This is a genomic window from [Mycobacterium] fortunisiensis (genome assembly GCF_019050325.1).
GTDB lineage: Bacteria > Actinomycetota > Actinomycetes > Mycobacteriales > Mycobacteriaceae > Mycobacterium > Mycobacterium fortunisiensis.
In genome coordinates, this window is record NZ_VOMB01000016.1 from 284237 (window position 1) to 340350 (window position 56114).

At 67.7% G+C, this 56114-nt stretch carries 58 protein-coding genes (2 of these 58 running past the window's edge); 39 read left to right on the forward strand and 19 right to left on the reverse strand.

Translation table 11 applies throughout. The annotated features are described in order from the left end of the window. A protein-coding gene (gene tsf / locus FR943_RS11640; protein ID WP_217157100.1) for a translation elongation factor Ts crosses the window boundary here: on the forward strand, positions 1–793 show its 3' portion. The gene continues 35 nt to the left of window position 1, outside the view; only the last 793 of its 828 coding nucleotides appear in the window; its start codon lies off the left edge, out of view; it ends in the stop codon at positions 791–793. Positions 794–930: 137 nt separating this feature from the next. On the opposite strand, the gene FR943_RS11645 is transcribed toward tsf, so the two are convergent. Next, positions 931–1770, reverse strand: coding sequence for a tetratricopeptide repeat protein (locus FR943_RS11645; RefSeq protein WP_217157102.1), 840 nt, complete (start codon positions 1768–1770; stop codon positions 931–933). A gap of 190 nt (positions 1771–1960) precedes the next feature. Here FR943_RS11645 and FR943_RS11650 point away from each other — a divergent pair, with 190 nt between their 5' ends. The 5 genes from FR943_RS11650 to FR943_RS11670 all read left to right on the forward strand — a co-directional run bounded on the left by FR943_RS11650 (position 1961) and on the right by FR943_RS11670 (position 6607). Then, on the forward strand, positions 1961–2815 hold the full coding sequence (locus FR943_RS11650; RefSeq protein ID WP_217158175.1) for an LLM class F420-dependent oxidoreductase: 855 nt from the start codon (positions 1961–1963) through the stop codon (positions 2813–2815). Positions 2816–2839: 24 nt separating this feature from the next. Continuing rightward, positions 2840–4324: an amidase gene (locus FR943_RS11655; RefSeq protein ID WP_217157104.1), complete on the forward strand. Its 1485-nt coding sequence runs from the start codon at positions 2840–2842 to the stop codon at positions 4322–4324. Between the two features lie 141 nt (positions 4325–4465). Next, entirely contained in the window at positions 4466–4969 is a 504-nt protein-coding gene (locus FR943_RS11660) for a hypothetical protein (RefSeq protein ID WP_308170550.1), read from the forward strand. Then, on the forward strand, positions 4970–6133 hold the full coding sequence (locus FR943_RS11665; protein ID WP_217157108.1) for a glutathionylspermidine synthase family protein: 1164 nt from the start codon (positions 4970–4972) through the stop codon (positions 6131–6133). An 18-nt stretch (positions 6134–6151) separates the two neighbouring features. Next, positions 6152–6607, forward strand: coding sequence for a DUF350 domain-containing protein (locus FR943_RS11670; protein WP_217157110.1), 456 nt, complete (start codon positions 6152–6154; stop codon positions 6605–6607). A gap of 9 nt (positions 6608–6616) precedes the next feature. Here FR943_RS11670 and FR943_RS11675 read toward each other — a convergent pair whose 3' ends face one another. Together FR943_RS11675 and FR943_RS11680 are read right to left on the reverse strand one after the other, a co-directional pair. Then, on the reverse strand, positions 6617–7738 hold the full coding sequence (locus FR943_RS11675) for a glycerate kinase (RefSeq protein WP_217157112.1): 1122 nt from the start codon (positions 7736–7738) through the stop codon (positions 6617–6619). A 72-nt stretch (positions 7739–7810) separates the two neighbouring features. Then, entirely contained in the window at positions 7811–8251 is a 441-nt protein-coding gene (locus tag FR943_RS11680) for a MarR family winged helix-turn-helix transcriptional regulator (RefSeq protein WP_217157114.1), read from the reverse strand. 36 nt (positions 8252–8287) lie between these two features. Between FR943_RS11680 and FR943_RS11685 the strand changes: the two genes are divergently transcribed. The 5 genes from FR943_RS11685 to rlmN all read left to right on the forward strand — a co-directional run bounded on the left by FR943_RS11685 (position 8288) and on the right by rlmN (position 12502). After that, on the forward strand, positions 8288–8980 hold the full coding sequence (locus FR943_RS11685; RefSeq protein ID WP_217157116.1) for a class I SAM-dependent methyltransferase: 693 nt from the start codon (positions 8288–8290) through the stop codon (positions 8978–8980). 146 nt (positions 8981–9126) lie between these two features. After that, complete coding sequence (gene pyrH / locus FR943_RS11690) at positions 9127–9879, forward strand: UMP kinase (protein ID WP_217157118.1); 753 nt, start codon at positions 9127–9129, stop codon at positions 9877–9879. A 20-nt stretch (positions 9880–9899) separates the two neighbouring features. Further along, positions 9900–10457, forward strand: coding sequence for a ribosome recycling factor (gene frr / locus FR943_RS11695; RefSeq protein ID WP_217157120.1), 558 nt, complete (start codon positions 9900–9902; stop codon positions 10455–10457). Continuing rightward, positions 10457–11335 carry a phosphatidate cytidylyltransferase gene (locus FR943_RS11700; protein WP_217157122.1) on the forward strand — a complete coding sequence of 293 codons (879 nt, stop codon included), beginning with the start codon at positions 10457–10459 and terminating at the stop codon, positions 11333–11335. Before frr ends, FR943_RS11700 begins: the two co-directional genes overlap by 1 nt. A gap of 42 nt (positions 11336–11377) precedes the next feature. Then, the gene (gene rlmN, locus FR943_RS11705) at positions 11378–12502 is read left to right on the forward strand and encodes a dual-specificity RNA methyltransferase RlmN (protein ID WP_217157123.1); all 1125 of its coding nucleotides are present in this window, start codon (positions 11378–11380) and stop codon (positions 12500–12502) included. 39 nt (positions 12503–12541) lie between these two features. On the opposite strand, the gene FR943_RS11710 is transcribed toward rlmN, so the two are convergent. The 5 genes from FR943_RS11710 to FR943_RS11730 all read right to left on the reverse strand — a co-directional run bounded on the left by FR943_RS11710 (position 12542) and on the right by FR943_RS11730 (position 17765). Next, positions 12542–13795, reverse strand: a complete 1254-nt coding sequence (locus tag FR943_RS11710) for an ATP-binding protein (RefSeq protein WP_217157125.1) — start codon at positions 13793–13795, stop codon at positions 12542–12544. Positions 13796–13937: 142 nt separating this feature from the next. Next, a complete protein-coding gene (locus FR943_RS11715) occupies positions 13938–14351 on the reverse strand; it encodes a nuclear transport factor 2 family protein (RefSeq protein WP_217158177.1) in 414 nt (137 codons plus the stop codon). An 11-nt stretch (positions 14352–14362) separates the two neighbouring features. Next, on the reverse strand, positions 14363–15847 hold the full coding sequence (locus FR943_RS11720; RefSeq protein WP_217157127.1) for an aldehyde dehydrogenase family protein: 1485 nt from the start codon (positions 15845–15847) through the stop codon (positions 14363–14365). A 168-nt stretch (positions 15848–16015) separates the two neighbouring features. Next, on the reverse strand, positions 16016–16573 hold the full coding sequence (locus tag FR943_RS11725; RefSeq protein ID WP_217157129.1) for a TetR/AcrR family transcriptional regulator: 558 nt from the start codon (positions 16571–16573) through the stop codon (positions 16016–16018). Between the two features lie 43 nt (positions 16574–16616). Beyond that, positions 16617–17765 (reverse strand): phosphotransferase, encoded by a 1149-nt coding sequence (locus tag FR943_RS11730; RefSeq protein ID WP_217157131.1) that lies wholly within the window; start codon positions 17763–17765, stop codon positions 16617–16619. 54 nt (positions 17766–17819) lie between these two features. Here FR943_RS11730 and FR943_RS11735 point away from each other — a divergent pair, with 54 nt between their 5' ends. Further along, positions 17820–19001, forward strand: a complete 1182-nt coding sequence (locus FR943_RS11735; RefSeq protein ID WP_217157133.1) for a CaiB/BaiF CoA transferase family protein — start codon at positions 17820–17822, stop codon at positions 18999–19001. Here FR943_RS11735 and FR943_RS11740 read toward each other — a convergent pair. Beyond that, positions 18989–21202 carry a glycoside hydrolase family 3 C-terminal domain-containing protein gene (locus FR943_RS11740; protein ID WP_217157135.1) on the reverse strand — a complete coding sequence of 738 codons (2214 nt, stop codon included), beginning with the start codon at positions 21200–21202 and terminating at the stop codon, positions 18989–18991. The two genes, FR943_RS11735 and FR943_RS11740, sit on opposite strands and share 13 nt — an antisense overlap. A gap of 36 nt (positions 21203–21238) precedes the next feature. Next, on the reverse strand, positions 21239–21775 hold the full coding sequence (locus FR943_RS11745; protein WP_217157137.1) for a TetR/AcrR family transcriptional regulator: 537 nt from the start codon (positions 21773–21775) through the stop codon (positions 21239–21241). A gap of 87 nt (positions 21776–21862) precedes the next feature. Between FR943_RS11745 and FR943_RS11750 the strand changes: the two genes are divergently transcribed. Further along, complete coding sequence (locus FR943_RS11750) at positions 21863–23119, forward strand: cytochrome P450 (RefSeq protein WP_217157138.1); 1257 nt, start codon at positions 21863–21865, stop codon at positions 23117–23119. 11 nt (positions 23120–23130) lie between these two features. After that, positions 23131–23322, forward strand: coding sequence for a ferredoxin (locus tag FR943_RS11755; protein ID WP_217157140.1), 192 nt, complete (start codon positions 23131–23133; stop codon positions 23320–23322). A gap of 69 nt (positions 23323–23391) precedes the next feature. Here the strand turns inward: FR943_RS11755 and FR943_RS11760 are convergent, their stop codons facing one another. Beyond that, positions 23392–24621 carry a cytochrome P450 gene (locus FR943_RS11760; RefSeq protein ID WP_217157142.1) on the reverse strand — a complete coding sequence of 410 codons (1230 nt, stop codon included), beginning with the start codon at positions 24619–24621 and terminating at the stop codon, positions 23392–23394. A gap of 29 nt (positions 24622–24650) precedes the next feature. On the opposite strand from FR943_RS11760, the gene FR943_RS11765 reads away from it, so the two are divergent. Together FR943_RS11765 and FR943_RS11770 are read left to right on the forward strand one after the other, a co-directional pair. Continuing rightward, positions 24651–25559 carry a cyclase family protein gene (locus tag FR943_RS11765; RefSeq protein WP_217157144.1) on the forward strand — a complete coding sequence of 303 codons (909 nt, stop codon included), beginning with the start codon at positions 24651–24653 and terminating at the stop codon, positions 25557–25559. Then, on the forward strand, positions 25556–26731 hold the full coding sequence (locus FR943_RS11770) for an alpha-hydroxy acid oxidase (RefSeq protein WP_217157146.1): 1176 nt from the start codon (positions 25556–25558) through the stop codon (positions 26729–26731). Before FR943_RS11765 ends, FR943_RS11770 begins: the two co-directional genes overlap by 4 nt. A gap of 48 nt (positions 26732–26779) precedes the next feature. Here the strand turns inward: FR943_RS11770 and FR943_RS11775 are convergent, their stop codons facing one another. Both FR943_RS11775 and FR943_RS11780 read right to left on the reverse strand, forming a co-directional pair. Further along, positions 26780–27598, reverse strand: a complete 819-nt coding sequence (locus FR943_RS11775) for a thioesterase family protein (RefSeq protein WP_217157148.1) — start codon at positions 27596–27598, stop codon at positions 26780–26782. Positions 27599–27607: 9 nt separating this feature from the next. Then, entirely contained in the window at positions 27608–28471 is an 864-nt protein-coding gene (locus tag FR943_RS11780; protein ID WP_217157150.1) for an SMP-30/gluconolactonase/LRE family protein, read from the reverse strand. A gap of 76 nt (positions 28472–28547) precedes the next feature. Between FR943_RS11780 and FR943_RS11785 the strand changes: the two genes are divergently transcribed. From FR943_RS11785 to FR943_RS11820, 8 genes are all read left to right on the forward strand, one after another. Beyond that, positions 28548–29252, forward strand: coding sequence for an NIPSNAP family protein (locus tag FR943_RS11785; RefSeq protein WP_217157152.1), 705 nt, complete (start codon positions 28548–28550; stop codon positions 29250–29252). 8 nt (positions 29253–29260) lie between these two features. Further along, positions 29261–30499, forward strand: a complete 1239-nt coding sequence (locus FR943_RS11790; RefSeq protein WP_217157154.1) for a cytochrome P450 — start codon at positions 29261–29263, stop codon at positions 30497–30499. 1 nt (position 30500) lies between these two features. Further along, on the forward strand, positions 30501–31469 hold the full coding sequence (locus tag FR943_RS11795) for a zinc-binding dehydrogenase (RefSeq protein ID WP_217157156.1): 969 nt from the start codon (positions 30501–30503) through the stop codon (positions 31467–31469). Then, positions 31466–32251, forward strand: a complete 786-nt coding sequence (locus FR943_RS11800; protein WP_217157158.1) for an HpcH/HpaI aldolase family protein — start codon at positions 31466–31468, stop codon at positions 32249–32251. The genes FR943_RS11795 and FR943_RS11800 overlap by 4 nt, the downstream gene beginning before the upstream one ends. Further along, a complete protein-coding gene (locus tag FR943_RS11805; RefSeq protein WP_217157160.1) occupies positions 32248–32979 on the forward strand; it encodes an SDR family NAD(P)-dependent oxidoreductase in 732 nt (243 codons plus the stop codon). The genes FR943_RS11800 and FR943_RS11805 overlap by 4 nt, the downstream gene beginning before the upstream one ends. Next, positions 32961–34505: a flavin-containing monooxygenase gene (locus FR943_RS11810; RefSeq protein ID WP_372448113.1), complete on the forward strand. Its 1545-nt coding sequence runs from the start codon at positions 32961–32963 to the stop codon at positions 34503–34505. The genes FR943_RS11805 and FR943_RS11810 overlap by 19 nt, the downstream gene beginning before the upstream one ends. Positions 34506–34508: 3 nt before the next feature. After that, the gene (locus FR943_RS11815) at positions 34509–35429 is read left to right on the forward strand and encodes an alpha/beta hydrolase (RefSeq protein ID WP_217157170.1); all 921 of its coding nucleotides are present in this window, start codon (positions 34509–34511) and stop codon (positions 35427–35429) included. Positions 35430–35541: 112 nt separating this feature from the next. Next, a complete protein-coding gene (locus FR943_RS11820) occupies positions 35542–36792 on the forward strand; it encodes a MinD/ParA family ATP-binding protein (protein ID WP_217157172.1) in 1251 nt (416 codons plus the stop codon). Positions 36793–36850: 58 nt separating this feature from the next. Here the strand turns inward: FR943_RS11820 and FR943_RS11825 are convergent, their stop codons facing one another. Both FR943_RS11825 and FR943_RS11830 read right to left on the reverse strand, forming a co-directional pair. Next, positions 36851–37324 (reverse strand): SRPBCC family protein, encoded by a 474-nt coding sequence (locus tag FR943_RS11825; RefSeq protein WP_217157174.1) that lies wholly within the window; start codon positions 37322–37324, stop codon positions 36851–36853. Between the two features lie 37 nt (positions 37325–37361). Continuing rightward, positions 37362–38069, reverse strand: coding sequence for a DUF427 domain-containing protein (locus FR943_RS11830; protein WP_217157176.1), 708 nt, complete (start codon positions 38067–38069; stop codon positions 37362–37364). 207 nt (positions 38070–38276) lie between these two features. Here FR943_RS11830 and FR943_RS11835 point away from each other — a divergent pair, with 207 nt between their 5' ends. Both FR943_RS11835 and FR943_RS11840 read left to right on the forward strand, forming a co-directional pair. Beyond that, positions 38277–38876 (forward strand): hypothetical protein, encoded by a 600-nt coding sequence (locus FR943_RS11835; protein ID WP_217157178.1) that lies wholly within the window; start codon positions 38277–38279, stop codon positions 38874–38876. Continuing rightward, positions 38876–39742 (forward strand): acyl-CoA thioesterase, encoded by an 867-nt coding sequence (locus tag FR943_RS11840; protein ID WP_217157180.1) that lies wholly within the window; start codon positions 38876–38878, stop codon positions 39740–39742. Before FR943_RS11835 ends, FR943_RS11840 begins: the two co-directional genes overlap by 1 nt. Before the next feature lie 22 nt (positions 39743–39764). Here the strand turns inward: FR943_RS11840 and FR943_RS11845 are convergent, their stop codons facing one another. Beyond that, positions 39765–40019: a DUF2631 domain-containing protein gene (locus FR943_RS11845; RefSeq protein WP_217157182.1), complete on the reverse strand. Its 255-nt coding sequence runs from the start codon at positions 40017–40019 to the stop codon at positions 39765–39767. Between the two features lie 121 nt (positions 40020–40140). Here FR943_RS11845 and FR943_RS11850 point away from each other — a divergent pair, with 121 nt between their 5' ends. Then, on the forward strand, positions 40141–41010 hold the full coding sequence (locus FR943_RS11850; protein ID WP_217157184.1) for a TIGR03619 family F420-dependent LLM class oxidoreductase: 870 nt from the start codon (positions 40141–40143) through the stop codon (positions 41008–41010). A 60-nt stretch (positions 41011–41070) separates the two neighbouring features. After that, positions 41071–42567, forward strand: a complete 1497-nt coding sequence (locus FR943_RS11855; protein WP_217157186.1) for a hypothetical protein — start codon at positions 41071–41073, stop codon at positions 42565–42567. Between the two features lie 81 nt (positions 42568–42648). Here FR943_RS11855 and FR943_RS11860 read toward each other — a convergent pair whose 3' ends face one another. Beyond that, positions 42649–43578 carry a hypothetical protein gene (locus tag FR943_RS11860; RefSeq protein ID WP_217158179.1) on the reverse strand — a complete coding sequence of 310 codons (930 nt, stop codon included), beginning with the start codon at positions 43576–43578 and terminating at the stop codon, positions 42649–42651. A 307-nt stretch (positions 43579–43885) separates the two neighbouring features. On the opposite strand from FR943_RS11860, the gene dxr reads away from it, so the two are divergent. The 4 genes from dxr to FR943_RS11880 are packed head-to-tail and all read left to right on the forward strand — an operon-like array spanning position 43886 to position 48386. After that, positions 43886–45094, forward strand: a complete 1209-nt coding sequence (dxr, locus tag FR943_RS11865) for a 1-deoxy-D-xylulose-5-phosphate reductoisomerase (RefSeq protein WP_217157187.1) — start codon at positions 43886–43888, stop codon at positions 45092–45094. Continuing rightward, the gene (locus FR943_RS11870) at positions 45091–46311 is read left to right on the forward strand and encodes a M50 family metallopeptidase (RefSeq protein ID WP_217157189.1); all 1221 of its coding nucleotides are present in this window, start codon (positions 45091–45093) and stop codon (positions 46309–46311) included. The genes dxr and FR943_RS11870 overlap by 4 nt, the downstream gene beginning before the upstream one ends. Before the next feature lie 30 nt (positions 46312–46341). Further along, on the forward strand, positions 46342–47475 hold the full coding sequence (gene ispG, locus FR943_RS11875) for a flavodoxin-dependent (E)-4-hydroxy-3-methylbut-2-enyl-diphosphate synthase (protein WP_217158180.1): 1134 nt from the start codon (positions 46342–46344) through the stop codon (positions 47473–47475). A 56-nt stretch (positions 47476–47531) separates the two neighbouring features. Next, positions 47532–48386, forward strand: coding sequence for a GNAT family N-acetyltransferase (locus FR943_RS11880; protein ID WP_217157191.1), 855 nt, complete (start codon positions 47532–47534; stop codon positions 48384–48386). A gap of 17 nt (positions 48387–48403) precedes the next feature. On the opposite strand, the gene FR943_RS11885 is transcribed toward FR943_RS11880, so the two are convergent. Continuing rightward, positions 48404–48964 carry a peroxiredoxin-like family protein gene (locus FR943_RS11885; protein ID WP_217157193.1) on the reverse strand — a complete coding sequence of 187 codons (561 nt, stop codon included), beginning with the start codon at positions 48962–48964 and terminating at the stop codon, positions 48404–48406. 75 nt (positions 48965–49039) lie between these two features. Between FR943_RS11885 and FR943_RS11890 the strand changes: the two genes are divergently transcribed. The 3 genes from FR943_RS11890 (at position 49040) to FR943_RS11900 (ending at position 52194) form a co-directional block, all read left to right on the forward strand. Then, complete coding sequence (locus FR943_RS11890; protein ID WP_217157195.1) at positions 49040–49648, forward strand: TetR/AcrR family transcriptional regulator; 609 nt, start codon at positions 49040–49042, stop codon at positions 49646–49648. A gap of 91 nt (positions 49649–49739) precedes the next feature. Beyond that, complete coding sequence (locus FR943_RS11895) at positions 49740–51563, forward strand: penicillin-binding transpeptidase domain-containing protein (RefSeq protein WP_217157197.1); 1824 nt, start codon at positions 49740–49742, stop codon at positions 51561–51563. A 34-nt stretch (positions 51564–51597) separates the two neighbouring features. Further along, a complete protein-coding gene (locus FR943_RS11900; RefSeq protein ID WP_217157199.1) occupies positions 51598–52194 on the forward strand; it encodes a DUF1707 SHOCT-like domain-containing protein in 597 nt (198 codons plus the stop codon). Positions 52195–52199: 5 nt separating this feature from the next. On the opposite strand, the gene FR943_RS11905 is transcribed toward FR943_RS11900, so the two are convergent. Further along, positions 52200–52589, reverse strand: a complete 390-nt coding sequence (locus FR943_RS11905; protein WP_217158181.1) for a PaaI family thioesterase — start codon at positions 52587–52589, stop codon at positions 52200–52202. A 109-nt stretch (positions 52590–52698) separates the two neighbouring features. Between FR943_RS11905 and map the strand changes: the two genes are divergently transcribed. The 4 genes from map to FR943_RS11925 all read left to right on the forward strand — a co-directional run. Continuing rightward, a complete protein-coding gene (gene map, locus FR943_RS11910; protein ID WP_217157201.1) occupies positions 52699–53556 on the forward strand; it encodes a type I methionyl aminopeptidase in 858 nt (285 codons plus the stop codon). A 94-nt stretch (positions 53557–53650) separates the two neighbouring features. Next, the gene (locus FR943_RS11915) at positions 53651–55156 is read left to right on the forward strand and encodes a cobyric acid synthase (protein WP_217157203.1); all 1506 of its coding nucleotides are present in this window, start codon (positions 53651–53653) and stop codon (positions 55154–55156) included. Between the two features lie 30 nt (positions 55157–55186). Further along, positions 55187–55849: a hypothetical protein gene (locus FR943_RS11920; protein WP_217158182.1), complete on the forward strand. Its 663-nt coding sequence runs from the start codon at positions 55187–55189 to the stop codon at positions 55847–55849. A 64-nt stretch (positions 55850–55913) separates the two neighbouring features. Then, positions 55914–56114: the 5' portion of an alpha/beta fold hydrolase gene (locus FR943_RS11925; protein WP_217157205.1), read on the forward strand. 363 nt of this gene lie beyond the right edge of the window; only the first 201 of its 564 coding nucleotides appear in the window; it begins with the start codon at positions 55914–55916; its stop codon lies beyond the right edge, outside the window.

A 56114-nucleotide genomic window follows, 5' to 3' on the forward strand; every position in this document is an offset into this window, starting at 1 on the left:
TCGGGAACTGACCGGTGCCGGCATGCTCGACTCGAAGAACGCCCTGGTCGAGGCCGGGGGCGACTTCGACAAGGCTGTTGAGCTGCTCCGCATCAAGGGGGCCAAGGACGTCGGCAAGCGCGCTGAGCGCGCCACCGCCGAGGGGCTGGTGGCGGCCAAGGACGGCGCCCTGATCGAGCTCAACTCCGAGACCGACTTCGTCGCCAAGAACGCCGAGTTCCAGGAGCTCGCCGATCAGGTCGTGGCGGCGGCCGCCGCTGCCAAGGCCGGCGACGTGGACGCCCTCAAGGCCGCCAAAGTCGGCGACACCACCGTCGAGCAGGCCATCGCGGACCTGTCGGCGAAGATCGGCGAGAAGCTCGAGCTGCGTCGGGCCGCCTACCTCGATGGCACGGTCGAGACCTACCTGCACAAGCGGGCCGCGGATCTGCCGCCGGCCGTCGGCGTGCTGGTCGAGTACACCGCCGGCGACGCGGAGAAGGGCAAGGAGGCCGCGCACGCGGTCGCCCTGCAGATCGCTGCGCTCAAGGCCAAATACCTCAGCCGTGAGGACGTGCCCGAGGACATCGTCGCCAACGAGCGGCGCATCGCCGAGCAGACCGCGAAGGAAGAGGGCAAGCCCGAGCAGGCGCTGCCCAAGATCGTCGAAGGTCGCGTCACCGGCTACTACAAGGACGTCGTGCTGCTCGACCAGCCGTCGGTGTCCGACAACAAGAAGACCGTCAAGGCCCTGCTGGACGAGGCCGGCGTGACCGTGACCCGCTTTGTGCGGTTCGAGGTCGGTCAGGCCTAGCCGCAACCCAAGCCAGGGCGGCGCATCACACCCGATTTGACGGCTCGGCTGTCGGACCCAACTGACGGCTCGGCCGTCGCCGCCCACCACAAGACCCCGCACGCAATCCGGCGATCCCGGATAGTGCGGGGTTTTGTTCATTCCCGGGTGGCGTCGTCTGATTTCTGTCGGCAGGCGCTCAACTTGGCCCGGGCGGTGGTGGTTTTGGGATGGTCGCCGCCGAACAATCCCTCGTAGTGGGCGAGGTTCGTCTCGTACAGCCCGATGGCGTGGTCGGTGCGGCCCAGCTCGTCGTACGACAGGGCCAGATTGTCACGCACTTTGAGGGTTTCGTGGTGGTTGTCGCCGTACACCTCGGCGTAACCGGTGAGGCACAGCTCGAACAACAGGACGGATTTCTCGAGCTGCTCCAGCATGTTGTAGCCGACGGCGAGGTCATTCTGGGCAGTGAGCAGGTGCGGGTGCGTTGTCTCCTCGGACGCCAGACAGTCGGCAAGTGCCTCGTCGTACAGCACATCGGCCCGCTCGACATGGCCGCCACGACGGTACGCGGTGGCTCGTTTGGCCCGGATCATCAGCACGGTCGGGTGATTCGAACCGCATCGCAGCTCGTGGACAGCGAGGTTTTCGTCCCACATTCGGGCCGCACGATCGAACATGCCCGCTGACAGATATACGTTCGCCAGATTGTGATGCAGCGCCAGCACCTCGGGGTTTTCCGGACCCAGCGCCCGTCGGCCCACGGTCAAGTTCGCTTCCAGCACAGCGATTGCCTGGGTCGAGTCGCCGGCGAGCTGATAGGTGTAGCCGATCTCGTTGCGGATCTGCAGCGTGGCCACGCTGTCCGGACCGTTGACGTCGACAGACGTCAGCAGCACCTCCTCCAACTCCGCCACCGCGGCCGCGAATTCCCCCGCGGCGCGGAGCGCGAGCGCATGAGTTCGACGAGATTCCAGATCGATCTCCGGCGACGACACCGCCTTCCCCCTTTGTTCGGCCCCATGGATCGGGTCATCGTCTCACGCCGGTGACACCAGCTACCGCCCGCGGAAAGTGCGGGGTTTTGTTCATTCGTGACGTGGTTGGTGCCGGGTAGTTGCTTGCGGGCGGCTATCGGGCTTTGCCGGTGTGGGAGTGTGGCAGGTACCAATGGTGTGGGAGGTGAGCATGCGCGTAGGAGTGGTTTTCCCGCAGACCGAGCTGGGCGGGGACCCGGGAGCCGTGCGTGCCTACGGCCAGCGGGTGGAGGAACTGGGTTTCACCCACATCTTGGCCTACGACCACGTCGTCGGGGCCGATCCGGCCGTGCACCGGGACTGGTCTGGCCCCTACGACCTGTACACCACCTTCCACGAGCCGATGGCGATGTTCGGCTACCTGGCCGCGGTCACCTCGCTGGAACTGGTCACCGGCGTGCTCATCCTGCCGCAGCGCCAAGCTGTGCTGGTTGCCAAACAGGCCGCCGAAGTCGACCTGCTCAGCGGTGGCCGGCTACGCCTGGGCGTCGGGCTGGGCTGGAACGCGGTGGAGTACGAGGCGCTCGGCGAGGACTTCGGTAACCGCGGCAAACGGTCCGAGGAGCAGGTCGAGCTGATGCGTCGGTTGTGGACCGAATCCTCGGTCACTTTCGAGGGGCGCTACCACCGGGTGACCGGCGCCGGCCTGGCGCCACTGCCGGTACAACGCCCGATCCCGGTGTGGTTCGGCGGGGCGTCGGCGCGCGCGCTGGAGCGGGCCGGACGGCTCGGCGACGGCTGGTTCCCGATGGTCGGGCCCGGAGCAGAACTCGACGACGTCCGTGCCCGCGTCGAGCGGGCCGCCGTCTCGGCCGGTCGCGACCCGGCCACCATCGGGATGGAAGGCCGGGTGACCTGGGCCGGGGACCCGGACCGGGTGTCCGCCGACATCGCGGCCTGGGCCGAGGCCGGCGCGACGCACGTCTCGGTGAACACCATGGGAGCCGGCCTGCGCACCGTGGACGATCACCTGGCGGTGCTGCAGAGCGTGGCCCGTACACAGTGAATGGCGGCTTGCTAGCGTCGGGGCGTGACCAGCAGTCGGCGCGCATCGCGAAAAGTCCCCACCCGTGTCAGTGCATTCGGCGACGACGCGCTGGGTGAACATGACGCGGTCGGCCTGGTCGAGGAACTGCGCGCCGGCCGGGTGTCGGCGGCCGATCTGATCGAGGCCGCCATCGCACGTGTCGAGGCGGTCAATCCCACCCTCAACGGACTGGCCTTCGAAGCTTTCGACCGGGCCCACGCCCGTGGCGCCGCGCTCAGCCCCTACGGCGGGTTCTTCGACGGCGTACCGACCTTCGTCAAGGACAACGTCGCGGTTGCCGGCATGCCCACCATGCGCGGCGCCGACGCCTGGGAACCTCAGGTGGACGCCGCCAACGGGGACTTCGCCCGCGCCTACCTCGCCACCGGTCTGGTCCCGCTGGGAAAATCGAGGCTCTCTGAATTCGGTTTCAGTGCCTCCTGCGAGCATCCGCGGCTGGGGCCGGTGCGCAACCCCTGGAACCCGGTCTACACCGCGGGCGCCTCCTCGTCGGGTTCGGGTGCGTTCGTCGCCGCGGGCGCGGTGCCCATCGCACACGCCAACGACGGTGGCGGCTCCATCCGAATCCCGGCCGCCTGCAACGGATTGGTCGGTCTCAAACCGACCCGGGGGCGGCTACCGCAGGACCAGCACCTGCGGATGATGCCGCTGCGGATCGTGTCCGACGGAGTGCTCACCCGGTCGGTGCGCGACACCGCCGCGCTCTACCGGGAGATGGAGAAGGTTTACCGCAACCCCAAGCTGCCCCCGATCGGTGACGTCAGCCGGCCGGGTAAGCAGCGACTGCGGATCGCGGTGTGCACGCAGTCCGTCGTGCACGACGCCGGCCCGGAGATGACCGAGCTGACCCACAAGACCGCCACGCTGCTCGAAGAACTCGGCCACAAGGTCACCATGATCGGCAACCCGGTCCCGCCCCGGTTCAAGGACGATTTCCTGCTGTACTGGGCATTTCTGGCCTATGCGACGGTCCGTGGCGGACGGCGTTCCTTCGGTCCGACGTTCGACCGCGACAAGCTCGACAACCTCAGTCTCGGCCTGGACCGACTGGCTTCGCGCAACCTGCACCGGTTGCCGGCGGCGATCGCCCGCCTGGCGCGCTCGCGCCGGGTGACCGAGCGGTTGTCGAGCAGCTACGACGCGGTGCTGATGCCCACCCTGGCCGAACCCACCTTGGAGCTCGGCCGGCTCGACCCGATGGCGGACTACGACCAGATCGTCGACCGGCTGCTGGGTTGGGTGGCGTTCACGCCGCTGCAGAACGCGACCGGCGACCCGGCCATCTCGCTGCCGCTGGCGCAGACGGCAACGGGCCTGCCGGCGGGCATGATGCTCTCGGCCACCCGGGGGCGTGAGGCGCTGCTGCTGGAGCTGGCCTACGAACTCGAAGAGGCCAAGCCGTGGCCGCGCATTCAGGATCCGGCACTGGCCACGCCCCGCAAACGGACGCGGAAAGCCGCCAAATAGGCGGGCCGCCCGCGGGGTATTGCTCAGGTGCCGCCATACCCGGTGAACGTGCTCTCCTATGATGGCCGGCAGGTGCCAGCAGTTGCGGGGGTGTGAATGACGTCGGGGCCAGACGACAACTGGAATCACGGCCAGGGGTCGATGCGTTGGCAGGATCCGGCCACCGCCACGCCGCGGCCGCCGACGGTGGCTGAGGCGCGGCTGCGGGACAAGATGCAGAAGGAGCGCGAGGCCGCAGAGGAGTGGGCCCGCCGGCAGCAGGAGGCGCGTGAACAGCGTGCCGCCACCGGCGGCAAGATCCTGATGGGGTCGGTCGCGGTGATCGGCGTGGTCGGGGTGATCGCACTGGGCTATCACCTGCTGCACAAAGAAGAAGTCGCGGCGACCTGCGTCAAGGACGGCACCAACGAAGTGGTGCCCGATTCGTACTGTTCGGGCGGTTACCACAGTTCTGGCGGCACCTTCATCTACATGGGCTCGCCGTACCGCTACTACTACGGCGGCAACAACGGCGGGGTGGGCACGGTGGCGCGCGGCGGCACGCTGGAGATCCCCAAGGGCACCACCGCGAAGACCAAATCGGGCACCTCCATCTCCCGGGGCGGGTTCGGCTCGTCATCGAGCTACGGAAGCTCGGGTAGCTGAATGCGTCGTCAACGCAGTTCCCCGCGGGCCGGCTGGGAACAGATCGTCGCTGATCAGGGGATGTGTTTCGGGACGCCGGCGCGGGACGCCACGGGTGCCGCACGTCCCTACTGGGACGAATCGGTGCATTACGTGTTCGACATGGACGAGGTGCTCTCGATCGAGGCCTCGGTGGAGGTGCTGCACTCGATGTGCCTGGAGGCCGTCGAGCACGTGGTGCTGACCGGTCGCTATCGCGACTTCGGATTGCCGGAGTGGAGCTGGGAACACATCGAAAAGTCTTGGCGGCGTAGCGATCCGCACTTGTACGGACGTTTCGATCTGCGGTACGACGGTCGCCGGCCGCCGGTGCTGCTGGAGTACAACGCCGACACACCCACCACGCTGCTGGAGGCGGCGATCCTGCAGTGGCATTGGAAGACCGACGTCTACCCGGACGACGATCAGTGGAACTCGTTGCACGAGAAGCTGGTTGGCCGCTGGCTCGAGATCGCCGACCGGCTGCCGGGCGCGGAGACCTACTTCACCTGGTCCGGGGCCGAACACAGCGGTGAGGATCACGTGACCGTGGCCTACCTGCAGGAGTGTGCTGCCGAGGCCGGTCTGCACACCGTCGGGCTGGCGATCGAGGACATCGGGTTCGATCAGGACCTCGCTCGGTTCGTCGACCTGGAAGAGGCGCCGATGTCGTCGGTCTTCAAGCTGTACCCGTGGGAGTGGATGCTCGACGACGATTTCGGCCGCCGAGCGGTCGAGGCGCTGCCGGCGACCATGTGGGTGGAGCCGCTTTGGAAGACGCTGCTGAGCAACAAGGCCATCCTCGCGGTGCTGTGGGAGATGTACCCCGGCCATCCGAACCTGTTGCCGGCCTATGTCGATGACCCGCATGAGCTCACCGAGTACGTGCGCAAACCCAAACTCGGCCGCGAAGGCGCCAACATCACCATCGTCGGGGCCGGGTACGAGACCGAGACCGGTGGCGTATACGGCGAAGAGGGTTACGTCTACCAGTTGCTCGACCCGTTGCCGCAATTCGACGACATGCGTCCCGCGCTGGGGGCCTGGATCGTCGGCGACGAATCCGCCGGACTCGGCATTCGCGAGACATCCGGTCTCGTCACCGACAACGGCGCTGCCTTTGTGCCCCACCGCATCCCGCTGTGACCCCGGAAGGAATACCTTATGACGACCACTCTGGTTGCGCTCGACTCCGAGTACTGGTCGGTCCTCGGCCACGGGGTGTCGGCGATCGTGCTGTACACCATCGTCGGCATCGCGCTGATGGTGCTGGGTTTCTACGTCATCGACTGGACGACGCCGGGTCCGTTGCGCGCCCTGGTGCAGTCCGGGCGGCCGAATGCCGCCGCGGTGGCGGCCTCCGGTGTGGTGTCGATGGCGATCATCGTCGTGCTGGCGATCTACAGCTCACTGGGTGACCTGGTCCAGGGCCTGATCAGCACGCTGGTCTTCGGCCTGTTGGGCATTGCCGCCCAGGCGGTTTCGGTCCGGCTGATCGGCGCGATCAAGGGCATCGACATGGGCCGGGTGCTGGCCGCCGAACGGTTCACCCCCGAAGTGCTCGTCGTCATCGCCGCCTACGTGGCGTTCGGCCTGATCGTCGCCGCCGCCATCCTCTGATTCCCTCCGCTAGAAGGTGCGGCAGAATTCGGCGGCGGCCCGGGCCAGTGCGGCAGGGCCGTCGCGCAGTGCCTGATCCAGCGGGGTGCCCGGGGCGGTGATCGCCACCAGCTTCTCGACGCCGTTGTCCAGCAACACATCGGCGTCGGGGGCCACCCGGCCGGCGAAGATCGCCACCCGGGTGCCGGTGCGGGCGGCCACCTGCGCGACCCCGAACGGTGTCTTGCCCAGCATCGTCTGGGCGTCGACGCTGCCCTCTCCGGTGAACACCCAGTCTGCCCCGGTCAGGGCCTGCTCGAGTCCGACCGTCCGGGCGATCACCTCCACCCCTGGATCGCAGTCGGCGGCAAGGAATTCCATCAGGGCGAAGCCCAACCCACCCGCGGCGCCGGCACCTGGGCGGTCGGGGGAGGCGTGGCCCAGCGTGGTTCCGGTGATTTCCACCAGCCGGCCCAACGCGCTGTCGAGCAGTTTGACATCGGCGGGACCGGCCCCCTTCTGTGGGCCGAAAACCGCACTGGCGCCACCGGTTCCGAGTAGCGGTGCGGTGACGTCGGAGGCGATCTGCACGTGGACGCCGGCCAACCTGGGGTCCAGCCCGGAGATGTCTACGTGCTGCAGCCGGGCCAATGCGGCGCCGCCGGGTGGCAGCGCGGCTCCCTCAGCGTCGAGGAAGGCCACGCCGAGGGCGCTGAGCATGCCCGCACCGCCGTCGTTGGTGGCCGAACCGCCGAGCCCGATCAACAACTCCGTCGCGCCCCGGTCCAGCGCCGAGCGGATCAGTTGTCCGACGCCGAATGTGCTGGTGCGCAGGACATCTCGATCCGGACGCGGCACCAGCTCCAGGCCCGACGCGCTGGCCATCTCGATGACGGCCAGGTGGCGATCCGCGACGTAACCGTAGGTCGCAGGTACCGGGCGGCCGAGTGGATCGTCGACCTGCACCGTCACCCGGTCACCCCCGAGGGCGGCGACGACGGCGTCCACCGTGCCCTCGCCGCCGTCGGCCATCGGCACGGCCACGCACTCGGCGTCGCCCCGGGTTGCCGAGACGCCCTCGCGCATCGCCGCCACCGCTTGCGACGCGGTCATCGACTCCTTGAACGAGTCCGGGGCCAGAACGATCTTCATGGGCCTGCGACATTACCGATCTGGGCCTCGTTCGGCGCGGCATCCGGAGCGAGGGAGGGGACCCCGCGGCGTTCAGCTCACCGCGTGGGCCAGCAACCGCTTGAGTTCGCGGCGTTGTTCGGGATCGAGGCGGTGCAGCACGTCGTCGTCGGCGGCGAGAACGGCCGCTTCGGCGCGTTTGAGCAACTCAGTGCCCTCGGTGGTCAGCTCGGCCGGCAGTGCGCGGCCCGAATCGACGCTGGCCGGCCGGTGTACGGCACCGCGGTCCTGGAGTCCACGCACCACGTTGTTCATCGCCTGCGGCGAGACGTTGGTGTAGCGGGCGAGTTCGGCGTTGGTCTGGCCGGGGGCCATGGACAGCACCCGCAGGCAGACGAATTCGGGCAACGTGAGCCCGAGCGGCTGCAGTTGGGTGGCGACCTTGGGTTGGAGCACCGCCACCACGCGGTACATCAGATATCCCAGAGGTTGTTCCTCGAGGACGCCCCCCGTATCGGAGTTCATGTCAAGCATATTGACACATATCAACGAGATTGATATACCGGACCTATGACCACACCCCCTGAGATGTCAGATGCCATGTTCGAATCGGCCTACCGCGGTGAGGCCGCTGAGTTTGCCGGGGTCAAACCGCCGTGGAGCATCGGCGAACCGCAACCCGAGATCGCCGCACTGATCGCCGAGGGCAAGTTCCACGGTGACGTGCTCGATGCCGGCTGCGGTGAGGCGGCCACCGCGCTCTATCTGGCCGAACAGGGATTCACCACGGTCGGGCTGGACCAATCGGCCACCGCCATCGAGCTGGCCCGGGCCGAGGCCGCCCGGCGGGGGCTCTCCAACGCCACCTTCGAGGTCGCCGACATCAGCGCCTTCACCGGCTACGACGGCCGCTTCGGCACCATCGTGGACAGCACGCTGTTCCACTCCATGCCGGTCGAACTGCGCGACGGCTATCAGCAGTCCATCGTGCGGGCCGCCGCACCCGGCGCCTCTTACTTCGTATTGGTCTTCGACAAGGCGACGATGGGCGACAGCGGGCCGGCCAACCCGGTCAGCGAGGACGAGCTGCGCGACGTCGTCGGCAAATACTGGGTGATCGACGACATCCGACCGGCCCGGATTCACGCCAACGTGCCACCGGAATTCGCGAATTTTGCAGATTTCGCCGGGATGGACATCCGCGACGAGGGTGGCGACCGCAAGTCGGTGGCTGCCTGGTTACTGCAGGCCCACCTGGGATAGCCCGGCGCGCGCCGGAACCCGCCGGCGACACTCGGTCTGCGTGAACTCCCCCCGGCAACGTTTGCCGTCCGTCATAGGGCAGGATGGAGAGGCCGTCCTGGTGAACCCGGATGGCTCTCTACATGCGAGGAGTGCCGAGGAGACCGATGGCGGATCCGAATGTCGCCGGCGAGGGCGCAGCACGTATACGTCCCTTCTATACGAGGGTTCTGCTGAAGCTCGGTGGTGAGATGTTCGGCGGTGGCCAGGTCGGCCTGGACCCGGACGTGGTGCACCAGGTGGCCCGCCAGATCGCCGAGGTGGTGCGTAGCGGCGTACAGGTCGCGGTCGTCATCGGTGGCGGCAACTTCTTCCGCGGCGCCCAGTTGCAGCAGCGCGGTATGGAACGCACCCGCAGCGATTACATGGGCATGCTCGGCACCGTGATGAACAGCCTTGCACTGCAAGACTTCCTGCAGAAGGAAGGCATCGACACCCGGGTGCAGACCGCCATCACCATGGGACAGGTCGCCGAGCCGTACATCCCACTGCGGGCGGTACGCCACCTCGAGAAGGGCCGCGTCGTCATCTTCGGCGCCGGCATGGGGCTGCCGTACTTCTCCACCGACACCACGGCCGCACAGCGGGCGCTGGAGATCGGGGCCGACGTGGTGCTGATGGCCAAGGCCGTCGACGGGGTCTACACCGCCGACCCGCGTGAGGACCCGGCCGCCGAGCTGCTCACCGAGGTCAGCCATCGCGACGTCATCGATCGCGGCCTGCGGGTCGCCGATGCCACAGCCTTCAGTTTGTGCATGGACAACCGGATGCCGATGCTGGTCTTCAACCTGCTCACCGAAGGCAATATCGCCCGCGCGGTGGCAGGTGAGAAGATCGGAACACTGGTCACCACCACCTGAACATCGATGGAGAAGCCGACGTGATCGACGAAACTCTCTTCGACGCCGAAGAGAAGATGGAAAAGGCCGTGAGTGTGGCCCGTGACGACCTGGCCAGCATTCGGACCGGCCGGGCCAATCCGGGCATGTTCTCCCGCATCAACATCGACTACTACGGGGCGATGACGCCGATCACGCAGATGGCGAGCATCAACGTGCCCGAGGCGCGGCTTGTCGTGATCAAGCCCTACGAGGCCGCTCAGCTCAGGCCGATCGAGGACGCGATCCGCAACTCCGACCTGGGGGTCAACCCGACCAACGACGGCAACATCATCCGCATCTCCATCCCGCAGCTCACCGAGGAGCGTCGTCGCGACCTGGTCAAGCAGGCCAAATCCAAGGGTGAGGACGCCAAAGTCTCGGTGCGCAACATCCGCCGCAAGGCGATGGAAGAACTCAGCCGGATCAAGAAGGACGGCGAAGCCGGCGAGGACGAGGTCGGGCGGGCCGAAAAAGACCTCGACAAGACCACCCACACCTACACCAGCCAGATCGACGAGCTCGTCAAGCACAAGGAAGGCGAACTGCTGGAGGTCTAGTGACCGATCAGCAAGTACCTTTCGTGACAGATTCACCGGTCGAAGAACCGCAGAAGAAGCAGTCCAGGGCCGGCCGTAACCTTCCAGCGGCCATCGCCGTCGGCGTCATCCTCGGCGCCATGGCGATCGGCACCCTCTTGTTCGCGCCAATCTGGTGGCTGCCGTTGCTCGCAGTGGCCATCGCCATCGCCACCCACGAGGTGATCCGGCGGATGCGCGAGCGCGGCTACGCGCTGCCGACCGTCCCACTGCTGCTGGGTGGTCAGGCGATGATCTGGCTGACCTGGCCGTTCGGCGCCGTTGGGCTCCTGGGTGCCTACGGTGCGACGATCGTCGTCTGCATGGTGTGGCGGCTGGTGGGCCAGGGCCTGAACCAGCAACCGGTCAACTACCTGCGCGACATCGCCGCCACGGTGCTGCTCGCCACCTGGGTGCCGATGTTCGCGGCGTTCACCGCGCTGATGATCTTCGCCGACCACGGCGGTGCCCGCGTGTTCACCGTCATCGTCACGGTCGTCTTCGCCGACATCGGTGGCTATGTGGCAGGCGTACTGTTCGGCAAACACCTGCTGGCACCGGCGATCAGTCCAAAGAAGTCCTGGGAAGGGCTGGGCGGCTCGCTGCTGTTCGGCACCGCGGCCGCGGTGCTGTCCGTGGCGTTCCTGTTGGACAAGCCGGCCTGGGTGGGCATACCGCTCGGCCTGCTGCTGGTCATCACCGGGGTGCTCGGTGACCTGGTCGAATCCCAGGTCAAACGCGACCTCGGGATCAAGGACATGGGTACCCTGCTACCCGGTCACGGCGGGATCATGGACCGGATCGACGCAATGCTGCCGTCGGCGGTCGTGGGCTGGATCGTGCTGACCCTGCTGGCGTGAATTCGTGGCTTTGCCGGTGCCGGTGAGATACTGGTCGCGATCATGGCCACCTCCCTTCCCTTGGTTTTCGAAGCCCCGCGCCGCGGCATGCCGCCGCGGCATCTCGCCGACCTCGACGAAGCCGGGCGCGCTGAGGCGGTCGCCGACCTCGGGCTGCCGAAGTTCCGGGCCAAGCAGCTGGCCAACCAGTACTACGGCCGGCTGATCGCCGACCCGCAGCAGATGACCGATCTGCCCGCCTCGGTGCGCGCTTCGGTGGCCGAGGCGCTGTTCCCGACGTTGATCGAGCCGCTGAAGCAGATCCAGTGCGACGCCGGGGAGACCCGCAAGACCCTCTGGCGAGCCGGCGATGGCACCACCTTCGAGTCGGTGCTGATGCGCTACCCGCAGCGCAACACCGTGTGCATCTCGTCACAAGCCGGGTGCGGCATGGCCTGCCCGTTCTGCGCCACCGGGCAGGGCGGTCTGCAGCGCAACCTGTCCACCGCCGAGATACTCGAACAGGTCCGGGCGGCGTCCTCGGCCATGCGATCAGAACATGGCCCCGATGGGATTGCCGGCTCCGCCGGCGGAAGACTGTCGAACATCGTGTTCATGGGGATGGGTGAGCCGCTGGCCAATTACAACCGGGTGGTTGCGGCCGTGAAGCGGATCATCGCCCCGCCGCCGAACGGTTTCGGGATCAGCGCCCGCGCGGTGACAGTGTCGACGGTGGGCCTGGCTCCGGCCATCCGCAAACTCGCCGACGAAAAGCTGGGTGTCACGCTGGCCTTGTCGCTGCACACGCCCGACGACGAACTGCGCGACACCCTGGTGCCGGTGAACAACCGCTGGAAGGTCGACGAAGTCCTTGATGCCGCGCGGTACTACGCCGATGTCACCGGCCGGCGGGTGTCGGTCGAGTACGCCCTGATCCGCGACGTCAACGACCAGCCTTGGCGGGCAGATCTTTTGGGAAAGAAGCTGCACGCCAAGCTGGGGCCGCTGGTGCACGTCAACCTGATCCCGCTCAACCCCACGCCGGGCAGCAAATGGGACGCCAGCCCCAAGCCGGCCGAGCGGGAATTCGTCAAACGTGTTCAGGCCAAGGGTGTTTCGTGCACGGTGCGTGATACTCGGGGGCGGGAGATCGCGGCGGCCTGTGGCCAGCTGGCCGCTGAGGGCTGAGGGCTTTGCGCCGAAAGTGCTCGCTCGGGCAGGTGATGGTCAGCCAAGCTCCCACAGGGCCGAAACCGGTACCGCCAGCATCTTTGGGCCGAACGGCAGTGTCTGCTGCCCGGTATAGAGCACGATCCCGACACGGAAGTCGTCGCCGGTGCGCTCTGCCAAGTGGTGTAGGCCGCGGAAGTCGTTGGATCCAACAGTGGATGCGGCTTTGACCCCAATGCCGACAACTTCTCCGCGGCGGTTTTCCAATACGGCGTCGACTTCGACCTGATCGCGGGTCCGGTAGTGAAAGAGCTCGACATCTTCGTCCGACCAACTACGTTGCCGGGCGAGTTCCATCACTGCGAAGTTCTCCAGGAGCGGTCCGAATTGGCCCGTCGGGCGAAGAAGGTTCCGTGCGTCCGCGCCGATCTGGTGTGCCGCGATACCGGAATCGACGAAGGCGACCTTCGGCGTACTGGTGGCTCGGGAACTGATGTTCCGTGACCACGCCGGAATCCGCTTGATCAGGAAGACCTCTTCCAAGAGTGCAAAATATCGCTTTACGGTGGACGCGCCGATCCCCAGTTCATTGCCGAGATTGGTGATGGACAGGAGTTGGCCCGACCGACCAGCGAGCATCCGCACCAGCGCATGCATTTCAGGTGTTCGCTCGATCTCGGTGAGCTGCTGGATATCTCGTGCAATCAGATCGCCGACATAAGAGCTGAAAAAGTTACGCCGCCGGCGTTCGTCTGATCGCGCAACGGCTTCCGGGAAGCCTCCGCGCACGACGCGCTGCGCGTAGTCTGCGCGGGTGACGGTGCTTGCGTGGCGCATTGAATCCCCGAGGCTGAATGCGGCATCGATGAACCTGTCCGGCATGTCCGAAATCTCGCCTTGAGAGAACGGCCACAACTCGATGGTCTCCATGCGGCCCACCAATGTGTCCGGGAGGGAACGCAATCCGAGGACCCGCGCCGATCCTGTGAGCAGGTAGCGCCCGGGTCTGGGGTCTTGGTCGACCTGCGCTTTTATGGCCAGGAGCAGGTCGGGGACACGTTGGATCTCATCGATCACCATCAATTGTTCGACGTCGACGAAGCCATCAGGGTCAGCCAGCGCAGATTGGCGACTTGTCGCGGAGTCCAGATCGCGCCATTCGGCATCACGATTCCTGGCTGCGAGCCGAACCAAGGTGCTCTTACCGCATTGTCGCGCCCCGTTGACCAGGACCACCCGGGTGTCTCCGAGTGCGGCGGATACCAATGACTGAGCATGTCTGGGGATCGGCTTGCCGAGTGGAGTGCGCATGTCACGCCCCTATGCGACCTAGGCAATGGTGGATCTGCCGCTAATCTAGTGGTGGATCTGCCGCTCATAATGTGGTGGATCTGCCGCTGAATGGCCGCGCGTGCACACGCGGAAATCGCGATTCGTGCGCACGGTCGACGACCTACTCCGGGGCGTTGGTAAACCAGAGGTTCTCCTCGCGCAGGCTGCGGCTGCGCCAGCCGTCGGGCGTGCGCACCAAATCGTGGTGGTAGTACCCGCCGCAGGCGCTCATCTCCGTCATGCCCGGAAGCTGCATGGGGTTGTAGAACATCGCCCGCACCGTCGCGACATCTCGGTCGCCCGCGAGGATCTCGATGTTGGTGATGTAGTGCATGCTCCACGGGATCACGCCGAAGTTTGCGGCGAACCAGTCGACGACATCGTCACGCTTACCCACCACCGCGCCGGCCGAGGAGTAGTCGATGACCGCGTCGTCGGTGAACACCGACCGGTACAGCTCCCAGTCCTTGGAATCGACGGCGCGGGCGTAGCGGTACAGCAGCGCCGATATTGCGGCGTGCTCGCTCAGGTCCATGGCTCGCCCGCTCACTCAGGCATGCCGATGGTCTTCGACTCGAAGTACTCCTTGAAGCCTTCCTCGCCGTTGCGTCGGCCCAGCCCGCTCTGCTTGGACCCGCCGAACGGGCTGTTGATGCCGAAGTGGCTACGGCTGTTGATCGTGACGTTGCCCGTGCGCATCCGTCGCGCAACGGCGAACGCCCGGTCCACGTCGGCCGACGAAACTTCCCCGGACAGACCGTAAATGGAGTTGTTGGCGATGGCGACCGCCTCGTCGTCGGTGTCATAGGGCGTGACGGTGAGCACCGGCCCGAAGATCTCCTCCTGGGCGACCTGCGAGTCGGGGTCGACGTCGGCGAGCAGCGTGGGTTGGGTGTAGTAACCAGTGGGCAGGTTCTCGGGAACACCACCGCCGGTGACCAATCGGGCTCCCGAGTCGATGCCGGATTTGATGAGCCCGAGCACCTTCTCGCGCTGGGTGGCGCTGATCTGCGGGCCCTGCATGATGCCCGGCGTCCACGGGTCGCCGACCGGGAAGTTCTCCATCGCGCCCTTGAGCAACTCGATGCCCTCGTCGTAGCGGCTGCGGGGGAGCAGGATCCGGCTGGGCAGGATGCAGGACTGCCCGCTCATGACGCACGCCATCATCGCCGCGATCGGCAGTGCGGAGTTGAAGTCGGCATCGTCGAGCACGATGTGGGCGGACTTGCCGCCGAGTTCCAGCAGCGTCTTCTTCACCGTGGGTGCACCGGCGGCCAGGATGGCGCGGCCGGTGGCGGTGGAGCCGGTGAAGGTGATCATGTCGACGCGCGGATCGGCCGACAGGGCGGCGCCGACTTCGTTGGCATTCGAGACGACGACGTTGAACACACCGGCCGGGATGTCGGTGTGCTCGGCGACGATGCGGCCCAACTCGGTGCCCGACCACGGTGTCAGCTGGGCGGGCTTGAGCACCACGGTGTTACCGGCCATCAGGGCCGGGACGGTCTCGGCGATGTTGAGGTAGAACGGCACGTTCCACGGGGTGATCGCGCCGACCACCCCGATGGGCTCATAGGCGATCTTGCGGTGCGCCGGCCCGAGCTGGGTCTGGTGCACGCCGTTGTCCACGACGTACTCGAAGTTCTTGCCGTGCTCGGCCCAGTGCTTGACCTCGCCGATCGGGTCCTCGATCTGGCTGCCGGTGACCGTCACGGGACAGCCCACCTCGGTGATCAACACCCGCCGCAGCCGTTCCTTCTCGGCCTCCAGCGCGTTGTGCAGCTGCGTCAGGCAGTGGTGGCGGAAATCGACATCGCGGCTCCAGTCGGTCTCGTCGAACGCGCGTCGTGCCGCGCCGACCGCGCGCTCCATGTCGGCCACCGTGCCATCGGTCGCCTGGCCGGCCACCTGCTCGCTGGCGGGGTGGATCACGTCGAATTTCGCACCGCTGCCGGTGTATTGGAGCTCCCCGTCGATCAGCATCCGCTCGTCGCCGGCGAGCACGCCCGTGTCGCTCTGCACCTGTGTCATAGGAGACAGCTTTACAAAATTTGTGGGTCGTGTCACCCCATTGACATGAGGATCGACGGCTGGCAAAGTCTCTGCGATCGTAGAGTGTCACGCCAGGGTGGCCGCCGGCGCCGAGGATCACTCCAGCGTGACGGAGCGGAGGTGCGTAGCGGCAAACGAGCAGACAGATCAGTTTGCGTCGGGCAGTTTGATGCCGACGGCGTGACGCAGCTGGGCCAGGAACTGGTCACCGTCATCGCTTCGCACGATGTAGTGCGAGACCGCCACCCGGATCGCGGTAGCGGCTTTGACCGGCGCGTTCGCCCCCGACAGGAGCTTGAGCAGCCGTGCGCGCATCAGCGGGATGACATTGGCCAGCTGCGCGATGACCACCTCGGGCTCGATGTCGACCAGTCGGACGCCGGAGTAGGACTGCTGGTACTGCACGATGAAGCGCAGTGCGGCGTCGAGCTTCTCGTTGCCGCGCAGGCCGACGGTGGCGCTGCTGATGCCCTGGTCGAACATCTCACGCTCATAGGTGCCGAATCCGGCCAGCAACTCCTGCTTGTCGGCGAACCAGCGGTACAGCGTGGGTCGGGACACGCCGGCCTGCAGCGCGACTTCGGAAAGACTCAGCTTCGTCTGCCCGCTGCGGGCCAGCACCTCTGCGGTGGCCGCCAGGATCCGGTGGCGCGTCGAGGTGTCCTCGGTTGATACGTCCCGCTGCGCGGGTGCAGGTTCATTCACGTCCAGCCCTTGGTTGATCGTGGTTCACCAAATGGTAGGACCATCAGAGCAACTTCTTGAGTATTGCCACAGTCTCCAGGTCGGCCAGGGCGGCCACGCCGCGTCTGGCCCCCTCGATGGCGATCCCCTCATCCTGCATGCCGCCGAGCCCGGCGGTGATCACCGGCGCCGCGTAGGCGTAGGTGGCACCCAGCCGATAGCGCTCCCACAACTCGTCGCGATCCAGCTCAGGGCCACCCGCGGCGGCCAGTGCCGCCCGATACACGTCGAGCAGGTCACGTTCGGCGGCCTGGCGGTCCGTCGTGGTCATGCTGGTGACCAGGGTGTAGGCCAGTTCGCGGCCCGGATGGCCGCGGCGCACGGCCTGCCAGTCGAGCAGCCCGGCCTCGCCATTGCGGAAGAACAGGTTGCCCGGGTGGGCGTCGCCGTGCATCACCGTGTGCGGTGGCCGGTCGAGCAGCTGGGCCGCCGCACGATAGTTCTCGTCGATGAACCGGCCGTCGGCCACCGGGATGTCGGTGCTCTCGGCCAGCCGTTTCGTCGACAGTTTGAGCAACCCGCCGGTCATCAGCGAAGTGTGATCGCCCGAAGCCGAGTAGAGCCAGCCCAGTGCCCCGGTGCCGCTGCGCGCCGGCAGCCGCCCCCAGAACGCCGCGTGCACCCGGGCGAGCAGCTCGACGGTCTGGGCGGCACGGTCCTTGTCCAATGGATGCAGGGTGTCGAGGAATTCGCAGGGGCTCAGCGACAGGTCTTCCAGTACCAGCACGTACCGGCCGGTCAGCGGATCGAAGGCGGCGCCGTGGGCGCGCGGTACTCCGGGCAGGCCGTGGGCCAGCTGCTGGTAGAAGCGCACCTCGGTGTGCCCCAGCCGGCCCAGTTCGCCCACCATCCGGGTGGCCGCGGTCGCGGCGGGCATCTTGACGAACACCGACTCGGGTACCTCGTCGTCGGGGTGACCGGTCAGTGCCAGCCGGGCGCGCGACGACGTGCCGGCGTCGCCTCCGAGCACGGATACCGATTCGATCCGGTAGCCGGTGAGCTTCGAGAGGTAGCCCGTGTCCAACTCGGCGACACTGCGGGGGAGTGCGCGCAGCCGCCCGATGGCCGTGTCGGTTGCGATACGTTGCACGCCGTGGCCGAGGTGTGCGACCAGTCCAGCGGCGGGGACCAAATGGCGGGCCGGTGTGAGCATTGGTCAAGTTTACAAATTAAGCGTCGTTTGTAAAGTAATGTCGGAAGGGTGGCGATGGCGGGTCCGATGGAGGGTTTCCGGGTCGTTGAACTCGGGGTGTGGGTGGCCGCGCCTGCGGCCGGGGCGCTGCTCGCCGACTGGGGTGCCGACGTCATCAAGATCGAACCGCCCTCGGGTGATCCGGCGAGGATGTTCGGCCGGATGCTCGGGCTGGATCCGGAGTTGGGGGTGGCGGCCAACCCGCCGTTCGAGATGGACAACCGGTCCAAACGCAGCGTGGTGCTCGACCTCGGTACCGACGACGGACGTCACACCGCGCTCGAACTGCTCTCCAGCGCAGATGTTTTCCTGACGAATGTGCGGCCGGCGGCGCTGCGGCGGCTGCGGCTGGATTTCGAGACCGTCGCGGCGCGCAACCCGCGCCTGGTCTATGGCCTGATCACCGGATACGGCCTGACCGGCCCCGAGGCGGATCGCGCGGCCTTCGACGTCGCGGCGTTCTGGGCCCGCGCGGGGCTGGCCGATCTGCTCACCCGCCCCGGCGACACGCCCCCGTTCCAGCGTGGCGGCATGGGCGATCACTCCGCCGGGACGACGCTGGCGGCGGCGGTCTGCGCTGCACTGCTGGCCCGGAACCGCACGGGGACCGGGCAATTGGTCACCACGTCGCTGTACCGTCAGGGCGCCTACACAGTGAGCTTCGACCTGAACACCGTGCTGATGAGCGGGCAGCAGATCGCCATCGGGCAGCGGGAGTCGATGGCCAACCCGTGCATGAACAACTACGCGGCCGGCGACGGAAAACGCTTCTGGGTGGTCGGGCTGCAAGCGGACCGGCACTGGCCCGTGCTGTGCCGGGTCGTCGGCCGCGAGGAGTGGTCGACCGATCCGCGTTTCGCCACGGCGCGTGACCGGTATGTCAACTCGCGCGAGTTGATCGCCGAACTCGACGCGATTTTTGCCGCCCATCCGATGGATCACTGGGCCGCGCGGTTCGACGCCGAATCCGACTTCTTCTGGTCGCCGATCAACAGCCTCGACGACGTCATCGCCGATGAGCAGTTCCACGCGGCCGGCGGCATTGTCGATGTCCCCGACGGGGATTCGGCGGTGCCGATGGTGGCCAGCCCGGCCGACTTCTCCGCCACACCGTGGCAGCCCCGCACGGTCGCCCCGGCACTCGGGGCCCACACCGACGAGGTCCTGGCCGAACTGCGCGGCGGTCAGGACCGCTGAGCGTTGATGGCTGCGAGCAGCGCGTCGAGCTGTTCGCGGGTGACCTTGCCTGCCGAAAATCCGGCCATCCGCCCGATCGGTACCGATTCCAACAACCGCAGCAGGTTGCCGCCGAGGGCGGACTCGTCGGTGCCGAACGGGGAGGCGGCACCCAGGACCGTCAGGATCGTCTGTGCCGCAACAGGATCAGCGAGAAGCTCACCCAGGGTCGATTCGCGGGTGAAGGGCCGACTCGCTGCGTCACCGTCCAACCGCACCGTCGCGGTCAACCGAAGGTCACGGCTCGACGCGCCGACGGACATCTCGTACTCCCCGGGCTCGAGCCGCCGGCGTCCGGCATCGGTGTCCCAGTACGCGAGGTCGGCTCGGCTGACGGGGATCTCGACGCCACGTCGCTCACCGGGAGCGACGGTGACGGAGGCGAACCCGCCCAGCCAGCGCGGTGGCCTGGCCACGCCGGACCGGGGCAGGCCGGCATACACCTGCACCACCTCCCGGCCCTCCCGGCGGCCGGTGTTGGCCACGGTCAGTCTGACCGACAGGCCCGCATCCGTCGGAGTGAGCTCAAGATCGGAGTACTCGAACCGGGTGTAGGACAGGCCGTGGCCGAAGGGGAACGCCACCGGCAGGTCCCGCGCGTCGTACCAGCGGTAGCCGACGAACATCCGCTCGCCGTAGACGGTATGACCCGACTCGGACGGGAAGTTCAGATAGGCCGGGCAATCCTGCAACCGCAGCGGCACCGTCTCGGCCAACCGGCCCGACGGGTTGACCACGCCGAACAGCACGTCGGCCAGCGCGCCGCCACCGGCCTGGCCCAGCAGCGCCCCGTCGAGGATCGCCGGCGCCAAGGCGCCGACGGTGTCCAGACGCACCACGCCGCCGTGGGACAGCACCACCACGGTGTTGGGTTGGACCTCGACGACGGCGCGCAGCAGATCGAGCTGGGCAGACGGCAGGTCGATGTGCTCGCGGTCGTAGCCCTCGGATTCCTCCTCGGGTGTCAGCCCGAGGAATACGATTGCCGCATCGGCAGATTCGGCAGCGGTCACCGCCGCGCCGACATCGTTACCTGGGCAGTAGTCGACCGGATGTTCGCCGGTGAACCGGCGGATCTCCTCGAGTGGAATGTCGAGCCGGGTCGGGTTCACATGGGAGCTGCCGCCACCCTGATACCTCGGCTCGCGCGCGAATTCGCCGATGACCACCAGCGGGCATGGCGCCAGCGGCAGCACGTCGCGGTCATTCTTCAACAGCACGATGGCCTCACCGGCCGCCTCCCGCGCCAGTGCGTGATGGGCAGCGGCATCGAATCCTGTCGGTTGCGAGGGTGTTTCGATGACCTGCTGCGTCAGGTGGACGACCCGTCGGGCAGCGCGGGCGACGGCGTCCGCACCCAGGCGCCCGGCCCGCACCGCACGCACCACCTCGGCGTCGGAGACACCGCCGGTCGTGGGCATCTCCAGATCCAGGCCGGCGGCCACCGCCGCGACCCGATCGGCCACCGCGCCCCAGTCGCTGACCACCACGCCGTCGAAGCCCCACTCGTCGCGCAGCACCGTGGTGAGCAGCCAGCGGTTCTCCGCCGCGTAGACCCCGTTGATCCGGTTGTAGGAACACATCACGGTCCATGGCCGAGCCTGGCGCACCACGATCTCGAATGTCCGCAGATAGATCTCCCGTAACGTGCGCACGTCGACGTCCGAGCTGGCCCGCATCCGGTCGTGTTCGGCGTTGTTGGCCGCGAAATGCTTGACCGAGGCCGCCACGCCCCGACTCTGCACCCCGCGTACCCATGCCGCCCCGAGTGTCCCGGACAGGTACGGATCCTCCGAGTAGTACTCGAAATTGCGCCCACAGCGCGGGTCACGTTTGATGTTGACCCCCGGACCCAGCAGCACATGGACGCCGAGTGCACGGCACTCGTCACCGAGCGCCCGGCCGATGCGCTCGATGAGTTCGGGATCCCAGGTCTGGCTCAGGCCGACGGCGGGAGGAAAGCAGGTGGCCGGCTCGCTGGCGGACAGCCCCAGATGATCTGTGGCGCTGCCGGATTGCCTGCGCACCCCGTGCGGTCCGTCGGTCAGCACCACCGGCGGCAGTGCACCGATCGGCTTTGTGGTCCAGAAGCTCGCTCCGCTGCCGAGGGCGGCCTGTGCGGAAAGGTCCAGCCCGGCGATGAGATCAGCAGCGTCAGTCACCGGCCCCAGCGTAGCGCGGGGTGCGGAATGCGCAGTTCACTGCGGGTTTTTGGCTCTGGCGGCGTGGCGCAGCTGGGCCAGGAAATCGTCGGCGTCATCGCTGCGCACCAAGTAATGGCTGACCGCCACCCGTACCGCGGTGGCCGCGGCCAGGTCTGCGTCGGTTCCGGTGGTCAACCGCTGCAGGCGTTCGCGCATCAGCGGGATGACCTGGGCCAGCCGCCTGATGACGTGTTCGGGCTCGATATCGACCATGCGCAGCCCGGGATAGGACTGTTGGTATTCGACGACGGTACGCAGCGCCGCGTCCAGGTGTTCGCGCTCGGGCAGGTCGGCGGCGGCCTGGGCCACGGACTGCTCGTAAACCTTGCGCTCCCACACCACGAACGCATCGAGGAGTTCCTGTTTGGAGGCGAACCAGCGATACAGGGTGGGCCGCGACACCCCGGCCTGTGCAGCGACCTCCGACAGGCTGAGCTTGGTCATCCCGTTGGTACCGAGAACTTCGGCGGTGGCGGCCAGAATTCGGCCGCGGGTGCTGCTGTCGTCGTCGAGACACGTTTCGTCCGCCATGCCCACAGCTTTACAAACTATCGCCGGACTGTCACGCTATTTCGTGGCGCGACACAGCCGTCGGACGCCCGTGCAGGAGGACATACCGTGACAGTTGCCAGCTCGCCGCAGGCACGCGAATACAGCCCATTCGACATCACATCGCACGACTTCTGGAGCCAGCCGTTCGCTAAACGCGACGAAACGTTCGCGCAGTTGCGCGCCGGGGAAGGCCTGAGCTGGCATCAGCCGCTCTCGAGCCTCTTCGACGTCGAAGAACCGGGTTTTTGGGCGATCACCCGCCGCGCCGACGTTCAGTTCGTGAGCCAGCACCCGGAGCTGTTCACCTCGACCAAGGGTGTGGCGCTCGATCCGATGCCGGCCGACGTGCAGAAGTTCGCCACGTTCTTCCTGATGATGGATCCGCCGGAGCACACCACCTACCGGCGGCTGATCAGCTCGGCGTTCACCCCGCGCAATGTGCGCCGCATCGAGGAGCAGATCCAGGCCAATGCGGTCTCGATCGTCGACGATCTGATCGGGGCCGGCGATGTCGACTTCGTCGAGGCGTGTTCGGCGCAACTGCCGATGCGGACGATCTCGGACATGCTCGGTGTGCCCACCGCCGATCAGCCCGCACTGGCCAAGGCCGCCGAGAAGCTGTTCAGCATGAGCGACGACGAATACTCGTCGCTCGAAGAGCGGGCCATGGCCACCATCAACGAGATCATGCTGATCTCGAACACCGGCATCGAACTGGCGAAGTTCCGCCGGGCCAATCCCGGTGACGATCTGATGACCAGCATCGTCAACGCCGAGGTCGACGGGCACCGGCTCAGCGACGAGGAGATCGGGGCGTTCCTGATCCTGCTGGCCTCGGCCGGTAACGACACCACCAAGCAGACCACCACCCACGCGATGATGGCGCTGGCCGCGCACCCCGACCAAAAAGACTGGCTGTTGGAGGATTTCGACAACCGAATCGGTTTGGCCACCGAGGAGTTCGTGCGGTGGGCCACCCCGGTGATCCAGTTCGCCCGGCACGCCACCGAGGACGTCGAGCTGGCCGGACAGCGCATCAGTGCCGGCGACAAGGTGGGGCTGTTCTACTGCTCGGCCAACCGCGACGAGTCGGTGTTCACCGACCCGCAGCGGTTCGACGTGAGCCGTTCGCCCAACCCGCAGGTCGGGTTCGGCGGCGGTGGTCCACACTTCTGCCTGGGCAATCAGTTGGCCAAAACCGAACTGCGGCACCTGTTCCGCGAGCTGCTGACCCGGCTGAAGTCCGTCGAGTTCGGCGAACCCGAACTGCTCTACAGCAGCTTTGTGCACGGCATCAAGCGCGTGCCCGCACACCTCCAGTAGCCGGGGTGAACATGCGGGTAGAGGTCGATCTGGGCAAGTGCACCGGGCACGGCATCTGCGAATCCATCGCCGAGGACGTGTTCGAGGTCTCCGACGAGGGCATGGTGCGCATTCACGGTGACGATCAGCCGGAAACCGACCGGGAACGGATCCAGCTGGCCGTCGCTCAGTGCCCGGCCGGGGCTCTGCGGCTGCAGGGATAGGTGCCGAGTGGCCAGTTGTGTCACACGATCTCTGGAGAAGCCGTGTCATAACTGGCCTTTGGACAGGAGTCAGGCAGCCGCCACCAGCACTTGGCGCGGGCCGCGCACGGTGTAGTTGGTGCCGTAGTCCAGCGGGCCGGCCAACTGCCAGTCGCCGACGGTCTCGATGAGTTCCTCGAGGAAGATCTGGGCCTCCAGCCGGGCCAGGTTCATGCCGAGGCAGCTGTGCAGGCCGAAGGCGAAACCCAGGTGCGATAGCTTGCGACGGGTGATGTCGAACGTGTCGGGGTCCTCCCACCGCTGCGGATCGCGGTTGGCCGCACCCAGCAGCAAGGTGATCCGCTCGCCATCGCCGATCCGGATGTCGCCGACGGTCGCGGACTCGCCCATCGCGTCACGAAAGATGGAGTGCGACACCGTTTCGTGACGGTGGACTTCTTCCACCGCGTCGAGTGCCAAGCCGCGATCGGACTGAAGGATCCGGCGTTGATCAGGGTGGGCGGCCAGGGTCGCGACGATCTGGGCCAACAGCTTGGCGGTGGTCTCGTTGCCGGCGAACACCAACTGGGTGTTGCTGGCCACGATCTCCTGCTCGGTCATGTGCTCACAGGCGTATTCGTGGGCGACCATCGTCCCGATCAGATCCCACTCGTCGGCCACGGGGCAGCTTCGGCGCGGCAGCTCGTCGCGGATGTAGGAGTTCAGTTGTGCGGTAGCGTGTTTCCCGGCCGCGATCAGTTCCGCGCCGTGCTCGTTGGGCATGCTATAACCCTCGGCGGAGGCCCCCATGGCATCGCTCCACGCGGTGAACTGGGCCACCATTGCCGGTTCCACCCCGAGCATGTGCGCGATCACCTCGGTGGGGATGCCGCGGGTGAGCTCGGAGACCACCTCGACGGTCTCGCCATCACGCAACCGGGCGGTCACCGGATCCAGCCGGGCCCGCACGATTTCGGTGATCACCGGGCGCAGCCGGGCCAGCGTCCGTGGCCGGAAGTCGCCGGACCAGATGGATCGGATCCGGTCGTGGTGGGGGCCGTCGTAGAACTCCATCGTAGGGCCGCCGAACACCGCTGCGTGCTCCATCTGGCCGCGCTCGGATCCGAAAATCTCAGGCGCACTCAGGATCTGCTTGTTCAGGTCGAAGTCGCTGACCATCCAGCGGTTGATCCGTTCGTTGAAGACGACTCCGCCGAGGCCTCGGATCTCGCGGTAGCGTGCCCACGGGTCGGCGACGAACGCCGGATCGGTGGTGTCGAAGGACAACAACGGAAAGTGGGCCGCGACCATAGCTGCCATGTTGACAATGTTGTGCCATTCTGTAAAGCGTGAGTTTCAAAGACCTGGGGCGCGAACTGTCCAACTGGGGCCGGTGGGGGCCCGACGACCAGATCGGCACCCTCAACCTCGTCACACCGCAGCACGTACAGGCGGCCGCCCGCGAGGTGCGCTCGGGCAAGGTGTTTCAGCTCAGCATCCCCGTCGGCAAGGACGGCCCGCAGAGCGGGATCGGCGGCCGGCTCAACCCGGTGCACCTGATGTCGATGCAGCCCGGCGACTGGGAACCGCACGGGCTGCAGGTCGCCGACGACTGGATCATCATGCCGCTGCAGTCGGGCACCCAGTGGGACGCACTGTCCCACGTCGCCTACGACGACAAGCTCTACAACGGCTATCCCACCGACCAGGTCGGTACCCGGGCCGGGGCCCGGCAATTGGCCGTCGACGCCTTCACCGATCGCATTGCCGGTCGCGGCGTGCTGCTCGACATCGCCCGGCTGCACGGGGTGGACTGGCTCGAGGGTGGCACCGCCATCACACCGGACGACCTGGAAGCTGCCGAACGAGCCCAGGGCGTCACCGTCGGCGAAGCCGACTTCCTGCTGGTGCGTACCGGGTGGCGGGGCCGGCTGCTGGCGCAGGGACGCGAGGACTGGATGTCCACCGAGCCGGGCCTGGGCATCGACTGTGCGCGCTGGCTGCGGGACCGCTCGGTTGCCGCAGTGGGGAGCGACAACTGGGCCATCGAGGTGATCCCCAGTGAGACGGGGGAGACACTGCCGCTGCACTGCGTACTGATCCGCGACATGGGCATGCCGCTGGCGGAGATCCTCGATCTCGACGCCCTGGCCGGCGAGTGCGCCGCCGACGGGGTGTGGAGTTTCCTGTTCGTGGCGCCGCCGCTGCACATCGCCAATGCGGTCGGATCACCGGTCACCCCCATCGCGATCAAATGAGCCCGGCATTCCAGTACCGGCTGCGCACCCCGGTGCCGCTGGTCAGCATCGACGACCACCGTCGCGCGGCCCGCCGGGCGCTGCCCACCATGGTGTGGGCCTATCTCGACGGCGGCGCCGAAGACGAGCGCACGGTGCGGAACAACCGCGCAGCCTTCGCCAATTGGCAGCTGCGCCAACGGGTCCTGGCCGGATACCCGGGCGCGGAGCTGGGCGTGACGATCGACGGCCAGCGTCTGGAGTTGCCGGTGCTGCTGGCGCCCACCGGTCTCACCGGCCTGGCGCACTGGTCGGGTGAGTTGGCCGCCGCGCAGGCGGCCGAGCGGGCCGGCACCCGGCTCACATTATCGACGGCCTCGTCGTACTCCATCGAGGAGGTGGCGGCCGGAACCGCCGAGGACCACTGGTTCCAGCTGTATCCCTGGGGTGACGGCGCGTTCTCCGACTCGATGCTCGGCCGGGCTCGCGATGCCGGGTACCGCACCCTGGTGGTGACGGTCGATGTTCCGGTGCAGGGCAACCGCACCGGGGAACGGCGCACCGGAATGGGACATCCGCCGATCCTCACCCCGCGCCGTATCGCCGACGCCGCGATCCGGCCGCGCTGGTGGTATGGGCTGCTGCGGCAACAGCGCATGACGATGCGCAGCCTGACCCACACCGCGGGCGCGAAAGGCGCGGTGGAATCCGTCAGCATCCAGAACCGCCGGATCCGGCCAGACTTGAGTTGGCCCGACGTGGCGGCGCTGCGGGAACGCTGGGACGGCCCGTTCGTGGTCAAAGGCGTGCTGGAACCCGAGGACGCGCTACGCGCGGTCGAATTGGGCGCGACCGGGGTGGTGGTGTCCAATCACGGTGGGCGCCAACTCAATGGCGTGCGTGCATCGATTGACGCGCTGCCCGACATCGCCGACGCGATCGGCGGGCGCGCCACGGTGCTGCTGGACAGCGGCGTGCGGTGCGGCACCGACGTGGTCACCGCGCTGGCATTGGGCGCTGATGCGGTGATGATCGGCCGGCCCTACCTCTACGGGCTGGCAGTGGCCGGTGGCGCGGGAGTGAGCGCGGTGCTCGACATCCTGGCCGCCGAGATCCGGTCCACATTGACCCTGATGGGGGTGGCGGGCGTTGCCGAGTTGACCCCCGCACACCTGCGGCGAGCAGACAGGTAGGTACCCGAAAATGGCCCCGCGCGGGTACCGAAGTGTCTGCTCGGCGTATCAGGCTTTCGGTGGGCGGGGCCGCACCAGCACCGCCTGCTGGATCGCGCCCACCGCACCGGCCTGATCGAACAACGTCCCCACGGTGGTGGCGATACCGTCGGGGCCGTAATTGGTCTCGGCGCGGATCCCGATCCACTCCCCGTCGGGCACCCGGTGGACGTGCACCACCAGGTCGGTGTTGAGGAACGTCCACTTGCGGATGTCGATCTTCGACCCGATGCCGTTGGCGTCATCGGCGACCGTGAACAACCGCTGCAGCGGCGTCATCGACTCGTCCTTGACCAGATCGACCGTCGGCTTCAGCCAGGACTCACCGGGGCCCGGTGCCTGCGGCACGGTCAGCCACCGCCAATCCAGGCTGTGCACATAGTTGGGTTCCCAGTTCTTGGCCATGTCGCGGCTGCGCGCCTGCTCCAGTGGCGGCAGCGGCTCGACGCCGGTATGCGCGACGGCACTGGTGTCCAGCTGCAGCATCCGCCACCCGCCGGCCCGGGCCACCACCCTTGGCGCACCGTCGGGTCCGGGTGCGAGCATCTCGGCGCTGATCAGTTCGATCTGCTTGCCCGGCCGTTCCACCTGCGCACGCACCCACAGGTCGCCCTCGGACGGCACACCGCCCATCAGATCGATGGCCACCCGGCTCAACCGGGTGTCGGCGCGCTGCTCACAGCGTTCCAGGGCGCGCACCAACAGCGCCGACACCGGCGCACCATGCTGGATCGCTGCCGACCAGGTGCCGCGCGCCATATCGGTGGCAGCAAACTTCTCACCGATCGCGTCGTGCTCATCGATCAGCTCGTAATACGAGTCAGACATGTCTACCTGTCAGTGGTGGTGATGGTGGGTGGCGTGCTCGCCCGGTGCCGGGGTGTCGACCAGGCGGGTGTCGATCCGTGACAGCTTGGTCCCGATCAACCGTTCCGGATAGGCGTCGGTGGTGGTGACCAGGAACAGGGTGCGTCCCTCGCTACCGCCCAGCGCGGGCGCGATCGCCATCCGCCCGCCGGTGTCGAGGCGATGGGTGATCTCGGAACCGTCGGGGGCGATGCGCTGAAACTGCTGGGCCAGGGTCAGTGCCGCCCACACCCCGACCTCGGCGTCGATCGCGATGCCGTCGGGTGGGCCGTCGAGTCCGTCGACGAACACCCGCCGGTCGGTCAGCGTGCCGTCGGGGGACAGGGTGAACGCGGTGAGCCGGCGTGCGGTGGACTCCGCGACGATCAGAGTGGTGCCATCGGGGGTGATCGCCATGCCGTTGGGAAAGTCCAGACCGTCGGCAACCACCACAGGTTCGGCATCGGGATCGAGACGCACGATCACGCCGCCGCTGCGGGCTTGGGATCCCACGTAGGCGCGACCGTGCTCGTCGATCACCATGTCACCGAGGTCCGCGGGGACCAGATGGCTGAGGTCGGCCAGCAGCGCGACCGTGTCGCCGTCGTAGCGCAGCACCTGGCGGCGCTGGGTGGAGACGATCAGCAGGGTGCCGTCGGGCCGAAAACCCAACCCGGACGGTGAATGTCCGGGCACAGGCAGGGTCGTCATCGCACCCGACAGGGTGACCGTGTGCACGGCCTCGCCCAGCATGTCGGAGAACCACAGCAGACCTTCGAACCAGCGTGGGCCCTCACCGAAACAGAAGCCGTGTGCCAGTTCGGTTGTCCCGGCCTCGTCAGTTCCCGCGGTCATATCCCCCTGCCTTTACAAAACACGGCTCAAGTGTCACGCTCGCAGTGTGTCACTGTCAACCACCGGAGCGCAGTAGATGAAGAAGTACTACGGCCACACCCTGCTATATCTGCACGAGACCATCGATCTGGGCTCGGGGCGGACCGATAATTTCACCGAGGTTTTCGGCGAGGTCTATCAGCCGATGATGGAGGACCTGGGCGCCCGACTGTTCGCGGTGTGGGAGACCACGCCCTACAACGGTCACTGGCCGCAGGTGACGATCATCTGGGAGATCGACGCATTCGCCGACTATGCCCGGATCGGCAAGGCTCAGGCCGCGGGCGGCAGCCACGAGAAGCCGGCACTGCAGTGGGCGGCCTACCTGTCCGAGCTCGGGGCCCGCGGTGAGGGCCGAATCATGTACGCCGGCAAGTACAACAGGACGCTGGCGCAGTTGCAGGAGTCCGGATTCCGGGCCGGCCTGGTGATCCAGGAGATCATGGAGACCAAGCCCGGCCGTCAGGACGACTACATCCGTGAGCTGGAGCGGTTGTATGTGCCCTGGTCGGAGAGCACCGGCAAACGCTGGCTGGGCTCGTTCATCACCACGTTCCGGTTCAACGAGGTGATCCATTACTGGGCGCTCGACGACGACTGGGACTGCTTCGAGAACCATTACCCGTCATGGAAGGGCGACCCGCCCGCGGAGATCGTCACCTGGATGAGTGTGGCCCCCGCGCTTCGCGACGGCTGGGAGGATTCGATTCTGTCGGCCTTGCCGCCGTCACCGCTGAAGTAGAGGCGGTCATGAACTCGACGAAACAGCCCGTGCAGCAGAATTTCACCTACGATCCGTTCGATCCGGACGTGATGGCCGACCCGCTGCCGTACTACCGGATCCTGCGCGACGAACACCCGGTGTACTACATCGAGAAGTGGGACACCTACGCATTGTCCCGGTTCGACGACATCTGGAACGTGCTCGGCGTCAACGACGGAACGTTCGTCGCATCCGAGGGCACCCTGCCGGCGGCGAACGTGCTGGCGCAGCGTAATGACGGCGCAGTGCCCGATCCTCCGTTGCACCCCATGCCTTTTCACGCCAACTTCGACTCGCCGATCTACGAGAACGTACGCAAGTGCACGTCCTCGCAGTTCCGCATCCGCACGGTGCCCAAGCTGGCCGACCGGATCCGGACCCTGGCCAACGAGCGGCTCGACGAGTTGCTCCCGCGCGGTTCGTTCGACCTCACGCAGGACTACGGAGGGATCGTCGCGGCGTCGATGGTCTGCGATTTCGTCGGCCTGCCGGTCGATCTCGCGCCGGACGTACTGGCCACGGTGAACGCCGGCAGTTTGGCGCAGCCGGGGGAGGGAGTCGAAGTCGGCAACGCCCGGCCCGGTTACCTGTCCTATCTCACCCCGATCATCGAACGCCGCCGGGCCGAGGGGCACGACGGCAGCGTGCCGATCGCCGACAGCCTGATCGAATACCGGCTGCCCGACGGGTCGGCGTTGAACGACATGGAAGCCGCCGTGCAGATGCTCGGGGTGTTCATCGGTGGTACCGAAACCGTGCCGAAGATCACCGCGACCGGGCTGTGGCAATTGTTGCGACACCCCGACCAATTGGCCGCGGTGCGTGCCGATCTCGACGCCAACGTACCGGTCGCCCGCGAAGAGATCATCCGGTACAGCGCGCCGGCGCAGTGGTTCGCCCGAACGGTGCGCCGGCCCTACACCATTCACGGCACCACCATCCATCCCGGTCAACGCGTCATCACGCTGTTGGCCTCAGCTGCCCGGGACGAACGGGAGTACGACAATCCGGACGATTTCGTGTGGAACCGGCCCATCGACCGCTTGCTGTCGTTCGGCCATGGACAGCACTTCTGCCTCGGCGTGCACGTGGCCCGCCTCGAGATCACCATCATGATTCAGGAGTTCCTCAAGCGCGTGCCCGAGTACCGCATCGACGAAGCCGCGGCATCCCGGCCGCCGTCAAGCTTTCAGTGGGGCTGGAACAACATCCCGGTGGAGGTCTGACGTGTGGTCCTATCGGCTCGTCGCACCGTATAGCTTTGAACGGCAAGACGTTTCGGAACCATCGGCGGAATCGCTGGCGCAGGGTCAGGTGCTGCTCGATTTCCTGGCGGCCGGAATCTGTGGCAGTGACCTTCCCGGCTTCAAGGGAACCCAGGGCAAACTGCCCGGGGACACCGGCTGCTGCGCAGCCGAGATGACCGGCTTCCCCATCCACGAGATCGTCGGCGAGGTGCTGGCCAGTCGGCATCCCGATCACCGGCCGGGGGAGCGGGTGGTGGGTTGGGCCTCGGGCTTCGACGGCCTGATGGGCCGGGTGGTCGCCGACGGCGCCGGCCTGGTGGCGTACGACCCTGGGCTCACCCCGGAACTCGCGGTCGGGCTGCAGCCGCTGGCCTGTGTGCTCTACGCCGCCGAACAGCTGCCCGAGGTCACCGGCCGCCACGTCGCGGTGATCGGCCAGGGCTCGATCGGCCTGCTGTTCTCCTATGTGGCAAAGGCTTTGGGTGCCTCCCGGGTCACCGGGGTGGACCCGGTGGATCGCTCGGCGATCGCCGAGCGATTCGGGGTCGACGACGCGGTCCGGGCCACCAGTGACCGCTGGGTCAGACACCTGGACGCCGACGGCAAACCCGATATCGTGATCGAAGCCGTCGGACATCAGGTCGCCACCCTCAACCATGCGTTGGAGGCCACGGCGTTCGGCGGGACGGTGTTCTATTTCGGTGTACCCGACGACGACAGCTATCCGATCAGTATGCGGACCATGTTGCGTAACAACCTCACCTTGAAATCCGGTGTCACCCTGGACCGTCAACGCGTACTGCAGCGTGCCGATCAGTTCGCGCGCGAGCATCCCGACCTACTGCCCGGCTACGTGACGCACACCTTCGACACCGGTGCGGTGCAGGCCGCGTTCGAGCTGGCCTGCCGCCCGGTACCCGAACGCGTCAAGATCGCGATCACCCGATGAGCCCCAGCAGATTGCAGGAGGCGCTGGCGGCCAATCCCCAGGTGTGGGGTGGCTGGGTGGTCGGCCCGACGATCCTGGGCCCCGAGGAGTTCGCCGCCGCGGGTTATCAGTACGTCGGATTCGACGTGCAGCACGGCTATCTCGACGACGCCGACGTGGCGCTGCTGCTGCGCCGGCTCGAACACGTGCCGATCGCCACCGCGGTCCGGTTGCCCTCGGCCGACCCGGCGCCGATCGGGCGGGTGCTCGACGCGGGAGCCGACGCGGTGATCATCGCCATGGTCGAATCGGCCGAGCAGGCCGGTGCGGCGGTCGCCGCCACCAGATACGCCCCGGCCGGGGTACGCAGCTTCGGACCGCTACGCGCCAGTTTGGGCCAGGACACCGCCGAGTTGGAAGCCCGAGTCAGCGTGTTCGCGATGATCGAAACGGCCCGGGGACTGGCCGCCGCGGACGAGATCTGTGCGGTGCCCGGGCTCACCGGGATTTATGTCGGACCGGCAGACCTGGCCATCTCGATGGGATACCGGCTGGCTGACGCCTGGACCCACCCCGAGGTGCGGGCGGCGATGGTGGCGATCCAGACCACCGCGCAGGCCGCCGGCCTGGTCACCGGGATCCACGCCGGAGCTGGGAAACTCGGAAAGACCGTCGCCGACTTGGGCTTCCAGATGATCACGCTCGCCTCGGAATCGCAGGCGTTGCGCCGCGGTGCCGCCGAGCATCTCAACGAAGCCGTCGGGAAGACCCACGATGAGCATGAGCAAAGGGGATATCAGTGAGTGCCACCGACCGGGTTGCCCTGGTGACCGGTGCGGCCCGCGGTCAGGGCGCGGCCATCGTGCGTCGTCTGGTGACCGACGGCTACCGGGTGACCGCAGCCGACCTGCTGATCGACGAGTTGGAGTCCAGCACCACAGAATTCGGTGACCAGGTGCTCGCTGTCGGTTTGGATGTCACCTCGGCCGAGCAGTGGCAGGCCGCGGTGACGGCCACCGTCGAGCGGTTCGGTGGGCTGACCGCCCTGGTGAACAATGCCGGTGTGCTGCACCGGGCTTCGATCGCCGAGGAAACCCCGGCGGGGTTCGAGGCGGCGTGGCGGGTGAACTGCCTGGGCCCGTTCCTCGGATTGCAGGCCGCCCTGGCTGCGCTGCGGGCAGCCGACGGCGCTGCCGTGGTGAACACCTGCAGCACCGGCGCCGTCCGGCCGTTTCCCCACCACGCGGCCTACGGCTCGTCGAAATGGGCGTTGCGCGGGTTCACCCAGGTGGCTGCCGCGGAGCTGGGGCGCGACGGGATCCGGGTCAATGCGGTGTTCCCCGGACCGGTGCAGACCCCGATGCTCGACGAGACCACTCAGGTCCGGCTGGCGGAGCGGGCCACCCTGGGCCGGCTGGGACAGCCGACCGAGATCGCCGACGCCGTGGCGTTCCTGCTGTCGGATCAGGCGTCGTTCATCACCGGGGCGGAACTGCTCGTCGACGGCGGCCAATGTCTGCAGATCGGATGATTCAGGTGTCCACATCTACATCGTCAAAACTTTCGGTAGGGATCATCGGCGCCGGCCCCGGCGGCCTGGCCCTCGGAATCTTCTTGAGAAAGGCCGGTTTCGACGACTTCACCATCTTCGATCGTGAAGATGGCGTCGGCGGGACGTGGCGGATCAACACGTATCCGGGTCTGGCCTGCGATGTGAAATCACATCTGTACTCCTACTCGTTCGATCTCAACCCCGACTGGAGCCGGATGTGGGCCGGGCAGCCGGAGATCCTCGAATACTTCGAGCGGTGCGCCGAGCGCTACCGGCTGGGCCCGCACCTGCGACTGAACACCGAGATCACCGCGGCGCGCTGGGACGGTGACACCAACAGCTGGGTGCTGACCACCGCGGCCGGTGCGCAGCACCGCTTCGACATCGTGGTGTCGGCGATCGGCCTGTTCACCCAGCCGCTGCAGCCGGAGCTGGTCGCCGAGGAACCGTTCACCGGCACCCTCATGCACACCGCCAACTGGGATCACGACGTCGCCCTCGACGGCGCCAAGGTGGCAGTTCTCGGCACCGGATCGACTGCCTCCCAAGTTGTTCCAGAGCTCGCCAAGGTGGCCGAGAAGGTCTACTCGGTGCAGCGTTCGGCGACGTGGGTGCTGCCGAAACCAGACCGGCCCTACACCGAGCGTGAACGCTGGCTCTTCGCCCACGTACCGTTCGCCAAGAAGATCTACCGCACCCGGCTGTGGCTGCGCAGCGAGTCCAACATCGCCGTCATCGAGAACGGCAGCGACAAGACCCAGGAGTTCAAGGCCACTGCGCTCAACCTCCTCGAATCCACCGTGGCCGACCAGGAATTGCGGGCTCAGCTCACCCCGGACCATCCGTTGGGCTGCAAGCGGTTGGTGTTCTCGCCGGACTTCATCGAGTCGCTGACCCGGCCCAACGTCGAGGTGGTGTCCAGTCCGGCCCGCGCGCTGCGGGCCCGGTCACTGGTCACCGCGGACGGGCGGGAGCTCGACGTCGACGTGGTGGTGTGCGCCACCGGCTATGCCGCCGCCGACTATCTGGGGCAGATCGAGGTGATCGGCGAGGGGGGCGTCGACCTGCACGACACCTGGAGCGAGGGGGCGTTCGCCTATCTGGGCATGGCAGTGCCCGGCTTCCCGAACTTCTTCATGCTCTACGGTCCCAACACCAACGTCGGATCCAACAGCGTCATCTTCATCCTCGAGGCGCAGGCCCGCTACATCGTGCGGGCCATGAAATACCTTCGGCGCAAACGTAAGTCGTACCTATCGGTGCGTCCCAGCGCGATGGCCGCGTTCCTCGCCGACATCGACCGGTGGATGCAGGGCACGGTCTGGCTGACCCGGTGCAGCAGTTACTTCCGGGCCCCGAGTGGGCGGGTGGTCACCCAGTGGCCGCGCAGTGCCCGCGCGTTCTGGACGATGACCCGCCGCTTCCGGCCGGCCGACTACGTGTTCTCCCCGTCGGCCGACCACCCGGCGCGCCTCACCGCGGCCGCCGATCGGACGGACGGCTGACCGGTGTCCTGGACGGACCGTCTCGACCCGGCGCTGCGTGCGTTCGCCCAAGCACGTACCGACCTGAGCGCCGACCAATTGGGTGTGGTGCGCTCGTCGCTGGACCAGCGCCGCCGTGAGGCCGCGCAGACCCTCGACACCCCGGGGGTGGAGATCGTCGGAGCCCGGGTCGCCCTCGGCCGACGCACCATCGGGGTGCGCATCTATCGCGCCGGTCCCTCGCCGTCACCGGCAGTGGTCTACTGCCACTCCGGCGCCTTCGTCCTGGGGAACCTCGACACCGACCAACTCCAGTGCGTGGAGTTGGCACGACGCGCCCGCTGCACGGTGATCTCGATGGACTACCGGCTGGCCCCCGAACATCCCTTTCCGGCCGGGTTCGACGACGCGATGGTGGTGCTGAACTGGGCGGCCACGCTGGCGGGTGACCTCGACATCGATGCGGACCGGATCGCCGTGGCGGGCAGCAGCGCCGGCGGTGCGGTGGCCGCACTGCTGGCCCAGCGTGCCGCCGCGGGGGCCGCGCCGCCGGTGCTGTTCCAGGCGCTGCACCAGCCGGTACTCGACGATCGGCCCACCGGTTCCAAACAGGAGTTCGTCGACACGCCCGGTTTCGACGGACCGGCCACCGTGGCGATGTGGCGGCACCTGGGCGGGCCGGCGGTACCGGAGTCGGCGGTGCCGGCTCGGGCCGCGGCGTTGACCGGTGTGGCGCCCGCGCTGATCACCTGCTCGGAGCTCGATCCGCTGCGCGATGAGGCGCTCGACTACGCCCGCCGCCTGCTGGCCGACGGGGTTTCCGCCGAACTGCATCTGTTTCCCGGGACCTGCCACGGCTTTGATTCGCTGCTTCCGGAGTGGGAGGTCAGCCGGCAGCTGTTCGCGCTGCAAGGGGCCGCGCTGCGGCGCGCGCTGCATGGTTGATTCGGTAGCCGGCCACCTCGGCGGGTGGTTGTCCTCCATGTTGTGGGCAATAATGCAGATCTGCTGCAAACGGATCTCGCGCGGGGAGCGAGTAAGCGATTGAGAGGTATCCATGTCGGCCGACGACGACCGGCTCATGTACTCGGGAGATCCCAAGCACGCCAGGGAGCCGCTGGCGTACGGCGGGCTTGACGCCCTGCTGGGCGGGCCGGTGGCGGCGCTGCCCTCCGGGCGGGCCCGGCACGGAGACGCCAGGGTGTCGGCCCCGCCGATCGTTCTGACCTCGAATTTCGCCACTCCCCGCGAAGCCGAGATCACCACCAAGCTCCCCGTCGTGCCGGGAAACTCCACCCCGCCCCCGGCCGGCGGTTCGTCCACCGCCGGAAACTGGATCCTGGAGCAGCCCGTCGCCCCCGCCAACCCCGACGAGGCCCGCGCCGTCGACAACCTTGCCCGCGTCGGGGTGCGCTCCCTGGTCAAGATGCAGCCGCGGCGCGGCTGGCGACGCGCGGTCTACGTGACCACCCGGCTCAACCTGGGGCTGTCGCGGGATGAGCTCTATGAGCTGGACCTGTACGCGCGGGTGCGCCGCACGGCGCGGGAATCCCACCAGATCGGGGTGTTCGGCCTGAAAGGCGGCGTGGGTAAGACCGCGGTGACCGTGGCGCTCGGATCGGTGCTGAGCGCGGTGCGCGGCGATCGGATTCTTGCTGTCGACGCCGACCCGGCCAGTGGCAACCTGGCCGATCGGGTGGGCCGGCAGTCCGCGGCCACGGTGAGCGATCTGCTGGCTGCCAACGACCTGTCGCGCTACAACGACGTCCGGTCCTACACCAGCATGAACGAGTCCAAGCTGGAGGTGCTGTCCGGCGACGACTACAGCCGCGCCGCCCGGGCCTTCAACGAAGCGGACTGGAACTCCGCCACGGCTGCGGTGTCCAAGCACTACAACCTGGTCCTGGCCGATTGTGCGGCCGACATGTTCGCCCCGGCCGCCCGCGGTGTCCTGGCCACCGTGTCGGGGGCGGTCATCGTGGCCAGTGCCTCGATCGACGGTGCCCGCCAGGCCGCGATGACCATGGACTGGTTGCGGCACAACGGTTACCAGGAACTGCTGAGCCGCTCGTGCGTCGTGGTCAACCACGTCGGGCCGGGCAAACCCAATGTCAACACCGGCGAGTTGGTGCACCAGTTCCAGAAACACGTGGCTCCGGGCCGGGTGTTCGTGCTGCCATGGGACAAGCACATCGCAGCGGGCACCGAAATCCAGTTCGACCTGCTGCGGCCGCGGTTCCGTCGTCGCATCCTGGAGCTGGCGGCCGCGCTGTCCGATGACTTCGAGGGCGGCGCCGCGGTCGCCTGACTCGCAAAGCTCAGGGCTGGTTGATTCGCAGAGCTCAGTGCTGGTTGATTCGCGAAGCTCAGTCGAGCGCCAGTTCGCGCGCCACCGCAGCGTGGTACTTGTCGATGTTCGCCGGATTGACCACCCGGAACAGCGCATCGGGCAGCGGGGAATCCTTGTAGGCCTCGATCGTCATCGTCCGGCTGAACAGGGTGATGTCGTTGCCCGGACGGGTGAACTGGTACTGCACGGTGATACGGCCGTCCATGCCGCCGTTGCCGTCGGCGTCGTGCCCGAGCCGGCCCACCGAGTTGAACACCCACATCCGCGGCCGCATCGCAATCGCCAGGTGCCAGGTGTAGATCTGCGTCCCGTCGGGCCCGGCCTCCGTCCAGGTGTCACCGACCTGCAGCGGCAATCGTTCCGGCAGCCCGCCGATGTGGGCGCTGCCAGGGTAGGTCTTGACCCAATTCGCCGGGTTGGTGACGAAGTCGTAGATCTCCTCGGCGGACTGGCTGAAGGCCGTCTCGGAGCTGGTGGTCACGATGCCCAAGGGTGTTCACTTTCGTCGCTGTTGCAGGTTTCGTCGGTCACACGTCGCACCCGCAGGCCGCCGCCATCGCGGCTGCGGGGAGCTCGGCGAGCACGTCCAGGCGGGTCGCATCGAAGCTCAGCAGCCCCTGGATCGGCCGGGACTCCGGTGGGGTGTCAGGGTAGCTCCAGGCCACGTCGCTGATCACCGTGTCCCCGATGACTACCGTCCAGTAGCTGGCGGTGCCCTTGTAGTTGCAGTACGACGTGGTCTGGCTGGGCTGCAGCAGATCGGTCCGGACTTGTGCCGGGTCGACGTAGAGGCGCGGATCCAGCGACGTCTCGAAGACGATCACGGTCTCGTCGGTGTCGACCAGCACGGTGTCCGCGACGCTCACCCGCAGGCCGCGGCGGGTCGGCCGGCAGTCGACGCGGTGATACGGGTTCGGCGGGTAGTGCACCAGCCGCCGGCCCTCTTCGAACCAGGCCTCGACCGCGTCCCACGGCACCGCGACATATCCGGTCGCCTCGGGCACCGGCTCGTGCGGGAGGTCACCGACCACATCGTCGGGGAATGCGTAACTCAGCGGATGGCCGGCCCGGTGCACCATCAGGGCGCGCTCGGTGTCGAGCACGACCGTATCGTCGCGGAACGCCTGAATGCGTCGCGGGTGCGGCTCGATGTAAACCGTGGCGCCGGCCAGCGGAGGGGTGAACCAACCGGCCGATTGTGTACTCAACGGACCACGTCCCGCGACGAGACTCATTGCAGTACCTCCAATTTGGCTGATCGGCCGGCGCAAGCGGTTCTGCTGCACCAACTGACCGCCGGTTGCGCGGGCGATCGGCGTGTCCAGATAGAAGCTTTACAGATTCTCTTGGGAATGTCACGCTGTTGGGTGAGGCGGACCATACCGCAACAACACCTCGAGACGTACCGGCCGATAGGCCTCTGGATCCGGATTGGATGCCCTATGTCCTCACAGCCAGGAATGTCCGCGCAGATGTCCGAGGTGCCGGCAGGCGGTAATCCGCCGGTCACCCTTTCGGGCGCCCGGCCGCGGGTGCGCCCCGAGCAGGCGCTGCACTATGAGCTCACCGTGATGGCCACAGACGTCGGCGCCATGGTTTCGGATATCGGCGGATGGCTGTTCGACCGGGCGATGGCGGGCTGGCGGGTCAATGTCGTCACCGACGCCGGCGCTGACGGCGCTGATACCGCCGAGCGCCGGGCGCTGGGCATCCTCGGTGTGAGACGCGTTGCCTCCGACGCGCTGTCGTCGGTGGACCCGGCAGTGGCCACGATGACGGCGATCAGCGTGGACTGCTTCACCGCCGGCGAGCCGGCGGTGCGCACATTCGGCGACGTGTTCTTGTACGGCCGGCCCCGTCCGGACGACCTCACCGGGCCGGTGCACCGGCTGCAGTACCGTCCGAGCACCGCCGCGCTGGCCTTCAAGGCGCATGCGTTGGCGGTCCTCGGAGAGCCCCGGACGGCCGGGGGAGCCGAGACCATGTTCCGGTACGGACGGACCGGAGGTCTGCTCGACTCCGGCCTGGTGCCGGTGTGTTGATGGCAGCACAGGCGTCGGTGGCCGGACTGCTCGAGGTGTTCGACGTGACCCCGGCCGGAGCGAACCGGTTCAGCGGCGTCACCGGCCCGGTCGGAACCGATGGCAGAACGGTGGCCAAAGGCACCCAGGCGCTGGGGCAGGCGATCGTGGCGGCGGCAAAGCGATTCCCGGACAAGACGATTCGTTCGGCGCACGCGGTGTTCACCAAACCGGTCGAGGTCGACTCGACCGTGGAATTGTCGGTGCAGGTCGTGCACGAGGGCCGATCGACGGCTACCGCGGTGGTGTCCGTGGCCCAGGACGCGCGGCTGTGCGCCACCGTGACGGTCCTCGCCGACATTCCCGGCGGCGAGGTGATCGCCCACCACGCGCTGCGGCCCGACGTCGAGACCCCCGCGGACGCGCACCCAGCGGCGGCGGCCATGACCGGACACGAGCTGCGCCTGGTCGACGTCGTCGACGTCAACAATCCCGACGAAGTGGGACCGCCTGAGCTCTACGCCTGGCTGCGCTGTGACCCGATTCCCGAGCGTGACGATCTCGCCAAGGCACTGGTGTGCTATTTCACCGGGCAACTGGGCATCTCGACCACGATGCGACCGCATCGCGGGGTCGGGACGGCACAGGCGCATGCGACCCTGACGACGGCGCTGATGTCGACAGCGGTCAGTTTTCACGAAGCCGTGGAATGGGACGGTTGGTTGCTCTACGGCCACGAGAGCACGGCGGCCGCGCAGGGGATGTCCTACGTGCGCGGTCAGGTGCACACCGAGGATGGCGACCTGTTGGCCTCATTCGCCCAGGAAGGGCTGATCCGTCCGATGCGATCGGCGGACACCGCCATCGAGATGCCGGCCCGGTTGTAGGGCCGGCATGCAACAGATGCGGCTAGCGGATCCAGCCGCGGCGGCGCAGCCACCAGTCGCGGCCCACGGCCAGCACGATGAGGACGGCGAACGAGATGAGGAACCAGTCCTCGACGTGACCGACGTGGTTGCCGCGCAACATGACCAACAGGAAGGCCGCGGACAACAGGCCGCCGATCTGGATCAGCCTGGGGCTCATGTAGGACCAGCCCCATGCCGCGGACGGCACGTCCTCGACGTCGACGCCGCTGTGTCGCTCCACCTCGGTGTTGGCCACAGGTTGCTCCTCAGAATCGAACTGGCTTCAGGCTGGCTTGTGCACATTCTGGCATACGACGCTTTGTCGTATGCCGCCCCGGGGGCTACCGGACATCAGCGGAACACAGAAGGGTTGGTCGATGCAGTTCTGGAGTGGCACGGCGTTCATGGACACCACCGACGCGCTGGTGGTGGCACCATTGCTCGACGAGGCCGGCTACCACGGCATGGTCTGTTCGGATCACATGATCTATCCGCGCGAGCTGTCCTCGCCGTACCCGGACTCGCCGACGGGCAAGCCCCCGTGGGCGCCGGAGACTGCCTGGCCCGACTCGTGGGTGCTGATCGGCGCGATGGCTGCGCTCACCCGTCGGCTGCGGTTCTCCAACGCTGTGTACGTGGCGCCGGCACGGCCGCTGCTGGAGGTCGCCAAACAGGTCGCCACGGCCGCGGTGATCTCGGGCGGGCGGGTGTCCCTCGGCGTCGGCGTCGGGTGGATGCGGGAGGAATTCGAGCTGATGGGCCAGGATTTCGACACCCGCGGCAAGCGGCTCGACGAGATGATTCCGGCGCTGCGGGAGCTGTGGCGTGGCGGCTGGGTTTCCTACGCGGGGCGCTATTACCAGGTTCCCGAGATGATGATCGAGCCCCACCCGCCCGCGCCGGTGCCGATCCTGTGCGGCGGTGAATCCGAGGCGGCGCTGCGGCGGGCGGTCCGGTCGTGTGACGGCTGGATCGGTTACGCCTACACCCTCGAGGACGCCACCCGCTACACCACCCGGCTGGCCGAGCTGCGCCGCGAATACGGGCGCGAGCGTGAGCCTTTCGACATCATCCTGGCGCTGCTGGATCCGCCGACGCCCGATCTGTACAAGCGGGCCGAGGACCTCGGTATCACCGCGGTGATGTGTGCGCCGTGGCTGTCCTCGCCCAACGGCGCCACCGGGACCGATCGATTCCGTGGTCCCATCGAGCAGTTCGCCGAAACGATCATCGCGAAAGTGCACTAGCCGGGCGCAGACCGGTGATCGCCTATCATCACGCGAAACGGCGAACAGGGGGATGGCGTGATGCGACGCGCGGCACGGGTCGGCCAGGCCGGTGCCGCCGGTGCCGTCATCGCCCTGGGTATCGGCGTGGGCGCCTACAACGCCTGGTGGCTTGCGCTGTTCGTGTCGGTGCCGCTGATCGTGGTGGGTCTTGTGATGGTGCCCCGGCCGTCGCGGGTCGCCGAGCTCGACGCATTCGTCCCCGCGCCGGGTGAGCTGTCGGTGCCGGTCCGTATCGACGCGCTCACCCGCAGCAGCCGCGGCGACGAGGACCTGCAGCCGACGCTGGTGAGCGCGACGGTCAGCCCGCCACACGACACCGAGTACCAAACCCGTTGGATCGCGTCGATGTCACGGGCCGACTTCCGGTCGCTGAACGAAAACCCGGACACCGCAATAACATCCGACCGGTTGCCGCCGCGCGAGATCAACCGCCCGCCCGCGTTCGGCGAACACCCCGGCCGGTGGGCGGCGCTCTATCCGGCAGTCACCGGCCTGGTGGCGCTGCTGGTGCTGTTCGGCGTCGGCGACGCCTGGCACATCTCGTTCGACCGGCCCACCGCAGCGCCGGCGCGGGCCGCCGACGCGCCCCGGGGCAAGAGCATGAACCTCAACGCCCGCCGGGACGGCATGATCCGGGCGATCGCCGAGAAATTCGGGCCCGCGGCGCCCAACAACCTGCTCAGTCTCCGGTTCACGGGCAGCGGGTCGGATTACGGCACCGTGCTCGACCCGACCAACGGCGATACGACAACCGTCTACGTCAACAACGGCGGGGACGCCTTCACCACGCCCTCCCCGCAGGTTCGGCGCAAGGACAGCACCTTCCTGGCCGCCGACATCGCCTCCAGCGATCTGACCGCGATCGTCGACACGATGGCCCGGCAGCTCCAATCGGCGGGCCGGCTCGACGATCTGGAGTCCCTGGAGATCAAGCGCTCCGGACCGGGCGCCCCGTTGATCCTGAGTGGCCGCTTCGGCAGCAAGACGGTCGATGCGCTCCCGGACGGCACCGTCGGCGAGATCTTCGATCCGGCCGATTTTGCCGTGTCCTTCCAGAAGGCACGGGATGCGTTGGCGCTCGCCGGGATCTCGCCGTCGGACCCGGTGCTGACCAACTTCGAGATCCGCGGCACCCACCGGGCCACCCCGATTGCGCACCCGAGTGAAATTCAGACCAACGGCGGTGTGCTGCTCGAATTCCGGACCGCCGACCGTGCCGGCCAGATCGTCATCGTCCCCGGCGAGTTGCCCGAGGTCACCGACGATTCGTATTTCGGCGGAGGGCAGACTTTCGCCTTCGACGAGATCGGGCAGCAGACGTTCGAATCCGTTCGCGCACAGGCGATGCAGCGCGGTGCGCTGGAACCCTACGAACGCGAAGCGGTCGACATCTGGATGACCGACCGGGAAATCGACCGGTACCGATTGGCGATCCGCATCGAACTCGCCGGTGTGGACGCCGCGGCCGGGACGTACTCGGTCACCGGACAGTTCCTGGCGCCGGGGGCGATCTGAGCAGCCAGCGGGACCGGGCCGCCTTGAGTTCAGCTCGGCCTTGCGGCCTCTCAGTTCAGCTCGGCCTTGCGGCCTCTCAGTTCAGCTCGGCCTTGCGGCCTCGATGGCCCGGCGGGTCACGCCTTCCAGTTGCGCCAGTTGCTGTTTCGGTGGGTGCAGCACGCCGCGGTCGACGAGTTTGGTGACGATCTCCCGGGCGCGGCCGTAGTACGTGGCCTGCTCGGCCGGGGTGCTGCTCGAGGCGGCATGGTTGTAGAGCTTGAGCGCGGTGTTCAACTCGGTACGGTCGGCCGGCTCGAGATACGCGGTGCCCACTTTCTTGCCGTGCGCCTCGCAGGCGATCCAGCATCGGCGCAGCCGCACCACCGCCTGCTGGTACGCGTCGGCCAGTCCGCGGTTGTCCGGATAGGTCTCGGTGCGCAAGGCCTGCGCCTCGTCGAGGGCGACGTGGAAGCTCTGCGTGGTCTCGACCGTCACATCGGTGATCGCGGGATAGCGCAACAGCATCGCCGGGTCGAGTTCGTAGGCGCCGTAACCGCCGAGGATGTCGTCGTGGCGCCGGGCCGCCTCCTCCCAGAGCCGTTTCGCCGCTTCGTCGGTTCCGGCGTCGGCGATCCGCGCCCCAGCGGCCGGCGGGGCCGTCGTCCCGGCCTCGTCACCGTCTGCGTCCGGCAGCCTCGCGGCCAGCCGGCGCAGGATCTCGGCCACCGCCGGATCGGACCCGACGACGGCGACCCGCCACTCGTCGTCGGCCCGGTCGGCCTCGGCGGCGAAAGTCAGCGTCAGATATCGCTGACCACGGACCGTGATGCGCCGGTCCTCGGTCGTGGTCTGCTCGGCCGGGCCGGCCTGGTCCACGGCGACCAGCGACGACAGCGGATAGCTGACGATGCCGCGGTTCTCCTCACCCAGCCACACGGTGTCGCCGTCGACCGTGATCAGCACAGCCCCCGGTTTTCCGAGCCGCCCATAGGCCACCACGCCCAGCCCGATCGTGACCAGCGCGGCCACCGCCGCGGCGGTGACCCATCCGGGGGCGCCGGCGTAGTTGAGCGCCACCAGCGCGATCAACCCCGTCACCAGGGCCGTTCCGGCCACGCCGGCGGACACGTGATGACGCCTGGTCAGATACTCGGTCCGGGCGGTCACGGGGACCACCCGGGCATCCTCGGCAGAGTTCATTCGCGAACCTGGTTCCTCGCTCTGAAGTTGTGGACGTCGTCCGAGCATACGGTCGTGGCAGTGCCCGAGAAGGCCGCGAGCCGGGGCGCTGCGCGGCGGTTGGGCCAGGCCTGACCGGGCGCGGCACAATGTAACGGTGAGCACAGACGGCGGCGCCAGACAGCGGGTGCTGATACTCGGAAGCACCGGATCCATCGGCACCCAGGCGCTCGAGGTCATCGCGGCCAACCCCGACCGGTTCGAGGTGGTGGGCCTGGCCGCCGGCGGCGGAAACCCCGATCTGCTCGCCGCCCAGCGCGCGGCCACCGGCGTCACCAACATCGCCGTCGCCGATCCCGACGCCGCCGACAAGGTCGGCGAGGTGACCTACGCCGGGCCCGACGCGGCCACCCGGCTGGTCGAGAACACCGAGGCCGACGTGGTGCTCAACGCGCTGGTCGGCGCATTGGGGCTGGCGCCGACGCTGGCCGCACTGGCCACCGGGGCACGGCTGGCCCTGGCCAACAAGGAGTCGCTGGTGGCCGGCGGGCCGCTGGTGCTCAAGGCCGCCGCACCCGGACAGATCGTCCCGGTGGACTCCGAACACTCGGCGATGGCCCAGTGCCTGCGCGGCGGCACCGCCGCCGAGGTCGCCACCATCGTGCTCACCGCCTCCGGCGGGCCGTTCCTGGGCTGGTCGGCCGCCGACCTGGACTCGGTCACCCCCGAGCAGGCCGGCAAGCACCCGACCTGGTCGATGGGCCCGATGAACACGCTGAACTCGGCGACGCTGGTCAACAAGGGGCTGGAGCTGATCGAGACCCACCTGCTGTTCGGCATCGACTACGACCGCATCGAGGTGGTGGTGCACCCGCAGTCGATCGTGCACTCGATGGCCACCTTCACCGACGGTTCGACGCTGGCCCAGGCCAGTCCACCGGACATGAAGCTGCCGATCGCGCTGGCCCTGGGCTGGCCCGACCGCATCCCGGGAGCGGCCCTGGCCTGCGACTTCAGCACCGCGTCCACCTGGGAATTCCTGCCGCTGGACCACGAGGTGTTCCCCGCGGTGACACTGGCGCGGGCGGCCGGAGCGCGCGGAGGTTGCCTGACCGCGGTCTACAACGCGGCAAACGAAGAGGCGGCCGCGGCCTTCCTGGACGGGCACATCTCGTTCCCGTCGATCGTGCGAACCGTCGGTGACGTGTTGCACGCTGCCGACCAGTGGGCCGCCGAACCCGCTACCGTGGAAGACGTACTCGACGCGCAGCGGTGGGCCAGGCAGCGAGCACGGCAGGTCATCGAGAAAACCGTCGAGAAGAACGTCGAGAAAAATTTTGTGAGAAAAGGGCTCGTCACCAAATGATGTTCGCTATCGGTATCGCGCTGTTCGCGCTGGCCATCCTGGTTTCGGTGGCGCTGCACGAATGCGGGCACATGTGGGTGGCGCGCGCCACCGGAATGAAGGTGCGCCGTTATTTCGTGGGCTTCGGTCCGACGCTGTGGTCGACGCGCCGCCCCAACAAGCTGGGCGAGACCGAGTACGGTATCAAGGCCGTCCCGCTGGGGGGCTTCTGCGATATCGCCGGCATGACCTCTGTCGACGAGATCGCCCCCGAAGACCGGCCCTATGCGATGTACAAGCAGAAGGTGTGGAAGCGCGTCGCCGTGCTGTTCGCCGGCCCGGCCATGAACTTCGTCATCGGCCTGGTGTTGCTGTACGCCATCGCGATCATGTGGGGCCTGCCCAACATCAGCGCCCCCACCACCGCCATTGTCGGTGAAACCGGTTGTGTCGCACCACAACTGACCCTTGAGAAGATGGGGGAGTGCACCGGGGCCGGGCCCGCGGCGCAAGCCGGCATCCGGGCCGGCGACGAGATCGTCAAGGTCGGCGACACCCCGGTCACCGATTTCGCCTCCATGGCCGCTGCGATCCGCAAGCTCGACGGTCCGGTGAACATCGAACTCAAGCGCGACGGCCAGACCGTCACAACCGTCGTCGACGTCACCCAGACCCAGCGCTTCACCAGCGCCGACGCCCAGGGGCCGGCCACCGTCGGCGCCATCGGCGTCACCGCCGTCAAAGTGGCCCCGCCGACGCCGTACAGCCCGATCAGCGCGGTGCCCGCGACGTTCTCGTTCACCGGAGACCTCGCGGTCGAACTGGGCAAGTCGCTGGCCAAGATCCCCACCAAGATCGGTGCCCTCGTGCAGGCCATCGGCGGTGGTGAACGCGACAAGGAAACCCCGATCAGCGTGGTCGGGGCGAGCATCATCGGCGGCGAGACCGTCGAGGCCGGCCTGTGGGTGGCGTTCTGGTTCTTCCTGGCGCAGCTGAACTTCGTACTCGGCGCGATCAACCTGGTGCCGCTGCTGCCGTTCGACGGCGGCCACATCGCGGTCGCGACCTACGAGAAGATCCGCAACATGTTCCGTGCGGCCCGCGGCAAAGTGGCCGCGGGACCGGTCAACTACCTCAAGCTCATGCCGGCCACCTACGTGGTGCTGCTTGTCGTGGTCAGCTACATGCTGTTGACCGTGACCGCCGACCTGGTCAACCCACTCAGCATCTTTCAATAGGAGAACCCCTTGACTTCCATCGGTCTGGGTATGCCCGCACCTCCGGCGCCGACGCTGGCGCCGCGACGCAAGACCCGTCAGCTCATGGTGGGTGACGTCGGCATCGGCAGCGAGTACCCGATCGCGGTGCAGTCGATGTGTACCACCAAGACTCACGACGTCAACGCGACGTTGCAGCAGATCGCCGAGTTGACCGCCACGGGCTGCGACATCGTGCGGGTGGCCTGTCCCCGGCAGGAGGACGCCGACGCGCTGGGCGAGATCGCCCGGCACAGCCAGATCCCGGTGATCGCCGACATCCATTTCCAGCCCAAGTACATCTTCGCGGCGATCGACGCCGGCTGTGCGGCCGTGCGGGTCAACCCCGGCAACATCAAGGAGTTCGACGGGCGGGTCAAAGAGGTCGCCAAGGCCGCCGGCGACGCCGGCATCCCGATCCGCATCGGTGTCAACGCCGGTTCGCTGGACCCGCGGTTGCTGAAGAAGTACGGCAAGGCCACGCCCGAGGCGCTGGTTGAGTCGGCGCTGTGGGAGGCCTCGCTGTTCGAGGAGCACGGCTTCGGCGACATCAAGATCAGCGTCAAGCACAACGATCCGGTGATCATGGTCGAGGCCTACACGCAGCTGGCCGCCCAATGCGATTACCCGCTGCACCTCGGGGTGACCGAGGCCGGCCCGGCGTTTCAGGGCACGATCAAGTCCGCGGTGGCCTTCGGCGCGCTGTTGTCGCAGGGCATCGGTGACACCATCCGGGTGTCGTTGTCGGCGCCTCCGGCCGAGGAGATCAAGGTCGGCACCCAGATCCTGGAGTCGCTGAACCTGCGGCCGCGCGGCCTGGAGATCGTGTCCTGCCCGTCCTGCGGGCGGGCCCAGGTCGACGTCTACACGCTGGCCAATGCGGTCAGCGCGGGCCTGGACGGGCTCGATGTGCCGTTGCGGGTCGCGGTGATGGGCTGTGTGGTCAACGGTCCGGGCGAGGCCCGCGAGGCCGACCTCGGGGTGGCTTCCGGCAACGGCAAGGGCCAGATCTTCGTCAAAGGCGAGGTCATCAAGACCGTTCCCGAGGCGCAGATCGTCGAGACCCTGATCGAAGAGGCGATGCGGTTGGCCGAACAAGCGGGTACAGATGATGCCAGCGGTTCGCCGGTGGTGACCGTAAGCTGATATAGACCCCTGTGAGCGGGGTCACCCAGCCTCGGCTTGAGCAGAGAGAATCGTCCATGTCGGCACCGCCCCTGTTCCGCCTCGTCGATGAGCGGCGAGTTTCCGTGGTGCAGGACGCCACGCCCTGTCTGCAGGTGTTCGACGAGGACCCGGTGGGGTCGTGCATGGTGGCCTCCCGCGTCGCCGAGTTCGGGGTCGCGCCCGGCGCGATCGGCGGGGAGTTGTGGACGCGTCGTGGCGTCACCGAATCCCTGTGTTACGCCGGTCCGAATCTGATCCCGCTGCGTGGTGACGCCGAGGACCTCAAGGCGTTCTCGGACAAGGCGATGAGCACCGCGCGGCGGTGCTCATCGCTGGTCGGCCGGGCCGAACTGGTGTTGCCGATGTGGCGCCGGCTGGAGTCGGTGTGGGGCACCGCCCGGGATGTGCGCGAGCAACAGCCGTTGATGGCGCTGTACTCGATGCCGCAGTGCGCGATCGACCCGACGGTGCGCCCGGTGCGGATGGACGAGCTCGACACCTACCTGGTGGCGGCGGTCGACATGTTCATCGGTGAGGTCGGTGTCGATCCGCGGATCGGCGATGGTGGTCGCGGCTACCGCCGGCGCATTGCCAGCCTGATCGCCGCGGGCCGGGCCTGGGCCCGGTTCGAGCACGGCGAGGTGGTGTTCAAGGCCGAGGTCGGGTCGCAGTCGCCGGCCGTCGGCCAGATCCAGGGCGTGTGGGTGCATCCGGAATGGCGCGGCCGAGGGCTCGGCACCACCGGGACCGCCGCGCTGGCAGCCGCCGTCGTCGGATCGGGCCGGATCGCCAGCCTGTATGTCAACAGCTACAACACGGTGGCCCGGGCAACCTACGCCCGCATCGGATTCGAACAGGTCGGCACCTTCGCGACGGTTCTGCTGGACTGAGCGAGTCCGGCCCGGTGTCACCGCCGTGTGGCGGCGGCCCGAGTCAGCAGCTCGTCGACCGACCATTGATCGTCGGCATGAGTGCCGTACTTGGCCGCGAGCACCACGCCGTCCGGTGCGATCAGGAAATCCGCGGGTAGCCCGAGCCGGCCGCCGGCCTGCTTGCTCGCGGGGGCACGGAATCGCCCGCGCAAGGTCAAGGCACTGCCCCGGACGATCGCCGGCCAGCTTCGGGGATCGAGCAGGGCGCGGCGGCCGGACTCGACACCGAACTGTCGATAGGTGTCCTTTTCCGGATCGGCGATCGTCGCGAACGGCAGATCCGCTGTGTGCTCGGCCAATTCGGCGGCAGGGGAGTGGAAGAAGACCACTTCACGGATGCCCGCGGCGTTGATCTCCGCATGCCGGGCGACGAAGGACTGCAGGTGCAGATTGCAGATCGGGCAACCGGCGAAGCGTCTGAACTGCAGGTGGACCAGATCGCTCGGATCGGGTACCGGGATGTGTTCGCCTGTGACACTGCGGAATTGGTATCGGCCGATGGTCCTGGGTGCCTTGGGCGAGGCGGATGTGGTCACGGCTCCTCCTGGTCGGCGTGCGCTGTACGCCTACGGTTGGACGCTATAGGAGTACGGTGTACGCTGTCAATCGTCATGCCGCGCCCACGTTCACTCACCCCACGTCAGGTCGCCGCCGCTGCGCTGGAGGTCATCGACGCCGACGGGCTGGCGGGGCTGTCGATGCGTGCTGTCGCACGTCAGTTGGGGATGGGAACGATGTCGCTGTACCGATACGTCGCCGATCGTGACGAACTCGAAGCGATGGTGGTTGACCTCGTGCTCGACGGAGTCGATCTCGCGTTGCCTCGGGGGTCGACGCGACACCAACTCGCCGAACTCGCCGGGCGGGTACGCACCGTGGCTGCGCGGCATCCTGCGGTGGCACCGCTGATGCTCACGCATCGGCACCGCTCGCCGGCGTCGCTGCGCTGGGGTGAATCGGTACTCGGTGTACTCGCTGCCGGCGGATATGACGGTGAGCGGCGGGTCTACGCGTTCCGGGTGCTGCTCGCCTACATTTTCGGAGCGCTCGAGATCGAGATGCTGGGAAGCTTGGCCGGGCCCGGGACCCGGGCGCTGGCGAGTTTGCCGGCGGGCGATTATCCGTTGCTGTTGGAGACCGCCCAGTTGGCCGGCGGCATCGAGCCCGACGAGGAGTTCCGGCGCGGCCTCGAAATCCTGCTGCATGGGCTGGACGTGTGAAGCGGGCAACTCGTCGGTCTCGCCGCTGTCTCGGTTCGGTCTCGGTGCGCCTCCGACGAAACCGGGCTCGACGTTCTTACCATCAGCCTCAATGGCAACTCAAACATCATCAGTCACACGCACCGCGGGCTTCTTGACGATCGCCGCGGTGCTCGGGGCCATGGCGCTGAGCGCCTGCACCCCGCGGCCCAACGGTCCCGAGCCCGCCGCCGAGAAGTTCTTCACGGCACTGGCCACCGGTGACACCGCAGGCGCCGCGGAGCTGTCCGACCGGCCCGAGGATGCCAAGACCGCCCTCGACGAAGCGTGGAACGGCCTGCAGGCCACCGGACTCGACGCCCAGATCCTGGGGTCGAAGTACGCCGAGGACACCGGCAGCGTCACCTACCGCTACACCTGGCACCTGCCCAAGGACCGCACCTGGACCTATGACGGGCAGCTGCACATGATCCGCAACGAGGGGCGCTGGGCGGTTCGCTGGAGTGCCACCGGACTGCACCCGCGGCTGGGGGAACACCAGACCTTCGCGCTGCGGGCCGACGCGCCGCGCCGGGCCTCGGTCAACGAACGCGGCGGCACCGACGTCCTCGTGCCCGGCTACATCTACCACTACGCGCTGGACGCCCGCGCTGCCGGCGCGGCCCTGATGCCCACCGCCCGGGCGGTGGCCGACGCGCTGCGACCCTTCGACCCGGCGCTCGGCGATCCCCAACTGCTCGCCGAACAGGCCAGCGCATCGGCACAGCCGCGGAGCCTGATCACGCTGAACAAGGCCGACAACGACCGCATCGCGCCGGCGCTGCGTCGCCTGGCCGGCGTCGTCATCACCCCGCAACCCGAAATGTTGCCCACCGACCCGACTTTCGCCCCGGCGATCGTCAACGAGGTGAGAAAGGCGGTGGCCGACGAGCTGGACGGGCAGCCCGGATGGCGCGTGGTCACCGTCAACCAGAACGGCGTCGACGTCGATGTGCTGCACGAGGTCGAGGGCGAACCGGCACCGTCGGTCACCATCAGCTTGAACCGCGCCGTGCAGGACGCCGCGCAGAACGCCGTCAACACCACCGGCAAGCAGGCGATGCTCGTCGCGATCAAACCGTCCACCGGGGAGATCCTGGCGGTCGCACAGAACGCCGCCGCCGACGCCAACGGGCCGATCGCGGTGATGGGCCAGTTCCCGCCCGGGTCGACGTTCAAGATAATCACCGCGGGCGCCGCGATCGAGCGCGACATGGCAACGCCCAACACGCTGTTGGGTTGCCCGGGCACCCTCGACATCGGGCACCGGACCGTCACCAACTACGACGGATTCGACCTGGGCACCGTGCCGCTGTCGCGAGCGTTCGCCAACTCGTGCAACACCACCTTCGGTGAACTCGCTGCCCACATGCCGCCGCGCGGCCTCACCCAGGCCGCGGCGCGGTATGGCATCGGCACCGATTACCAGGTGGACGGCCTCACCACGCTGACCGGTTCGGTGCCGCCGACGGTGGACCTGGCCGAGCGCACCGAAGATGGTTTCGGCCAGGGCAAGGTGCTGGTCAGCCCGTTCGGGATGGCGCTGGCGGCCGCGACGGTGGCGGCCGGTAAGACGCCGGTGCCGCGACTGATCGAGGGCCGACAGACCCTGGTCGAGGGTGCCGGCGCCCCCATCAGCCCGAAGATGGTGGACGGGCTGCGGCCGATGATGCGGTTGGTGGTGACCAACGGCACCGCCAAGGAACTCATCGGGCTCGGCGACGTCCGGGGCAAGACCGGTGAAGCGGAGTTCATGGGCGGATCGCATTCCTGGTTCGCCGGGTACCGCGGGGATCTGGCGTTCGCGGCGTTGATCGTCGGCGGCGGCAGTTCGGAGTACGCGGTGCGGATGTGCAAGACCATGCTGGAGGGGCTGCCGCACGACTATCTGGCCTGAGGCCGCCACCGGCGGGCGGTACCGTGGAAACGTCATGACAGGCACCAATGAACAATCGGTCGAACTGCGCGTCTCCGACGCCGATCGCAATGCGACGATGCGCCGGCTGCACAACGCCGTGGCCCTTGGGCTGATCGACATCGCCGAGTTCGAGGAGCGCTCGGCGCTGGTGTCGCAGGCTCGCCTGCACTCCGACCTCGACTCCCTGGTCGGTGATCTGCCGGGCCCCGGAGCGATCGTCACCACCGCCGCCGACCGGGTCGAGCTACGCGGTGTCCTCGGGTCGTTGAAGCGCAGCGGCGAGTGGACGGTTCCGACCCGGCTGGCACTGGTGCGCCGGATGGGTTCGGTCGAGCTGGACCTGACCCGGGCCCGGTTCGCCGGGCCGATGGTCGTGATCGAGCTGGACATGAAGTTCGGTTCGCTGGAGATCCGGCTGCCCGACGGTGCCAGTGCGTCGATCGACGACGTCGAGGTGATCGTGGGCAGCGCGGCCGACCACCGTCGCGACGCCCCTGGTGAGGGCAGGCCACACGTGATCCTGACCGGACGTGTGGTGTGCGGGTCGGTGGAGATCCGTGGTCCGCGAAAAGCCTGGTTCGGCCGGTTCTCGCGGCCCGAGCGGGCCTGACGCGGTTACCGCGGGTCGAGAACCGCGAAACTCAGGGTGGCGCGGGCGGCCAATCGGTTGTCGCGCCCGACATCGGTGACATCGACCGAGGTGACGACCAGCCGTCGGCCCGCGCGCACCACGGTGGCCACCGCACGCGCCGGGCCCTCGATGACCGGCGCCAGGTAATGGATGTTCATGTCCGCGGTGGTCACGTCCTGACCGGGGCCGACGTTGCGCCCGGCCAGCCGGCCTGCGGCGATGTCGATGAGGGTGGCCACGATTCCGCCCTGCAGTGCGCCGCGGATGTTGGTGAGATCCGGCCGGTTGTCCATCTCCATGACGAGGGTCTCGTCGTTCTCCAGCACATCCCGAAAACCCATCTGGCCGAGCAGGTGGCCGGGTGTGGTCTGCATGGGCCGTGAGGTGGGCGCCGGCATGGCCTCTGACTCGCTGAGCATGGCTGAGAAAATAGCATCATTCTCGCTGTGAGAGATTCCCGTTCTCCTGGTTATCCTTGCTGTCATGCCTGTTCGTACCGCCCTGCGCCCCGGTGTGCTCGCGCCGACCCTGCCGGTTCCCAAGTCGATCCCGCGGCCGGAGTATGCGTGGAAGCCCACCGTGCAGGAGGGCAGCGAGCCTTGGGTGCAGACCCCCGAGGTGATCGAGAAGATGCGCGTCGCCGGCCAGATCGCCGCCGCCGCCCTGGCCGAGGCCGGCAAGGCCGTCGCACCCGGCGTCACCACCGACGAGTTGGACCGCATCGCCCACGACTACATGGTCGACCACGGTGCGTATCCCTCGACGTTGGGCTACAAGGGATTTCCCAAGTCCTGCTGCACCTCGCTGAACGAGGTGATCTGCCACGGCATCCCGGACTCGACGGTGATCGAGGACGGCGACATCGTCAACATCGACGTCACCGCCTACATCGACGGGGTCCATGGCGACACCAACGCCACCTTCCTGGCCGGCGATGTCTCCGAGGAGCACCGGCTGCTCGTCGAGCGCACCCACGAGGCCACGATGCGCGCCATCAAGGCGGTCAAGCCCGGCCGCGCGCTGTCGATCGTCGGCCGCGTCATCGAGGCCTACGCAAACCGGTTCGGCTACAACGTGGTTCGGGATTTCACCGGCCACGGCATCGGCACCACCTTCCACAACGGACTGGTGGTGCTGCACTACGACCAGCCTGCGGTCGAAACCGTGCTGGAACCCGGCATGACCTTCACCATCGAACCGATGATCAACCTCGGGTCGCTGGACTACGAGATCTGGGAGGACGACTGGACCGTGGTGACCAAGGACCGCAAGTGGACCGCGCAGTTCGAGCACACCCTGGTGGTCACCGAGGACGGCGCCGACATCCTGACCCTGCCGTGAGTTTCCTCCCGCGAGCAGACATAAAACTGCCCACTTTTGGCGGGAAAAGCGCAGTTATGTGTCTGCTCGCGCCGGGAACATTCGCGCCGGGAACATGAGCGGGGCGCTGCTGATCGCCGGCACCACCTCGGACGCCGGCAAGTCGATGGTCGTTGCCGGCCTGTGCCGGTTGCTGGCCCGTAAAGGGTTGTCGGTGGCGCCGTTCAAGGCGCAGAACATGTCGAACAACTCGGCGGTGACCGTCGACGGCGGCGAGATCGGCCGGGCCCAGGCCATGCAGGCCCGCGCCGCCGGGCTGGCGCCTGACACCCGGTTCAACCCGATCCTGCTCAAGCCCGGCGGGGACCGGACCTCCCAGCTGGTCATCCGGGGCCAGGTGGCCGGAACCGTGGCAGCCGGCGACTACTTCACCCATCGGGACCGGCTCGCCGCCGTCGTCGCCGACGAATTGGCCTCGCTGAGATCCGAATTCGACGTGGTGATCTGCGAAGGCGCGGGCTCGCCCGCCGAGATCAACCTGCGCGCCACCGACCTGGCCAACATGGGGCTGGCCCGGGCCGCGCACCTGCCCGTCGTCGTGGTCGGCGACATCGACCGCGGCGGCCTGTTGGCCCACCTGCACGGCACCGTCGCCGTGCTGGCCCCCGAGGACCAGCAGCTCATCGCGGGCTTCGTCGTCAACAAGTTCCGCGGCGACCCGGCCCTGCTCGAGCCCGGATTGCGGCAACTGCAGGAACTGACCGGGCGGCCCACCTACGGTGTGATCCCGTTCGACGACGGTATCTGGCTGGACACCGAGGACTCGGTGTCGGTCCGGCCGGGCGGTCTCGTCGGAGTCCCGCAACCGCCGTGCGGCACGCAGACCCTCTCCGTCGCCGCGATCCGGCTGCCACGTATCTCCAATTCCACCGACATCGAGGCGCTGGCCTGCGAACCCGGCGTCGTGGTGCGCTGGGTCACCGATGCCGCCGACCTGGCCGGCGCCGACCTCGTGGTGATTCCCGGCAGCAAGGCCACCGTGAGTGACCTGGCCTGGCTGCGCGAGCGCGGTCTGGCCGAGGCGATCCTTGCCCACCGCGCACAGGGCCGCCCCGTGTTGGGGGTGTGCGGCGGATTCCAGATGTTGTGCCGGCGTATCGATGACGCCGTAGAGGCCACAGCCACGGGGCCGGTCTCGGTCGCCGGCTTGGGCCTGCTCGACGCCGACATCGAGTTCGCCGTTGACAAGACCTTGCGGCACTGGGAAAAACCCTTGTGGGGCTACGAGATTCACCACGGTCAGGTCGCCCGTTCGGCGGCCGAGGACTGGCTGGGCATCGGGCTGCGCCGCGGTGCGGTCTACGGCACCCACTGGCACGGCCTGCTCGACAACGACGATGTGCGTCGAGCCTGGCTCGCCGAGGTTGCCGAGGCCGCCGGACGCACCGGGTTCGTGGTCGCCGAGGACACCGATGTCCGCGGCCGTCGCGACGCGCAGCTCGACCTGATGGCCGATCTGCTGGCCGCCCACCTCGACATCGATGCCGTGCTGGACTTGTTGCGGCACGGCCCGCCGGCGCGACCCACCATGAGCACTGCGCTGACCGGTCCACCCCGGTAACCTGGGCATATGGAACGACCCCGACGGTGCATGGCGGTTCTCGTCGGGTCAATTGTGAGTGTGCTGGGCGCATCCGGCTGTGCGCCCGTGGTCGTCGGGACCCCCACCTGGCCCGGCGCCACCCTGGAAAAGGTGTTGGTGACGCCGGACGATCTGCCGGCCGGTGTGCAGGTGGACCGCGTCGCCGGTGACGACGCCGGCCCGGGCGGCACGAGCGGACCCGGTGCGCCGCCGATGTTGACCACGCCGGCCGGCTGCAGTGACGGGCTGACGCGGGTGATCGCCGAATCCGCCGAACGCGGACCCGGCAGCGCCGCGCAGATCATCGCGGCCTACGACGGGGCGCGCATGGTCCTCACCGTCATGACCACGGCGCTGCCGCTGGACCGCCTGGAAGCCACCGCCCAACGGTGCGCCGAGTTCTCCACCCACTTCGATCCCTCCGACGCCGGCATCCCGATCACCACCACCAGGCTGTCGGTACCTCGCTCGTCGGCGTTGGTCTACCAACAGACCATGCGCCTGAGAGGCGAGGACCAGAGCATCTATTTCGCCTTCGAAAATGTCGGCAACTGGGCGGTTTTCGGTATCGCATTTCCGACGCAGAATCCCTCGATCGCCGTCAAAGGTGCTTTGCCGCAGACGTTTCTGGACGTTTTCGACATCCAGGCGCACCGCGTGGGCGTCGGCTGACGCACTCGTCAGGACAATCAGGATTTCGGCCCGCCCGACGAGTCGGGACGGTAGGTTGGTCCGAATGCTCACCACCGTGACGACGATCGACGGGTTCTCCACGCCCGTCGACGTCTCAGGGCCGGAGCGGGGTTCGACGGTGGTGGTGCTCAGCGCCGGCCATCACGGCCCCGCCGCCTACGGGGCGATCTGTCAACGGCTGCACACCGCGTCGCTGCGCACGGTGATCATCGGGCCCGATCCGCGACTCACCGCAAAATCCGTG

Excerpts from the sequence above, each read along its gene's own strand:
- FR943_RS11890 (WP_217157195.1), top strand. The coding sequence starts at position 49,040 with ATGCCGCGCCCACGTTCACTCACCCCACGTCAGGTCGCCGCCGCTGCG.
- FR943_RS11870 (WP_217157189.1), top strand. The coding sequence starts at position 45,091 with ATGATGTTCGCTATCGGTATCGCGCTGTTCGCGCTGGCCATCCTGGTT.
- FR943_RS11840 (WP_217157180.1), top strand. The coding sequence starts at position 38,876 with ATGGCAGCACAGGCGTCGGTGGCCGGACTGCTCGAGGTGTTCGACGTG.
- FR943_RS11680 (WP_217157114.1), bottom strand. The coding sequence starts at position 8,251 with ATGCTTGACATGAACTCCGATACGGGGGGCGTCCTCGAGGAACAACCT.
- FR943_RS11665 (WP_217157108.1), top strand. The coding sequence starts at position 4,970 with ATGCGTCGTCAACGCAGTTCCCCGCGGGCCGGCTGGGAACAGATCGTC.
- FR943_RS11730 (WP_217157131.1), bottom strand. The coding sequence starts at position 17,765 with ATGCTCACACCGGCCCGCCATTTGGTCCCCGCCGCTGGACTGGTCGCA.
- FR943_RS11780 (WP_217157150.1), bottom strand. The coding sequence starts at position 28,471 with ATGACCGCGGGAACTGACGAGGCCGGGACAACCGAACTGGCACACGGC.
- FR943_RS11670 (WP_217157110.1), top strand. The coding sequence starts at position 6,152 with ATGACGACCACTCTGGTTGCGCTCGACTCCGAGTACTGGTCGGTCCTC.
- FR943_RS11650 (WP_217158175.1), top strand. The coding sequence starts at position 1,961 with ATGCGCGTAGGAGTGGTTTTCCCGCAGACCGAGCTGGGCGGGGACCCG.
- FR943_RS11895 (WP_217157197.1), top strand. The coding sequence starts at position 49,740 with ATGGCAACTCAAACATCATCAGTCACACGCACCGCGGGCTTCTTGACG.
- FR943_RS11685 (WP_217157116.1), top strand. The coding sequence starts at position 8,288 with ATGACCACACCCCCTGAGATGTCAGATGCCATGTTCGAATCGGCCTAC.
- FR943_RS11835 (WP_217157178.1), top strand. The coding sequence starts at position 38,277 with ATGTCCTCACAGCCAGGAATGTCCGCGCAGATGTCCGAGGTGCCGGCA.
- FR943_RS11855 (WP_217157186.1), top strand. The coding sequence starts at position 41,071 with ATGCGACGCGCGGCACGGGTCGGCCAGGCCGGTGCCGCCGGTGCCGTC.
- FR943_RS11710 (WP_217157125.1), bottom strand. The coding sequence starts at position 13,795 with ATGCGCACTCCACTCGGCAAGCCGATCCCCAGACATGCTCAGTCATTG.
- FR943_RS11830 (WP_217157176.1), bottom strand. The coding sequence starts at position 38,069 with ATGAGTCTCGTCGCGGGACGTGGTCCGTTGAGTACACAATCGGCCGGT.
- FR943_RS11735 (WP_217157133.1), top strand. The coding sequence starts at position 17,820 with ATGGCGGGTCCGATGGAGGGTTTCCGGGTCGTTGAACTCGGGGTGTGG.
- FR943_RS11745 (WP_217157137.1), bottom strand. The coding sequence starts at position 21,775 with ATGGCGGACGAAACGTGTCTCGACGACGACAGCAGCACCCGCGGCCGA.
- FR943_RS11755 (WP_217157140.1), top strand. The coding sequence starts at position 23,131 with ATGCGGGTAGAGGTCGATCTGGGCAAGTGCACCGGGCACGGCATCTGC.
- pyrH (WP_217157118.1), top strand. The coding sequence starts at position 9,127 with ATGGCGGATCCGAATGTCGCCGGCGAGGGCGCAGCACGTATACGTCCC.
- ispG (WP_217158180.1), top strand. The coding sequence starts at position 46,342 with ATGCCCGCACCTCCGGCGCCGACGCTGGCGCCGCGACGCAAGACCCGT.
- FR943_RS11800 (WP_217157158.1), top strand. The coding sequence starts at position 31,466 with ATGAGCCCCAGCAGATTGCAGGAGGCGCTGGCGGCCAATCCCCAGGTG.
- FR943_RS11675 (WP_217157112.1), bottom strand. The coding sequence starts at position 7,738 with ATGAAGATCGTTCTGGCCCCGGACTCGTTCAAGGAGTCGATGACCGCG.
- FR943_RS11810 (WP_372448113.1), top strand. The coding sequence starts at position 32,961 with ATGTCTGCAGATCGGATGATTCAGGTGTCCACATCTACATCGTCAAAA.
- FR943_RS11790 (WP_217157154.1), top strand. The coding sequence starts at position 29,261 with ATGAACTCGACGAAACAGCCCGTGCAGCAGAATTTCACCTACGATCCG.
- FR943_RS11880 (WP_217157191.1), top strand. The coding sequence starts at position 47,532 with ATGTCGGCACCGCCCCTGTTCCGCCTCGTCGATGAGCGGCGAGTTTCC.
- rlmN (WP_217157123.1), top strand. The coding sequence starts at position 11,378 with ATGGCCACCTCCCTTCCCTTGGTTTTCGAAGCCCCGCGCCGCGGCATG.
- FR943_RS11920 (WP_217158182.1), top strand. The coding sequence starts at position 55,187 with ATGGCGGTTCTCGTCGGGTCAATTGTGAGTGTGCTGGGCGCATCCGGC.
- FR943_RS11770 (WP_217157146.1), top strand. The coding sequence starts at position 25,556 with ATGAGCCCGGCATTCCAGTACCGGCTGCGCACCCCGGTGCCGCTGGTC.
- FR943_RS11775 (WP_217157148.1), bottom strand. The coding sequence starts at position 27,598 with ATGTCTGACTCGTATTACGAGCTGATCGATGAGCACGACGCGATCGGT.
- FR943_RS11915 (WP_217157203.1), top strand. The coding sequence starts at position 53,651 with ATGAGCGGGGCGCTGCTGATCGCCGGCACCACCTCGGACGCCGGCAAG.
- FR943_RS11760 (WP_217157142.1), bottom strand. The coding sequence starts at position 24,621 with ATGGCAGCTATGGTCGCGGCCCACTTTCCGTTGTTGTCCTTCGACACC.
- FR943_RS11850 (WP_217157184.1), top strand. The coding sequence starts at position 40,141 with ATGCAGTTCTGGAGTGGCACGGCGTTCATGGACACCACCGACGCGCTG.
- FR943_RS11900 (WP_217157199.1), top strand. The coding sequence starts at position 51,598 with ATGACAGGCACCAATGAACAATCGGTCGAACTGCGCGTCTCCGACGCC.
- FR943_RS11660 (WP_308170550.1), top strand. The coding sequence starts at position 4,466 with ATGCGTTGGCAGGATCCGGCCACCGCCACGCCGCGGCCGCCGACGGTG.
- FR943_RS11785 (WP_217157152.1), top strand. The coding sequence starts at position 28,548 with ATGAAGAAGTACTACGGCCACACCCTGCTATATCTGCACGAGACCATC.
- FR943_RS11905 (WP_217158181.1), bottom strand. The coding sequence starts at position 52,589 with ATGCAGACCACACCCGGCCACCTGCTCGGCCAGATGGGTTTTCGGGAT.
- FR943_RS11820 (WP_217157172.1), top strand. The coding sequence starts at position 35,542 with ATGTCGGCCGACGACGACCGGCTCATGTACTCGGGAGATCCCAAGCAC.
- map (WP_217157201.1), top strand. The coding sequence starts at position 52,699 with ATGCCTGTTCGTACCGCCCTGCGCCCCGGTGTGCTCGCGCCGACCCTG.
- FR943_RS11715 (WP_217158177.1), bottom strand. The coding sequence starts at position 14,351 with ATGGACCTGAGCGAGCACGCCGCAATATCGGCGCTGCTGTACCGCTAC.
- FR943_RS11720 (WP_217157127.1), bottom strand. The coding sequence starts at position 15,847 with ATGACACAGGTGCAGAGCGACACGGGCGTGCTCGCCGGCGACGAGCGG.